We start from the raw sequence: 57,671 nt of genomic DNA, 5'->3' as shown, positions 1-57,671 counted from the left end.
CAGGCAGGCCATCCAATACAAAATCCATTACGGCTTTTATATTATGATCTAACAGGGCAGATATGGCATAAATGGCTTTTGGGTTTAATTTTTCCTGCCAGTATTCCACTTTTTCCTTTACCTCGTCTTCAGTAGAAAGATCTATCTTATTGATCAGTACAACCAACGGGGCGGTAGAGCCTTCCAGTTTTTTGATCACATCCTGCTCGTTAAATTCTTCGTGAATATCGGTAACCAGCAAAATCAGGTCGGCATCTACAATAGAGCCATCCACCTGGTGCATCATACTTTCGTGCAATGCGTAATGCGGTTTAATGATACCGGGGGTATCCGAAAACACGATCTGATAATCGTCTGTATTAACAATCCCCAGGATACGGTGGCGGGTGGTTTGCGCCTTTGGGGTGATGATTGACATTTTTTCGCCCACCAATGCGTTCATAAGGGTTGACTTACCCGCGTTGGGCTTACCAATTATACTTACAAAACCTGCCTTATGCGCCATAAAAAAATAATTAAAATATTATTTGGACTGCAAAGAAACGAATTATATCTTTGCAGTCCAATTAAAAGGAAGAGCAAATTGCTTTTTTGACAATTAGGACAAACATTACGGAGTTATGCCCGTTATGTATAGTACCAACAAAGATAGTGCGGGATGGAGCAGTTGGTAGCTCGTCGGGCTCATAACCCGAAGGTCGTAGGTTCGAGTCCTGCTCCCGCTACCTCAGAATTAGGCAGTTACGTTAAATCGTGACTGCTTTTCTTTTTTCTGTTAACGTATTGTTAACGGTTTTTATCTTTGCCTTTGGCTTACCTAAATATACAACTATTCAGTTGGATTTAAATGTCTTTTTTCTGGCCATCAAATCATTTGACAAGGGCGCTTTCTTTCTTTCTTCTTTTTAATCGATCATGCCGCCCCAGGTGCGAATAGTTTTGTAAGAAAGGAAACCGTGATCAGTAATTAGTTTGAAAATAGCATGTTTAGCTAGCCAAGAATGTGTAGAATCCGGAATATACAATTCTGAAAGACGGTAGAAGGTGGAATACAGAGGAAAAACCGTTCGCCCGCTAATAAATCGCATTAATAAGTAATAGCAAAGCCGCTCAAATATTTTAGGAGTCAATTGGCGATTTGCAAGTTCAGCAATTATAGCAAATACGATCTGAATGGAAGTCTCATTGGATATACCGCTGATATTGACCACCTGATTCCGGCGGAATGTGACCAGTGATTCCGCGTCAAATTGACCACCCCTTTCCGGGGCAAACTGACCAGGCATTCCGGGGCAAATTGACCACCCCGAACGAGCAGCTAATGCTGTAGAAGCAACCATCTTTACGAGGTTTAACATAACCTCCAAAAGCATGGCCAACACTACGATTAGCATGAGTAAGATCAGAAAGATAATAAGGATGTACACTAGTGGGCGCAGTATCATGTCGATAGCTGCCCAGGCTGATACGTCCCGGAATACCGTTAAGAAGTACCTGGCCTCGTTTAAGGATAGTGGCTTTACGTTTGAGTAGGTTGACGCGCTGAACGATAAGGAACTGGAGGACTTCTTTGGAAAAAGCAGGGAGATGCCTCCTACAGGCCGTATGCAATCTATGCTGCGGTGCTTTCCACACGTAGATAAAGAACTTAAGCGTACCGGTGTAAACCGCCATATATTATGGGGAGAGTATTATAAAGAGTTCCCTGATGGCTATCAGTACAGCCAGTTCTGCTTCTATTACACCCAATGGAAGGCTCGGGTCAACCCGACCATGCATATGGATCACAAAGCAGGTGATAAGCTGTATGTGGACTTTGCAGGGCAAAAGCTTAGCATTACCGATAAAGACACCGGCGAGATCATTACCGTTGAGGTATTTGTAGCTATACTCGGAGCCAGCCGGCTCACTTATGTAGAAGCTGTGAGTAGTCAGCAAAAGGAGGACTTTATTACGGCCTGTGAGAATACCCTGCACTATATCGGTGGCGTTCCTGATGCCATTGTACCGGATAACCTTAAAGCTGCCGTGACCAAAAGCAGCCGTTTTGAGCCCACGTTAAACGAAACGTTCTCTGACTTTGCAGACCATTACGGTACCACCATACTACCTGCCCGGGCGTTCCGCCCTCGTGATAAAGCATTGGTAGAAGGTGCGGTTAAGATCATGTATACCCGGATCTATGCCCCCTTAAGAAAAGTAGTTTACCATTCGTTAAAGGATCTGAATGAAGCCATAAGGGTTGTGCTCGAAGAGCACAACAACCGGTTCCTGCAAGGCAGGAACTATAGCCGAAGGCAGCAGTTCGATGAGATAGAGCGGGAGGTGCTCAACCCTTTACCTGTTCTGCGTTACGAGCTTAAAAAGCAGTTCCATGCTACCGTGATGAAGAACGGCTATGTATGCCTTGGACCGGATAAACATTATTACAGCGTCCCTTATCGGTTTATCGGCAGAAAGATCAAGCTGCTATATTCCAGTTCTTCGGTAGAAGCCTTTTACCATTATGAGCGTATTGCTATGCATAAACGCACAAGGGGGCTATATCTTTATACAACCGAGAAAGATCATCTGGCTTCCACTCATCAGTTCGTAGCCGACTGGTCAAAGGATAAGTTCCTGGGCTGGGCCTCATCCATACACGAGGATGTCAGGCTTTATATCCATAATATATTCGACCGTAAACAACACCCCGAGCAGGCTTATAAGTCCTGCCTGGGTATCCTTGGCTTCTCCCGTAAGGTAGGTAATGAACGCCTGATCATGGCCTGCAGAAGAGGGCTTCACTATGGCGTTTATAACTATAAGACCATTCATATGATTCTGGAAAAGAAGATGGATCAATACGAGGAAAGCTTGTTCGCAGATGAACTGCCTATGCCCAGCCATGATAATATCAGAGGCGAAGACTATTACAAATAACCTTTTAAACAACCAATGGAATGAACACAAACACGTTAGACAAAATGCTGAAGCTCAAGTTCTTCGGCATGTACCATGCTTTTCAAAGCACCCTGGAAACAGGTAAAACAGAGGATTATACAGTAGATGAGCTACTGGCGCACCTGGTGGATGCAGAGTGGGATGACCGCCATAACAGGCGTATCGAGCGGCAGATCTATTACGCCAAGTTCCGCTACAAAGCCTCTGTAGAGGACGTTCACTATCATGCCGACCGAAGTATTGATCGCAACCAGATCATGCGCCTGGCGGACTGTACGTTTATTGAGCGTAATGAGAACCTGCTCATCACCGGAAGCACAGGTATTGGTAAAAGCTACATTGCTTCCGCTATCGGATATCAGGCCTGTACACTTGGCTACAGGGTCTTTTATGCAAGCACACCTAAGCTATTCTCCAAGCTTAAAATGGCTAAGGCTGATGGTTCATATCTCAAAGAAATTGCGAAGATAGAGCGGCAAGAATTACTGATATTAGATGACTTCGGTATCCAGCCTTTTGATGCGCAAAGCAGGGCTGCGCTAATGGAGATCATTGAAGACCGGCATGGAAAGACCTCGCTGATCATTACATCTCAGCTACCTGTAAGTAAATGGTATGATGTGATCGGTGAAAAGACAATTGCTGATGCTATACTGGACCGGATCGTACATAGTGCACACCGTATCGAACTGAAAGGAGAATCCATGAGAAAGAAGCGAAGAACTGATGATAAAGAGGTCAGTTACCAATAACCACTTTTAATAACTAACTTTGAAAACGCTTTTACAGCTCTCGCTGCTATCGTTCGCCAGCTAATCGCCTGGTCACTTTGCTACGGAATCAGGTAGTCAACATCCCCGGAATATCAAACTAACCATCGCACTCAAAGGAAAAGCCAAAGAGTTGGGAAACTTTGTTCTGCAAGTCGATAATCTGTGTAGACAAACCAGTAAATTATAATTTCACAAAAGATTATTACAAGAGTTATATTTTATTAATGCTTTTTGAGCGGCATTCCTTATTGACGATTTTGGATGATTGACTAATAAAATAATTTTATTTTTTGCCTTTTTTGATTTTAGTTTTACTAAAGCATTTAAAGCATCGAGAATTACCTCATCGTCATCAAGTAATTTAATAAGAGTAGATTCTGCTTGCTCTGATCCAATTTTACCTAAAGCTCTAATAAACATTTGTCTTGATACTCCATTTTCATTGTCTTGAATTATAGGCAAAATACTTTCTATGTCATTTTTCGTTATCGTTGCATATATGGCATTTCCTATTGCCCAACGCAATGCTAATTTATTTTTAGGCGTTTTATTATATTCAACAATTAAAAGAGGGCTTGCGATTCCAACTGCTTCTTTTACTGTTAATGCTCTAACTATTCCCTCTTTGTTTTTATCATGATAATCTTTAGGTAAATATTTTAATAATATTCTTATTGCCTTTGGATATGGTTTCTTTGTGTTTACCATTTGCCAAACATCATTGAAATCGTATCCCACTTCCTTTAATTCTGATATAAGGTCAGATGTTTCTTCTCTATATTGTAATTCTAATTTTCTTCCAATGACTTCTATCTCCTGCAGTTCAATACTTGTTTTTACAGGTTTTTTTAGCAATTCAATAAATTTTATTTCTAATGTCGACTTCATAGATATTGATTTATAAGCCTGGTATGATTTTATGAATAATAGAACCATTATCTATTAATCCTTGTAATGGCTTCGATAAAATAGTATTTGATCTTGTATGTAAGATCATTTGTAGGTTGTTTTGTTGAGAATAAATATTAAAATCTCTCAATTGACTAGTTAACGATTGATATTTTACATTTTTAACTTCTTCAAGGAAATTAGCTGTTAAACGGTCAGGGATTCTTGTTCTTCCTCCTACATTGATTGCTGTTTTTGAACCGGAAATCCCTACAGCATCTTCGCCTAAAATGCCTGCAGCCTTTGACGCTGCGATACCTTCCGTAGTGGCAAACCTGCCAATCAACCTCCCCCCCCAAGCATATATGGCTGGCCCCACAAGTTCACCAACACCATCCGTTAATACAAAAATTCCGATATTCAATGCCATCGCATTGTCCCGTTCTGCTACCCCTTTATGCTGCCGGGCATATCCTTCGTTATAATTAGCATACTGCCTTTGGATATAATCCGGTTGATTGGCCCAATTAATATTGGCCCCGCCATATAATTCCCGTGTATGTAATTCACCAAATGAAAGCCGTGAGCTTACTACGTTCGCCTGCGATAATTCGCCCCCATTAAGGTCTCCATTTGGTAGATTCTGCATTAAAACAGTATCCCCCCTCATATCAAACCTTATTACAGGATTGTTTCCCATTGCTTCATAGGGCGAAGCAAATTGCCCGGCAGGGTCAATGCTTAACCAGCGGCCAATGCGCCCGTCATACATCCGCAACTCAAAATTGTTATAACCAGTCACAGGGTCTTTCTCTGCAAAGGCACCCTGGTATTCATAACGGTAGCCTACACCACCGTTGCGGGCTATACTGCCGTAAGGGTAGTAATCGCTATACTGCAAAACATCAGCCTGTCCTGCCACCTTGGTACGGTTCACTACTACTTTAACGCTGCCTACATTATCCCTCAATTCGTAATAATAATTGTTACCGCTGGCAAAATAAGTACCCAGTCTGTTGGCCCCGTAAACAGGCAGTTCGGTTATGGTAGTACCGGTATAAATAGCCATTACGTTGCCCGTAGCATCATAAACATAATAAGTGGTACTGTTCGTGTTGACGGTTTTAATGCGGTTGCCGCTTTCATCATACGTATATGTAACTTTCGGTATGGTGAGGGCTGCATCGCTGTATATACCGGTTATTTTGCCGGTTACATCATATTTTAAATAGGTGCTTATATTACCGGCCACCAAATTCTGGCTTTTTAGCTGGCCCAGTTCATCATACGTGTAAGTGGCGTAATTATTTGTTCCGGCAGTATTACCAACAGTGGTAAGCTTATTGGTGTTTGCTTCATAGGTATATTTGCTAAAATCATCACTTAACGCCCCTGCATTATTGGTGCGCTGTAGTCCGTTTATATTACCATTGGCATCATAGGTAATGCCGTTTTCTTTAAACATGGCACCGGCAGTAAATGCGGGAGTGTTAAAGTTTGGCGTCCCCCAGATGGCTGCGTTAAGCTGGTATTTATTATCGTAGCCATAAGTATACATGGTAGGATTTTGTATGCCGCTATTGCCAGGCAACCCTAAAATTGAAGACGGCTTTTTGCTTTGCCAGCTTATCCCGTTTACGTTACCATTGTAATAATTGGGCTGACCAGTGGGAATGCTGCTAATATTACTTCCTGTCCGGCTGTAATCATTAGGAAAATACTCTATCTGCATGCCAAAGGCATCGGGGGAAAAATTGTTAGTACCATCCTTGCCTGGGTCTTTTACATTATCGCCCGACGGGTGGTTAATGCTTTTTAATAATCCTTGTGTTGTGTATACATAATCTATTCCCTGTAGTTTATCAGCCAGTTCAACGCGTTTTAGGGGTCCGTGCAGGTAATACTGATAAGCGGCCTGCTGTAATTTTGTTGTTCCTCCATCAGCGCTGGTTTTCACATTAACCAGCCGGCCGTCGGCATCGTAAGTATAATAATGTACAAAGTGTTCGGACGCGATTTCCTTCTGATAATCTACAATACTCGTATTTCCCTGTTCGTTATAGGTATAGTTAACGGTTTTATAGCCTGGTAACCCCAATATCTGTTTTACCGTCCATGTTATGCGGCCATAATCGTCGTAGTTGTACCAGGTGGTGCTGCTCGCATTGGTCGTATAGCTGACAGCGCCTTTTAAAAAGCCCGGATCCTGTGTATACCCCGAAGGTGCTAAATTTGCTGCAGGCAGATCATAATAGGTATTTACCCGGCTTTGTTTTGTGCCGCCCGTAAGGCCGTCATCTTCTCCGGTCTTCTCCTGCAATGTTGTATTGGTTTTGGTGCTTGCAAATGTTAACGCCGCACCCGTGGGCACCAGATATTCCCCCGACTCGATAGGGCGGCCAAAAGTGTCGTAATTGGTATAAGAGAATTTTTCAATATTGCCCGTACCGGCATTTGCCGCAACCTTCTGAACAGCATTTTGTGAAAACCGAATCTTGCCATCCCGCCGGTAAACATATTCCGACCGGCCGCCATCTGTGATAGTTGCCGCAGTTAAGCGACCCTGCAAATCATATTCATATAAACTCACAAAAGGCAATTCGGCCGCGGTGGTATAGCTGGTATAACCGCTTTGAATGAGTTTCTGTACCCCGTTGGGTGCAATACTACCTATCAGCTGGCCTAACTGGTTATAATAATTGTAAGTGATATCTGAATATTTGTTGGTATAGGTTACCGTAACATTATTGGTCGTGTTATCGGTTGGTGTCGTTGCCACTACTTTATAATAACCGGCTGGTAAAATGTTCCCGCTGGTAAAAGATGTGACCGGTCCCTCTTCTTTCATATCATAAACAACCGCATTACCTGTATATGTAACGGGAGATGAGGCGGTCTGTTGAAAATACGCGATCGATGTATGATCAGGCTCGCTAAATGTAGCCGGATACTGATCAAGCAGAACGCCGTAGGGACCCGACGCTGATATAGAAAAGGCATAGTCGGATGTAATAGTAAAGCTATAAGAACCGCCTGTCAGGGGGGGGCTTGGCGAACGATAATCATTCCCTGTACCCGTCCAGGTAGCAACACCACCTGATATGCAGGTAACCGTTATGGGATAAGCTGAATTTACGCTGAAACTTGTCTTCAGGGCATGCAGCATCGCGATAATTGCCGGATCGTGCGGATTTCCCTGGATGGATGAAGGGCCGGCAATTGTTATACTGTATGAATATTGTTGTCGTATATTACTTATAACAACAGTGTTCTGTACCAAAAGCCATGGATCAACTGCTGAATCCGTTCCCGTTTCTGCCCTTGCTGTCATTAAACTTTGATTGCCGGAAAGATCGGTTACCGACAGTGTACTTAAACCGTTTTCGTCTGTTGAAACCGATTGCAGCGCCTGCCCGGCCAAACTGGATGGAACCGCTCCTGAAACGGCAGCAGGAAAAAACTTATTGCGTATAGCCAGGTAATTGTTCAACTCATTCTGTACCGGGAAACTGTTGCTGCCCGTTTCGTGCCCGGCTCCCAGCTTCAGCTGCTCACTTACACCTGCCGACCGCTTAACAGACCCTGTTCCGTCATGGTAATACTCTGTTCGCGCATAAGGATATCCCGTAGCCGCCACGTACGGTTCAAGCGTGTTATTATTGCTGTAATACCAGCCTAGTGTGCCCTGCTGGCTGTTATCAACGGGGTCGGGACTGTTAACCCTTGCATAAGGATTCGTCGTACTGGCCGGATCACCATCAAAATTCAGATAGCTGTAGGCGACATTGTTTCTGCTGATAAACTGATCTTTATAAGCGAACGCCGAATTATTTGTAGGCGCCGCCAGCGTGTTTCCAACCGCCCTGCCCTGCAAATCATACAAAGGCTGACTGGCCAAAACGTGCCCGGTGCTTTCATTTTTTACCTGGGTCTGGATATTTTTACCGTTTTTATCAAAAAATGCTTTGGCAATAGTTATTTCCTTCCCGTTCTCATCATAAGTACGCGTCAGCACCCAGTTTTTATCATTATCATTCGCCGGGTTTGACGGCGGAGGAGGAATCAGGGACGGGTCAACTGTAATAATGACAGCAGAACCGCTGCTTAAGGTCGTGCCCGGCCCTAAAATCACAGACTGCCTGCTGGAGATATTTGTTACTGACCCCACTGCCGTCGTATACGTCGTTTGCGGGCTAACAGGCAATACTACCGGTACCGAACTATAAATATCCTGCCCGTAAACGTTCGTTACGAGTAATACAAGCAATGTTATCGAAACAGTTAATAATATCCTTCTCATTTTAATTTCTTTAAATATTACAGGGTCGATTTTCCATAATGATAGACGGTTGAACTAATTATCGGAATTTTAGTTTTGCCTAAAACCTCCTTGTATGTTCGTACCAATCGTCCGATTTCGTCATACTGGAAGCGGGTGAACAAGTTATTATTACCAATTATGTAAGTTAATTCCCCGGTTTTCTTATCATAAACATACGCGATCGCTGACGAGGCCATTGGCTGAAATTTAAAATCATCAAAGTAAAGGTCGGCAGATGATCCGTTCTTACAACCGACAACCAAATTACCGGTTCCCGTCAGGGCATTTGCGGGAATAGTCATTTCCAGCAGGTACCAACCCGCGGCTGACTTATTAAGGGTAGTGTTTCCCTGTACAGCTGTTCCTGCACCCACCTGATAGAAAAGCTGCGCCTGATCTGCATTGCCAGATGAGGGTTTTACCCATACCGCCACAGCGTAATCTTTTTTACCGATACTTGTAATCGGCACGGTGTACCTAAAACCGGAAGATGCAGCAGGAACCCGTAAGCTGTTCAGCCCCGTATGTGCCCTGGTAGAATCCGTCAGGATTATTCCGTTTCCTTTTTCAATGTAACCGTTATCATAGGTAACTAGACTATTATCTAATAATGCATCCTCGGCACCGGTGTATGCGATTTCGCTATATTTTGCAGGGCCTCCGCTTATCAGTACTTTACTGTTGTTATACCCCATTCGTGTTGCTGCATAAGACTCATTGATGTCGGATGCTTCTAAAGCGGCAGAGTAAACATTATACCGGGTTATCTGGCTTGTTTTTTTCCACGAAGAATTGCCGCTGCCACCGGCATAATAATCCCCAAAGGAGGAATATGGGGTAACATTATTTATGGAATTTCCTGCAGGCATCCAGGAAAGTGATTTCTCCAACCGCCAAATATTGGATTGACCGGTTGTGGTCAGGTTTCCTCCGGGATCCTGGACCGGTACGTTGTTCGACCAGGTTTGCGCAGTCGCCGTTACAACCCCAATGGGATTGTTATTTATGTCGACACTAAACGTATAATTAGAGGCTTGTTGTGTAAGCATTTGCTTATGTTCTACATGAGTGATCAAAAAGGGGTTATCATCATGTGTTTTCAAACCCATTGCAGAATACTGGCTTTGTAACGTATAAGCCGGTGTTGCCTGGCTGACAAACCGGTTTCCGTAAGAATCGATCGTTAAAGTTTTTGTTACCGCGCCGGTGTAAAAATCGTACGCCAAATTGGTTTGTTCTACTTTAGTACCGTTTTTATAATCAATCTGTGTCGTGCCCGTCTGGAAGGTGGGGAAAGTTTCCTTATTACTCATCATTACAAGACTTTTGTATTGATAATAGGGCCCCTGTATGCCGCTGTAATTTAAGCGCGCATTTCCATACCTTTCTTTAATGACCCCCATATTATTGTAGGCTATGCCGTTATAGGATGAAAGTCTGGGCTCGTAATTTGATACCTGTGTCTGAAATGATGTATTCTCAAGATCGTCATGTAAATAATGATTGATCTTCTCGGTTAACTTGTTGCCGGAATTATCATAAGTGACTACTCTTTTTAAGCAACCTATCCTGCTGGTATAATCCTTAATCGACCGGTCTCTCTTAGATTTTGTGATAATTTGAGAGTACGTGCGTTTAACGCCCTGCGCTGTATAGTTGATCGGCATGTTTGAATTGGGGTCCGGGCCGGAGTACGTGTATGCGGATGACACCGGTTGTTCGTCATTATAGTCATATATTCCGATCATTTCAGGCTTAAACACTTCGTATTGGTACATCGTTTTACCATTTATGGGCACTGCTGTACCATTGGCAATTATATTGCTTTCAGTTGTCGTTACGTACTCATACATTACCCCGGGGCCGGGAGCTTCACGTGCTATCGAAAGAATCTGGCTGTTTCCCGCGTATAGATCCCTTCGATATTGTTTTATCATTTCTGTAGGGTCATTCATTGTTCCTAAATGAGTCGTTTCGGCTTGGTAATTCGCGTATTCCCTAAACGTCGGGAATAGGTTTTCGATAGGGAAGATCAGCGGTTCGAAAGAGGTGACGCCCGAGGAATTAGCATCATTTTGAACCGGACCGGGCAGATTATAATTATAAGATGTTTTTTTAATGTTACCGCCCAGATCATCGACGCTTATGTCTTTGACGCGCACTCCTCCTCCGTAAAAAAAGTTGGCATTAACCGTTAAATTTGCGTCTATGGCATAACCTGCGATATCTGCGGCCATCTGAGGGTCAACCTGAATGGTTATTTCATTGATCTCTGCATAAACATTTGGCCTCACTTGCCCGAATTCAGAACGGACACTTTTGATGATCGTGGGCGTCGGATAGGCGTCAGAGTTTTTATAAATAAAAGTAACCGACGAGGGGCCTGGATTCGGACTGGATGGGCCTGTGATCTTATCAATTAAAAACCCCATATGCAAAACATCTCCGGTCTTATACGCCGTGTTCAGATCTATCCCCATAGGATTTACTGGAAACGTAAGCGTATTTTTGGGACCAGAAATCGCATTATCGTGGTCGATTAAAACAGACTTGTTTTTACTAAGCGCCGATCTGTTATACGTATTACTTTCATAATTGATCCTGATTTCAGAACCTATGCCTGAACTTACTTTGCGAAGCGACCAGACATCTGTTGAACTGTTTGAAACTGATGATGTGGGTCTTTGTTTGACAATAAAATCCGTATTAGGTGACGGAGGAGAGGCGGGAACCGGAGTTGAGCCGGGGGATCCGTTTCCGCGATCCGGACGCGCACCCAGCCCCGTTATCGGGTACGAAATTACAGTCTCGCCGAAATCAGATTTATAATACCCCCAATTGTCAAAAGCATCTTTATTATACGGCGGATTTTTCGTACGTGTTGCGGGTATGCCTGTGGCTAAAACATCAGGGGATTTGTCAAGGAAATAGGCCGTAAACGACTGATTCGTATTATCTGTCGGGTGTAATAACGTGCAATAGTATTTTATACCACCAATTGAAAATGATAGGATGTCTCCTTTTTTAAATTTACCCGGGGTCTGCGTTTGAATAATGGCAGGCGACAATCCGTGTATAGTTTGTTCATAGGTCTGCAGCTTTGTAAGCGAGATATTATCCGTGTTAGCCGGATCGCTGGCCTCAAGTTCGTACTGGAACGTCGTTAGAGGCGTCACCTGTGCCCCCCCTTTTCCCTGAAAATCCACAGCTAATAAAGTCAACTTTCCCAATAAGGATGAGGGGGCAGACGTACTGGGACTTTGCACATAGGTATTCAGACCACCGGGGTCATAACTATTCGGACAACCCATAGCCGATGAATAATCATAGGTTAAAGCTATTTTTCTCAGACAGCTGTTTTTCAAGGCAGCGTTAATGTCATTTTTATCAATCACATTTAATCCGTAATGCACTCTTTCGCTTCCGCTGCTGTAATTGAAAACATGGTCATATACTGTGCTGTTTTGCCGAATAGCATTTACTCCCATTGGTAACTGGTCATTTTGAAATAAGTAAACATTGTTTAAACGCAAAGTCGACTGAGGATGCACATAACCACCGGAATTACTCTGCGGATAATAAAAAGCCTGTGGTTGATACGGAATATTTTCGTTCGTCGCGGTGCAGCTTTTCCCGTCAGCCCTGATCTCTTTTTCAAAAATGGCGGTGTGCGTTCTTGTTTCAACCGCATCCAGATAATATAGCTCTTTTAAACCTGATGCATACCGGGTGGTGCCGGGTGATGCAGAATCGTCATTTGCCCCTTCAGACGGATTACGCCATCTGTATTTATCCGCCCATTTCCCGTAATCAAATTTAACCCAATACCCCCAGTCGGCGGCATCCAGCTTTCCGGGCGTTGATCCTCTTGAAACATAGTCCGGGCCGGTGATCGCCGTTAAATACCAAGTGTAAGCGTAAGCCTCGTTTTTGGTCAGATCAGTATATCTGAACATTTTATTTAAAGACCGGTTCGTCAGATTCGCATAGGGTTCATTTTCTGTTCGCTGAGTTTCGGCATAACTATATGCCGGCAACGCATAATGATATGTTACACCACTGGAATTGGTAATCATAAATCCTCCGATTTGCTTTCCTATCGTCGGATTTTGTGTCTGTCCAATAGTTCCGGTATTGGCGCTCGTTCCTCTTACAAAGCCCGCAGCGTCACAATCAATAAATCCCCTTGCGGCGGCCGTATTATCATTGATTTGATCATTAGTAAAATACTCGATATGATTAGTACCTTCCAGCCGGTTAATGGATTCGTCATAGCCGTATTGCCCGTCATTATTGCCATAGTTTATAGTATTGCTAAAATTATAGGTCGGCTCGCTGTTGTTAACGTCGGCTGACCATTCACTGGATTGCTGATATGAATTTGACAGATCATTAATAAATCTGAATTGATATTTTGACCGGATGATTCCGCTACCCTGATCATAGAAGTTGACTCCGTATGAATCTTTGGAATGATCTACATCAACACGGTTAACCCTGTCCTGATTATACAGAATGGAAGAAAATATATACGGTCGTATGTTACCGCCAAGTCCCTGAGCAGTAACACTGTAATTATCAAAATTTGGATAGTTGCCACCCAACTGATCAACCGGGTCGGGATTATCGACTATGTTATTATATACGGGGTCCAATAGTTGATAATTATCATCGTCACCGCTAACTGAAAAAGTGCCGGAAGTGTTTACAATGTTCCGGTTATAAAGAACGCCGCTTGAATTAACCGGTTGTGAATTATCAGACCAGTATCTTGTGTAATTGTATCCTATACTGAGGGTAACCGGTATATAATAAAGCGGAAGCCAGAACGAAAATCCTGATGAAGAAGTGCTTATTTTATTTTCGCTCGGATTATTGACTGATGTTATTGAACCACCGCCAACGGTAAACGACGGCCTCATGCTGGACGTCGAGATCGAGGCGCCCAACAAGGATACCCCCCGCTTGCTGTAACTAACACTTTCGCTTATATCTGCCTTTACCGAATTAAAATTGGTTTGCACGCCGATACTGGTTGTTGATTGTAAACCGTTTATTACGGACGAGCCTGCGGTGTAATTCACATTTGCACCAACATAAGCGCCTCCGTAAGCCGAAACGCCAACATTTCCCCCGATGCTGAACGGTGAGGAAATAAATCCGCCCCCCTGGCCATATGATCCCAGGTTCAGACTAACGCCGGCGTTCCACCCGATCCCATACCCCTGGTAAGTATCCTGCGAAAAACTCAAGTTTACATTCACTGAAGCAGGTCCGTATCCTATACCCAACCCACCCGTGTAAGTTTCGGTACTGCCCCCGGTCCAGACAGATCTGGTTAAACCACTTGATTCCTTCCAGTCGTCCGGATAACCGTTCACATTCCTTGCAATTGCACCCGGATTTAGTGACCAACCCAGACCTACCCATGACGCTTCCTCGTTCGGTTGTATCCCTGCATGGTAGGATAAAGCGAGCGGATACCCCCCTTCGGGACCCGGAACTTCCAACAACGGCACGCTATAGGTGAAGCTTCCTGTCAGAGGATTGACCACATCCGTCGTGTCAATGGGTTCAAAATTCGTTGCCTCGGGCGCAGTAGGGCCCGAAGTTAAAGCATAGGCTACAGTTGGCGTTAGTATCTGGTTAACAATAGTAAGCAACATAAAAACAGCTACTGCTTTTTTTAAGCGGCCTTGTTTTCTTTTTGTGATAAACATAGTTGGTTTTAGATGGTATTAATTTACTACTATATTTTGTATTTTTTTGATATCAGATACGGCTATGTCAAAATAAAGATCCCCTATATTCAGTCCGAACTCTTTTATATGAACTTTTATATGATGAGCTGTAAGGAGCTTTTTTTTATCAAAAACAATTAACAGGTTATTAGCCGTCCCCATGCCATAAGTCGGCTGAAAAGTACAACTTAACGGCGCTACAGGCCGATCATTATTAGGTATAATGTCAATAAAGTTATTCATCCTAAATGCCATAACCTGAACCATTTCGCTATACTGATCAAAAGGTAACTGTCTTATCAGCTCCTTGTTATTAGCCGACAGGCTAAGCACAAAAAAAAGATTATTCCTGAACATCCCGGCCTTTGCTGTCCCTGGTTTGTCTTGATTTATGTTAACTGAAGTAAGTTGCAAGGGCTTATATGTTAAAACTGCTTTTATCTTTCCTGCCTGCCGGCATTTTTGCAATCCGTTTTCAGGATCATTTATATAGGCAATCAATTCCGTTTTATTGGTGATTTTCTCCTTACAGGATAAAAAGAAAACCGCAAATGAAAGGAAAAGACCTATGGACAAGAACCGGGTCAATTTGTTCATTACTTTTTACCTTTGACATATTCATCATTAATCTCCTCTATTACCTTTGCGGTAATATCCAATCCATCGCGTGCATACGCTATCGTGCCCAATTGGTTTGCAATAAGAATGAGTTTATAATTATGCGTTTTACCGTAGTTAGTCAGAAAAGCATTGATCTGGGACACGACGGCCTGTGTTAACTTTCCGTCTTCCTGTTTAGCATTCTCCTGAATACCCCGCTGATAATCAGATAGCTGCTTTTGTTTTGATTGAATAAGCTGCCTGGAAAGGTCTTGTTCTGTTTTTGACATCGTCGCTATACTTCTTTCATATTTTTGTATCGCTGCTTTAACGTCATTTGTCAAAGTGTCCATATTAGATTGCCAGACTTTCGCTTTTACTTCATAGGCCTTTTTTGCTTCCAAAGTGCCTTTGTATTCATTCAGGATCTTGGCCGAATCAACATAGGCGATTTTCTCATTACGGAATAAAAAGTTGAACAGCAAAAAGAGGACAACAGTTAAAAGCAGAATTTGGTAGCCCCACATAAATACCTTGTTCTGTGGTTGATTTGAGGATTTATTCATATATATAATTACTGGTTAGAAACGGCAGAGGGTCCGGCGGGTGTTCTTATTCATTTAGTTAGGCAAATTTTAACAAGGTAAATTTTAACAAGGTAAATTTTCAGACATAGCACTTAGACTATACTTCGCACTTGGAAACGTGAAGAAATGGGAGATTTTTTCGATCTGATAAAAATGATCGCATTAGTATTGCTTTGTGTTCCACAACGTCATTATCCTTTGTGGCCGCCGACCTAATATAAGTGAATATTGTGTCACCGAACGGGTCCAATAGCATTTTCTTCATAAATGATAAGTATTCAGATCAAAAATTTATTGGCAGTCAAACTGATTCCCAATCCTATAAAACTATAAAAAATAGTTGAGTATTAAATGCAAAAAACAGAATGTTTATTCATCGTGCATAAAGGTTAAAAGTTTTGCCATTATCACACTTAGGCCTTATACATTCCGCCTTGGCGGCGTATGCTGACACGTTCAGCTAAACTGATGAAACAAGCCATGAACAAACAGAAATTCAGGCTTTGCTATTTTCGTTTCCTCATTATTTTTCGCTTCCCGTTAGCCCGGCAACGCCATTTTACAAGGCACTTATCTATCTTAATCCTCGCCGACGTATTGTTTAACTTCCGTGGGATAGCAGTTTATAGCTTTTTTTCAATATATAATCGGGCCCATGGATCAATTTTCATCCTTATGGAAGTGGCAATGGGCTTCAGTTTACAGCACTACACCCTTTAGTATCTGTTGTTCCTGCCTGTATATTCCCGGCAGCATTGATAACCATGCACGATGTTAACACTGCATATTTAGTGTTTTTTCCGCTTCCTATTTGGTGCATTTTGTACGGATGTTCTAAATAGTTGCTTTAATTCAGTTATCTCTTTTTGTTGCGCAAGCAAATAAAGCGTAAGTTCTTCAACCTTTTTGGTTAGCAGCCTGTTCATTTCTCCCAGCTTAATCCCGTTATCAACTACCTGTCTTTCGGGTGGCATTTCGGGCAGATGATGGTTGAGATCAATATATTGTTTCACTACAGAAAGTGCGGGCAGCTTATAATCTTTATTAAACACATAATCCGGCCAACCTGTTAGGTCTACCTTAACTTCCTTTGTGTGGATCGTACCGTTTACAGCAAGTCTTTCGGTAGGATTGGAAGTCCCGATACCTACGTTACCTGTCACATTTGTTACTGTGATATAATCGTTTGTGCCCAATGACGCAGCGTTCGACAGTTTGAATTTTTTTGCGTCCGACTGATCGATGCCTAGGTGAAAGAAGCGCCTGAAACATTAAAAGCTAAACCTGCATCACCCGTATCTGTATCCTGGATCAGTGCTGCCGGCACCAGAGAACTGGCTTGGGCAACTACCAGTTTATTCTGCGGGTTTGCTGCACCGAACCCGGTATTCCCATCAAAATAATTTATGTCAGCTGTGCCTGCCTGGTAAACTCCATATCCCTTTGTTACGCCGGCAATCTGTTGCGGGCGGATCATGACGCCATAACTATTTGTGATGGTGCCTGTTGAAGCCAGTATCGGGCTGCTTGCATAAAGATTATTGACGGTTGCGATAATACCGGTACCGCGATGCGCCGCGGTGGAAACCAGCCCGAACATCGAGCCGACATTTGAGGATGAAGCCGTATTGGTTCCCATTTGCACGTATATACCAAACAAACCCGCTGAAGAATTTGCGGATGGGTTTGCAATCAACTGTAAACCAAGTGCTCCTCCCGTACCGCTTGTAATGGTGGAGTTATAACGAAATGCGACTTGCTGATCAGTCAAAATTGAGGCGTTACCGCCCACAGATAAAAGACTAGCCGGAGCGGCGACCCCTATACCGACTTTACCATCGGATGTGATCCGCATTTTTTCAGCAAGGGCAGTGCCGCTGTTGGTGTACAACGCCAGGTCACCCGCCGCATTACCGGTATTCGTATTGACTCCAACCACCGCCGCTTTTGTCCGGATCCCAGGTTGCGTACCAAAAGAAATACCAATAACCTCATTCAGCACATTGGTAGCTGTCTGCAAATTGACTGCGCTTGTTCCTGAGGCATCAATAACCTGCAGCTTGTTTGAAGGCGTTGTGGTTCCGATACCGACATTACCCGTTGGCGTTGGAAAAGTGTTTTGCGACACAGCCCGTGAAAAGATTCCGATCAGGGCGATAAAAAAAAGGTGTTTTTTCATTTTATTAGTTTCGTCTTTAGTGTTCTGACGGATTAGAGGAAACGGTTATTTAATTTCCGCCAGCTTTTTCAATGTGGCACAATGTCCCGCTTCACATGGATCGTATCCATTTTAAGGCTTGATCAAAAACAAAGTCGATTAAATAGCCGTGTCATCCGGGTGCCGTTGTTTCCAGCGAGCCTTATATATGGAGTTCGATTAAAAAATTACGTGATTGAGCTGAATCAATATAGCTATGCCAATAAAGCAGCCATTCTAAAATCGCTTCTACAGTTTTATTAAAAAAGTTATATTTTAGTGCTGAATGAAATTAAAATTTTTCTTTAAGCCGGCAGGGATGATCACAGTATTGATCTTGTTGCTTTTTTCCTGTAAAGAGTTTATCGAGCCATCCATTGATAAAAGATCAGTTACCCTGCAGGCTCCCTCTGATAATTACAGCAGCCCGAAGTACAATGTCAGCTTTTGGTGGGATGAAGTAGAGGATGCGTTGGGTTATCGCCTGCAGATCGTCAGCAATAACTTTTCCTCACCAGGCGGCCTGATCGCCGACACCGTTATTACAAAAAATACTTTCTCCATGAACCTGGATCCCGGCGTATACCAGTGGCGGGTAAGTGCAGAGAACGGTAGCTCAGTAACAGCTTACAGCGCGGCAAGAACACTTACAGTATTGCAATCCTCTATCAAACAACAGGCTGTGGAACTCAGATTACCGGCCAATAATGCGCTGATCAATAAATCGCTGACCGCTTTTCAATGGAGCAGCCTTTACGGCGCTACGCAATACCATATAGAAATCGATACCAACAACTTTGTTAATGAAAACGCGCTGGTTTACGACCAGACCGTACCCGGACAACAGGTCAATTTTTCCTTACCAAAGGATATGATCTACCAATGGCGGGTCAGGGCCGAGAATGATACCGCGCAGGCAAGATGGTCTGCTATTAACCAGATCACGCTGGATAAAACACCATCGGAAAAAGTCACGCTCAACTCCCCCATCAATAACCAGACCGTCAACAACCCAGTAAATCTGCAATGGCAGGCACTGGCAGGGGCGGCTAAATATAAACTGTATATTCTAAAGGCCGACTCGACGTCTAATTTTAGCCAAAACTTCCCCCTGATCGTTATATCAACCAATTATACATTTTCTGGAGCTGAAACCGGCAGCAAGGTTTACTGGAAGGTCAGTGCTATTGATGCAGCAGGGAATGAAGGTGACGCAGGCACAGCCAGAAATTTCACCGTACAATAACGATGAAAAGGAAGACGATCAACTATTTACTTGGTTTCGCTGTATTCCTTATTTGGGGTTTGATCTTCTGTAAAGTAATCGCCGCGGCCTGGGGAGATGATGACACGGCACCTGCGCCGGCAGCACGTCGCCCCGAAAAAGTATACGATGATTTCGCAGTCAAAAAAGATACAACAAAACTCGCCCTGAACTACAGAGACCCCTTTCAATTAAGTGCATCCCATGCTATAGATACGACCAGGCGGCTTCCTGTTATAAAAGTAAAGGTTACGTCCCGCCCCGTTCCGGCCAGGACAGATTGGAGTTTTATCAAATACTCGGGATATATTGCCAACCCCGCCACCAGGAAAATTATTTCTATTTTAGTTATCAACGGACGAAGCGCTATGCTTCGCGAGGGAGAAACAGCCGAAAATGTAAAGTTGCTGAAAAACATGCGCGACTCCGTCAAAATATCTTTTAAAAATAAAATTCAATATATATCCAGGAATACAGCTACGTTATGAGAAAAATTTTATGTTTCCTGCTTTGTTTTTGCAGCAGTTATTTGATGGCCCAGAAAATGCCCGATTACGGTTTTGACCGGATAAGGATAACGCAGGATGACAAGGTACTGCAATTTGAGACCCTGCCCGTAAAGGGCCATCCTGTAACGAAACCGGAACGGTGGTATTTTTGGTATAGCGCAAACCAAATACAAAACACACAGGGCGGATATAGCGGAAAGTTGCTGAATGGCGACTACCGCTCCTACTACCTAAACAAGAACCTGATGGAACAGGGTACGTTCAGCGCCGGGCTTAAAGACGGCACCTGGAAAAGCTGGACGGCAAACGGTGTCCTCCGGGAGATCCTCAGCTGGAAAGATGGTTTGATGACAGGAGAATTCAGTAAATATGACGATAAGGGCAAACTACTGGTTTCCGGGCGATATAAGAATGGTGTGATGGATGGGCCGGTACGGAGCTTGGGGAATAAGGATTCGGTAATAACAACCTGGTATAATGCAGGTGCCATAGTAGAACATAAGCCTCTTTTAAAACGGATCCATCTTTTTCCACACAAAAACAAACCGCAGCAAACCGTGACACCATAACCTGGCCATATGCTCAAGGCTTCATCACTTTACATCGTTATTATCATTTCTTTTATCATAGCGTTGATCTGCTCTTCGCTGATCGCCGCTGCTTATTTTTACAGGTTAAACTATCAAAAAAAGTTCCGGTCCGATAAGTTGCAGAATAATCTCGAGTCGGGTATCAACCTGCTGCTTTCAGAAAGTGAAACGCCCTACCGGGAAACGGAAAAGGTCAACCTGTTTAATAATGATGCCGATTCGGTTATTACCGGCAAACTTCCCTGGGGTGTTTTTGATATTGGCACTGTTCGGGCATTCATTCAGCAGGACACTTTGCAAAAAAGCTTCATGATCGCTAAAAACATTGATTCGGCAAACTGGATGGCCCTTTACCTGATCGATGAAGACCGGCCGCTCTCCGTTAGCGGGCAAACCCTTATCCGTGGTAATGTCCGCATCCCGAAAGCCGGGATAAGGGCCGCATATGTTGATGGCAAGGCCTATAAAGGCGACCCCAAATTTGTAGATGGTCATATCTATAACAGCGAACGTGAAATACCGGCGTTTGGCAAGCAAAGGCTTGAGCAGCTAAATAATGCGTTCTCTGACACAAGCCGGTCCTCACCCTTTCCGATTGGCGACAGCCTGGTGAAAAATTCTTTTTTCAAACCGACCCTTTTGCTGAAAACAGATGGCAAATCTGTCATCAAAAACATGGAGATAAAAGATAATATTGTTTTGTATGCTGACACTACGCTCTATATCGACAGTACCGCCCGTTTAGATCATATTATGATTTTTGCAAGATCCGTAGTATTCGGGCAAGGGTTTAAAGGCAATTGCCAGGTATTTGCAAGAGATTCGGTCGTTGTCGGCAAAGGATCAGTATTTACTTACCCCTCTTGTATCGGGCTGTTACCTGAACCCGGTCGAAAAACCGGTATATCCCCTAAATTGAGTATTGGCGAGGCCACACGCTTCGAGGGCATCGTGTTTTATTATGAAAAAGAAAAACCAACTATCCCTACTATCATATCTTTTGGCAAAAAAGACAAAATAACGGGCCAGATATATGTGCAGGGGACTGTATCGCTAAAAGACAGCGTTGAGATTTCCGGCAGTATCACCTGCCAGAAATTTCTTTATCAAAGCAATTCCTCTTCATATGAGAATTTCCTGATCAACACGCGCATAAGCGCAAAAGCATTATCCCCGTATTACCTCACATCCGATCTGCTGCCTGTAACTGGCAGAAAGAAAAAAATTTTGCTATGGCTGGAAAGAAATTAAAACTGAACGGTAAGCTAAAATCTTCCAGTATCATGGAAGTGGTCATAGCTATGGTGCTCATCATTATTGTTTTCGGCATTGCCATGTCCATATTCGCCAATGTGTTCCGTACATCCTTGTCTGCCAAACAGCTCAAGGCACAAGCTACGTTCCAGGACATTTTTTTAACAAGCGGCCCAGGCGAAGTCTTCGAAAACCGCACCTTTCAGTCAGGTGATTTCACCATCAGTCAGACCGTTTCACCTTATGGTAATACAACGGACCTGATCAGTGTGCAACTGGAAGCCTTTGACCAGAACAATGAAAGCATGGCGGTAAGCCGTAGAATAATATTTGCAGAACATGAGTAAGCTTAAAGTTAAAGCCTTTACCATCCTGGAGCTCGTTATCACAATGATGATTTCGGCCATACTGATCGGCCTGACGTTTACCATATACGGTATCGTTACCCGTTCTTATCATTCATTCAGCAAAAAGAATGACGAAGTTATGGTTATGCTTACGCTCGACAGGTTATTAAGAAGGGATTTTTCAAAAGCAGAGGCTGTCAGGCGACAAGGATTGAAGGTCCTGATCATCGGCCAAAATGATACCACCTCTTACACTTTTGATAGCGGTTTTCTCGTCCGTACGCGGGGTATTACAGATACCTTTAGAGTTGATTATCAACAGCTCGACTCAAAGTTTGAGGGCCGCCCCCCCGAAACGAATCCCGATTCTGCCGTATTGCAGGATGAATTATCCTTTAGTATTACTTACCACGATCAGGTAATCCCTTATCATTACTTTAAACAATACAGTTCGGAAACCCTTTTTCAAAACGATCATTATGCCATCCATTGACTTAAGTAAATATGACTCCGGAAAAAAGAACAGGGCCGGCGGTAAACCGTTGCAGGAATCAAAATCGCAGCAGGAAAGTATCTGGAACCGGGATATCAGTTTTGGCAGCGGGGAACTTTCTGATAAAAAAAAAGAATTCCTTTACCTGGAACTAAGTTCACTGCTTCAGGCAGGTATCGATTTTAAAAGCGCGTTTGAACTGGCTACCGCTGAACAGGAACAGCAAAAAGATAAGACTTTGTTTACCTCCGTTAAAGAGGCCGTATTAAAAGGACAGCCGTTTTCAAAAGCACTTGAACAAAGCGGCAGGTTTTCATTGTACGAGGTATACAGCCTGCAGATAGGAGAAGAAACGGGTAAACTCATTGAAGTGTTGCAAGACCTGGCTAAGTTTTATAAAAGCAAGATCAAACAACGCAGGACAATCGTTTCGGCCCTCACCTACCCTGTGATCGTACTGTCCGCCTCGGCGGGAGCTATATTTTTCATGCTAAAGTTCGTTGTGCCCATGTTTGGGGAGGTCTTTAAACGTTTCGGCGGCGAACTGCCCTGGGTCACACGGCAGGTAATAGACTTGTCAACCGCTGTAGGTAAATACTTTATGCCGTTTGCTGTCATCATCATTACGGTGACTGTATTTATTTATCGTTTTCGTAAAGATGACCGTTGGCGCCGGGTTTCATCCGCCCTCATACTTCGCCTGCCGATGGTTGGCAACCTGGTACAGAAAGCCTACCTCGCCCGCTTCAGCAATTCCATGCGTTTGCTTATACACGCGGAACTCCCATTACTCAGGGCCATCGCGCTCAGCAGGCAAATGATCGGTTACTACCCCGTGGAACGCGCGTTACGGGCAATAGAAGATGACATACTAAAAGGCCGGTCCCTTCATGAAAGCCTGAAAAAATTCAGGATCTTTCCGCCCAAAATGATCCAGCTGATTAAAGTTGGTGAAGAGAGCAAGAAACTTGATTATTTTTTTGCCTGGGTGGCCGAGCAGTACCTGACTGAAGTAGAATATAAAACATCCACCCTCAGCAGTGTTATGCAACCCCTGATCATTATTTTTCTTGGGCTTATCGTAGGCGTAATTGTGGTTTCGATCTATTTACCGTTATTCCAGATGAGCAACAGCTTTCAGTAATTCAGCAAAACTTTATCGGGCAGACAAGAACAACACTTCCAGCACAGGCATTTTGAGGTCACCGGTACGCCCCTTTTCCGGGAGTTTTATAGCGGCCGACCGGATCACACCTATCTGACTGCTTTGCTGCAATTTCTGCAGGGTCTTGAGCAGCGCGAAGTAATCGCCCTGGAAAACCAGTTTTTGAATGCTAAACTTGTCCGTTTTGTAAAATGGGTCTTCAGCCGGGACTTCCAGCAACCTCACATTTTCTTTTGACGCGGTTATTGACACCGTACTGATAATACTGTTCCGGAATGTCGCAGAATCTGCCTTATACAACTGCGATATGCTTTCAAGGTTATGGCCCTTTCGTTTCAAGTAACCCGGCTGTACAGACACATCACCAGCAAGGCTTAAATTTTTTTGCAGTTCTTTGTGTACCGTCCATAAAGCGATCGTTTTTTTGAAAGCCAGCTGATAACTGATCAGCAGCAATACAAATACGCCTGCTGTTAAAAGATATTCTTTCTTTACCGTTAATTTATCCCACATATCAATACTCCAGCAATATTTTGAACTGGCCTGTATTCAGTTCGTTATTATACGTATAACTTTCCAGCCTTGCATTCTTAACCCAGGCCATCGTTTTGACCCTGGCGATCCATTCATTAACATCCAATACCGCCGCCGCGTTACCGCTGATGCTAAGTCTGCGGTCAGCAAAGCGTACTACTTTATCCTGCCTGCTTCTCTGCGGATCGACCGGGTTGATGTTCACCTCTTTCCAGGTAATGCCTTCGGGTAATAAAGCGGCCACTTTATCAATCAGCATACTTTTATTTATTCCCCCGTCCCATCCGAGTTCCTTCAGGAGGATTTCATCCCGGCTTACGCGTTCTTCAATTTCCCGGATACCCTCCGTATCCCGCGAGGACCGGCTTAATTGTGCTGACAGCCGGTCATTATCGGTAAAAAGCCATGAAAACAGGACGGTATTCACAGCGAGTAAAACAAAAAATATGGCCAGGATCATAGCCCCGGTTATTTTTAGTTTTATAGCATCCAACAATCCGGTTAAATTGGACCGCAACAGGGGTACTTCCGCACACACCGGTTCAACTTTCTTGGTCAATATGACCTGAAACGCCGCGGCGTATGGTAAGATCATCCTCTCCAATAGTGTTTCCATATCTGCTTTAATAGGGAATTGCGCTGTCATATCCGGTTTATACCCATAAGACAACCATTCCTGGTGCTCGTTATAGCTGATCCGATGCCCATTAAAAACAAGGTCTTCCCCGTAATTATTTAACTGGTTTAAGATCACATCTGCGGGAAATGGCCCCAGGGAAAGCATTACCGGTTTGAAACCCGCCGACGCGCATGCATCAAGCAGCTTATCTGCTTCGGATCTCCTGATCACAGATGAGAATATATTATTGCCGGAAACGAAACGCTGCATAAAAAAATCATCCGGGTTTGCGCCGGGCATTATCCTATCAAATTCAACAGTGTCAGCAGATCCGGCCGTTTCCTCCTGTTTGTTCACAACGCCTCTCCCGGTTATGTTCAGGGCTATAATTGATTTTGCAGGGAGTAATTTAAAAAGCTCGTTAAGAGATGTGCATGCAGGTATTTGCTGGTTGATATCCAGCTTGCCTTCCCGCCGAATTACCTGACATGCGTCAGCCGAGAGCCCACCATTGGCTGATAAACGGATGCTAATGCCAATGCACTGACCGATATGAATGAACTTTGCAAGTGCCATCTTAACGCTTCACGATAGGTTTTATAAAAAGCACGGTTACCACTTTGGCATTTGTGCGGCTCCGGCTGCTAAATATCCATTTCAAAACCGGTATCCTGGATAGAAACGGGATACCTGAACCACTTTCGCTGTTCTCGGTTCTTTCAATGCCGCCGAGCATGATCATATCTTCGTTATGTACCCGTAAACTGGTTTCAAACTCACTAATGGCCTGAGGAGGCGGGGAACCGTCACTGGGGATCGAGGTGAAGTCCGCCATGCTCACTTTTATTTTAAGGGTCACCTCGTCATCTCCTGAAACCACCGCGTCGACCTTAATGGAGAGATCAGCTTTAACTTCCTGGTAATTATCTGTAAAAATAGAACTGGGATTACCGAGTGATGGAATTACATTTTGGGTCCTGTTCCTGTAATAGGCCTTCTTACCAATACTGAAGGTAGCCGGGTGTCCATTCATAGCCGATAGTTTAGGAACAGAGCGAATATTTACATTTTCATTTGCTTCCAGCGCCTGCAAGCTGAGGTAGAAGTTTGGTGTGACATGTCCCAGATTAACCGAGGTGGACCTGCTGATACTATTCAGAAAGCTATTGATCGACTTTGCGCCAAAAGTATAATTGATTCCGGGAAGCACCGTTCCGCCTGTCCTGACACTATCCGAGATCCCGGCGCTGATCCCGGTCGAGACGGTTCTGGAATTGTGGATATCGATCATCATCACTTCTATGGTCACCACAGGCACCAGTACATCAAGACGTTTGATAAAATCCTCCACCTCTTTAATCTGCGCGCCGGAACCTGATAATAATAGCGTGTTTTGTTCCCTGAATTCTTTGATCTCAATACCGCGTTTCCATTCGGCAGGAATCATGTTGATGATCGTATCAATCGACCTGTTCTGAACATGTATCGGCTTGAACGCCCTCAACCCCTCCAGTTTCCGGTCGCCGATAATATAAATCCCTTCCTCCGCATGAAAAGTATAATCTGTACTTTTGAATAACAGTGTCAGGAAGGTTTCATATGTGATATCGTTGACATGTAACGTGATGGTACCCTTCAGGTCAGAGTAAATAGAATAACTCTTATTGGTTTCCTGGGAAGCGTATTTAACCAGGTCAGCTATCGGCGCGTTAACAGCATCTGCCGAGAGCAGTTTCTGGCCGCCCACCATCCTGCTGAAAATACCCGACGCACCCCCGCTGTTCCCCGGGGCCTGGGGTCTGAAATTCTTCCGTACCGAAGTCCTTTTATCCCCGTTCACATAAACTTCTTCGTTCTCTTCCAGCGTTTGGAACAGGTAAAAACCATCATCTGTTTTAGTTACTTTGATGCCGTTGGTAAAAGCAAGGCTGCCCAGGGCCTTATCAAACTGGGCAGCCGCAATAAACCCGCTGACCATTTTACCCTGCATCTGTACAGGCACCACGACATTGATGCCTGACAATTGTGTTATCTTACGGGAGACCGCCACGAGGCTATCGTTAGCCAGATCAAGGGATAAGGTATTGTCCAGTCGCGAATATTGTATTTTAAGTTCTTTTACAGCAGGTTTCAGTAACTGGTTGGGGTCCTGATAAGGCGTTACATAAATGATGTTACCGACAATAGTGAGGTCAAGATTGTATTTTTTGGCCAGCAATAACAGGATGTTAGATGCCGAAACATCGTTAAACGTATCAAATACCGGAAAATTCAAGCCCGGATCACTGCTGATACTTAAGTTGCTGGATTGGGAAAGCGCATTCAGATAATCTTTAATGGAAACGCCGGTCACCATTAGCCGTACTTTTTGATTGAGTCCCGGAACTTTAGCGGAAAGGTTCTGCAGGTTTTGCTGGATAACCCCGATCCTGTCCACCTGCTGTGCCTTCGAACAAAAAGGCACAAGGTACAGGAAAGCGATCAGCACTGACCGGGTAAAAGTTTTATACATACAATATCAATAGTTAAATAACAAAGGGTAAATCTCTTCAATAGAGGTCAGGCCTTCTTTAAACAGATCAAATGCATTTTCCGAAAGCGTTTCCACGCCCTTCTCTTTTAACAGGTCCTGAATATACATATTCCCGTTTTTAATTTCAAGTGCCAGTTCCCGATCGATGGGAATAACTTCATAAACCGCCTTTCTACCCTTATATCCCGTATAGTGGCAATGCTCGCAACCTTTTGAAACATAATGATGAGTTAACTGCACGGGCGGCGTAAATTGTTTGGGAAACGCGTCGTCAACCATCAAAGCTTTTTCTTTACAGTTCGGACACAATAACCTGATCAGGCGCTGTGCCACAGTAGTATTCAGCGTACTGGCTACCTGAAAAGACGGGATGCCCATATCAATCAGGCGGGATACCGTCCCCCAGGCGGAATTGGTGTGAATGGTAGACAGCACCAGGTGACCGGTAAGCGCAGCCCTGATGGCCATCTGAGCCGTTTCGGGATCCCTGATCTCCCCCACCATAATCACATCCGGGTCCTGCCGTAAAAATGTGCGTAATGCCGCGGGAAAGGTAAGTCCGATAGATTCTTTGAGCGCGACCTGGTTGATGCCTTCCAGGGTATATTCCACCGGGTCTTCGATGGTCAGGATATTCCGGGTCTCTTTATTAAGTTCTTTAAGAGAGGCATACAAAGTGGTGGTTTTACCGGAACCTGTCGGCCCGCTGATCAGCAACAATCCGTTAGGACGTTTGATCCCCTGTAAATAGTTATTCAGGTCAAACTCAGAAAAACCCAGGGTACGCAGGTCAATATCTGTGGCGTCATTATTTAAAAGCCTCAATACCACTTTTTCCCCGTAAAGCGTCGGCAGGATTGATACCCGGATATCAAATTTTGCATCTTTTTCATCGAAGTTAACACGGCCATCCTGCGGTAAACGTTTTTCAGAAATATCCAGATTGGCAATGATTTTGATCTTATTGATCAGTTCCGGATATTCATCTTTTTTTAATAAATAACGTTCAACCATCATCCCGTCTACACGGATCCTAACGCGGCATTTATTTTCATAACTTTCAATGTGAATATCGCTGCTTTTCAGGTTTTTCGCTTCACGGATCAGGTCTTTTAAGAAATCGTCTGCGTTATGGTGCCCGGGAGCGACAGCCTTCTCGCGCCCCGCTGGTTGTTTTAAATAATACTTGGATAAAAGTACTGTTATACGAGAAGCATGAATCGGTTTTAAGAGCACCTCATACCCAAGCAACGTCTCCAGTTCTGCAGACAGGCTTTCCTGGTCTGCGCCCTCCTCACAATAAAGCGTCAGCTGATGATCAGATCGGCTGCAGGGCAACACTCGATAGTGCCATGCAGCCTCCTTTTTCAACCAGTGCAGGTTTTCGGTTAGTAAAATGATATCTTCTTCCGCCGCCATTACCCGCCAATTAAAAAAAGCAACCAGTTATCACTGGTCAGATCGATTGATCTGTTCGACCAATCGATGATTAAAAAAACGGACAGGATCAATGCCTGTAAGCCGGCAAGTGGTACGTGCCTGTAGGCTGTTCCCGGCCTCAAGCTGACCCATATCAGCCAAAGCACAATGATGATAAACAAACTGGTGATATAGAATAAAATGAAATTCAAAAGCGTAAAAAAAAAACAGATACACAAAAGAAAGAGGATATCACCCCAACCGATCAGTTTATCCGGAAGATAAATAAGCCTGCGCTGCCTGAGTGATATATATAGCCAAACTACGGTAAATACTACCAGTAAAAAGGCAATGTTAAGCGCAGTATTAAACAAAACTTCTTTTAAATAAATCCCGCTAACTATTCCGTGGGCAATGTATAATAGGGCAAGTACCGGAAAAAAAAGCCAGCTTACCGCCCTGAAACGGATGTCCTGCATAAACACGGTCCAGAGACAGGCGACGATTAAAAAATTCAGCAGCGGCAACAACACTTTAATCCGGGGTAACTTCTTTAATCGTTTTATCCTGGTTGATCTCCCAGACATTGAACACGCCGTCACCATCAAAATCGGTAACGGAAGTAGCTCTTGCGGTAAAAGTGGTAGTGGTTACATTTGTAATTTCGACACGGTAATTTGCGCGGCCATCTTTATCGTCTGTTACCAGTTTTTCCTGAATAAAGCCCAGTTCTACCAGGTCCTTACTGTATTTAGAATGTTCATAAAAGTAGCTTTGTTCCAGAAGCTGCACATGGGCGAGATTGGTTTTCGCCTCCACACTTTTTGCTTTAGTGATCAAGGGTAGAAGGTTTGGAAGGATCAGGAAAACTAAAATACCAACGATACAAAGCACTACCAGTATCTCTGTAAGGGTAAAAGCTTTAGCTTTACGGAATAGTATAAGATAAGGTGTATTCATTTCATTAAATGGCGTACTAAGCTAATCATTTGTTTTGAAAATATAGGCAATATTTTATGATTTCCTACATTCAAAGTATCCTTAGTACCAGTAATTAAAGGCACTATTGCAATTGTGTCAGGGTTTAAATAATTAGAATAAAAGCTTTCTGCATCAAATACCAAACCCCCTGTTTGATATCCATATTTAAAAGCGCCATCTCCATTAAATCCGTGAGCCCCAACAGTCTCAAGGAATGCTCCTAATTGATCGAACGATAAGTTATTGGCAGAAGCTGCTTTATCAGGATTGTATATAGACGTGGCACCTGCAATTGCTGCTGCACGTTCAAAAAAATCTTGCGCATAACCCCATTCCTGTTCGCTTGCATAGGTTTTCATCCAAAAGGCGCTTGATAAGCCACCCACATACTTCAACGGGCCAAATGATTCTATCTCTTTTTTTGATAAATTCCCCAAGGGATCATTAAACGCCACCGGGTTATTATTCCCGTACTGGTAAACGCTCATGTCCTCGGTAGCCTCAGCCGTGGGGTCAACGGCCAGGAAACGGCCCAATGCCTGGTCATAGTTACGGTAGAACGTTTGCTGCCAGTCGGGCTAGTCGGCAAAGTCGTTCTGCCATTCAGAACCGCCGTTATACAGGTTCTTGTTCGGCGCGGTTGGCAAGGCCATCGTGCTGGTCATGCTCATGCCGTAGGCGTAATAGCTGTTCTCCTGCACTACTTTGGCTGTGCCCGTGCCGCTGTCCTCAAAGCTAATGCGGGCGTTACCCTGGTGGTCGGTAATGATAAACTCCTGTTTTAGGGTAACCGTTGCCCCGCCCGTGTTCCTTAACCCTGCCCTCCGACATGCCAAAGTAATCCAGCTGGGCTGCGCCCACGCCTGCCGTGGTATAAATGAACCCATCTATATAGTCAGTTACTTTGAGTAAGGTGTAAGCTGAAAGCTTACATTATTTTAGGTCGCAGTTACAAACTGCGACCAGTGTGTGGGAAGGTCGGCCAAATGCTTACCTATTATCTTTCCTAATGACCGTCCTACACTAGCGACTTCAAGCGAATGAGTTAGCCTATTATGAACAAAAACCTCTTCGGGCAAAGGGAAAACTTGTGTTTTGTTTTGCAGTCTCCTAAAAGGGCTAGAAAAAATTATCCTATCCCAGTCCCGCTCATATTCAGTTCTTATTCCCTTTTCATCATTGCCCATTCCATATCTTCTTGCTGAAAAACAATTGTTCCATGTCATTTCTGCTTTATTCATAACTATCTATTAAACGAGTAATTAAAATTTTCTAAAGATATTTTAAAATTATCCGTTTAACTAAAAGTTTTCTTTGCTTATACTATTGGAGTTTTTTAACCTCGAACCGTGAAAGAGCTTCCCCCAAATCTCATAATAGTAGCTATATCTTTAAGTTCTGAAATAAATGGTTGAAGTTTAATCCTATTGGTAGATTTTGGGATTTAGTGGATGCCGCGATAATACTGACCTCGAGCCTTAAATCGGTATTAATATATTTTCTGATTAATGCCAATGTCTCTTGTGGCTTTTCTATATATTAGAGCAATATTATTAATTATCACCCTTGTCACAAAAAGCATTACTAGATAGCATTCCTATTCCACCGATTCCCGAATGTGGAACAAAGCTTAGCATATACGAGCGTCTAAAGTGTTTCTTTCATACATTATCGATTAATCCTATACCTCAAAAAGCTAATGATACACTGCTTTTAATTAACGAGACTATTAAAGCGGTTGAAGATTGCCATTCAGGAGTAATACAGGAGTTAAATCCAGGGTTGCAAACTAAAGGACGTATGTATGCGATTCAGGAAGACAATATACAAAAGAGAAAAAAATGGTGCTATTGTTGCCCGTTCAAAAGCTCATAAAATTATTATTGAGCCAACTGGTGCGTTTTCTATATTAACATGGGGTGATGACGAACTTTTAATTAAAAGAAATCATGAAACCGTCTGAAAAAGCAGCTAAAATAGCGGCAAACATCCTTTCCTTAGGTGGCAAGTATGTTGACTATATCTCTAGATTAAAAATGGAGGTATTTAAAGATTCCTATCAATTTTATTTTGTGTTGCCGCAATCCATTCTTACTGTAGTGGTCAAAGAAAGTATTGTAGCTGAGTTAAATAATAAGATGCATCAGCATACGCTTGATTTTTACAACAATGAAGTGGCATTCGAAAACATTGACGAGTTTGAAAAATATTTTAATAATATCATCCGCCCTATCAGAGAATGGGCGGAAGGAATTATAGCAATCTATAACGGAGATAAGTATTTATGTGAAGTCGAAGTTTCTTCTATAGACACTGACAGGCAAATGGGCGTTGAGGTCTTATACGATATAAAATTTTATGATCCAGAATCAGAAGAAGATATCGTAGCAGCGGAGGTTTCCGAATATCCAAACGGTATATTTAGCATTTATGACAAACATGGAGAAGTAGAAACTGAGGATGAAAAAATCCTAGCTTATTTTTATAAGCATCAACAAGACAATGATTCGCCCGACGATGAAGATGCTCACGAAATTGACCCATCTGATATTGACTTAGATTTTTAAAAGACATTAACTCTTTTGAATGGCAACAGTTAGCAGTAATTTTGCTAACATTCACTATGATCGTTGTATCATGCTAAATGTGCAATTAAAAAGGTATGCTACTTTAGTAATGCAATTTCGTTGACAATTGAGGAAATACTCCTCTCCATCTTTAAATAGCCGCTAAGGTGTTTAAACATCCCATTAAATAGTTCGGATTTAGTCCTGCTCCGCTACCTAAAATGAAGCAAAAGCCTTTAGTCGAAAGATTAAAGGCTTTCTTATTTTCATCATATTGATCAAATTTTTGGCAGATCTGCTTTCGCTTAAACCAGGCGCTGCAAAACAAAAATTAAGGCACAAAAAAAGAGAGCTCTTTTGAAGCTCCCTTTTCCCCTAATTAATTTAAACTATTGATTAAACCCAAAAAAAAGAACATATACATCTCAACTTGGGCTACTGAGAATTCAATTTAAGCCTTTAAACAATCTGAAAGTTTTTCATAGGTAGATGATATGTTTTCAAAGATGTTTGCAGGGCTGTTTATGTTTTAACAAAACGTAAGCCATAAATGTAAAATGCAATGCTTTTTTTACACCGGCCCCCTTCTCAACTATCCCAAAAGAATTCGGCAAACACCGGGTTTCTTTAAAAGAAATACTTGGAATGCCACTTTTAAAGTGATAATTAAGCAATTATAAAATATAGTGATAGCAGAATTTCGTTTTTGCGAAATCAATACCACGTAAAAACCCGTGCTTTTGATTTTATATAAAAAATTTTATAATTCTTTGGATTAACCATCGCTAAACCTCATTTTTAAACAAAATTATCAAAAACCAGTGTACAGAAAATGATAACATTCTGTTTTTCCATACACACCCTGTATGATATTTTATACAAACTACAAAAAATGAGCATAAAAAGAAACACTATACGCGCAGTATCGGCATTAACAGTTGGCATTACCCTGTTAAGCGCCTGTAAAGACAAGGATAAAGCCTATGCCCAAAATGATGTGCTGATCAAAAACATTGATAAAAGCGCAAAGCCCGGCGATGACTTTTTTCAATATGCCAATGGTGCCTGGCTTAAAAACAACCCTATCCCGGCGGCTTACTCATCATGGAGCATTTTTAACCTGGTGCAGGAAGACCTGCGCAACAAAATGTTAAAGATAAATGAGGATGCTGTAAAAGCCGGCGCGCCTAAAGGCAGCAACACTCAAAAAATAGGCGACTTTTATTATAGCGGCATGGATACCGTTACCATAGAAAAACTGGGCCTATCACCCTTGAAAGATGAATTAGCCAAAATAGACGCTGTTAAGGATGTAAACGGCCTGGTTGCCGAGTTTACCAACCTGCTTACTATCGGTGTAAAAAACCCGATAGCCATTTATGCCGGGCAGGATGATCGTTACAGCGAAAAAATCATCATGCAGCTTTCGCAATCGGGCATCGGGTTGCCCAACCGCGATTATTATTATAAAACCGATGAACACACAACCAAAGTACGTAATGATTACCGGCAAAAGCATTTACCTGCACTATTCAAATTTTTAGGCAATGACGATGCGGCTGCAAAAACAGCAGCCGAAAAAACCTACGCCTTAGAGAAATTCCTGGCAGACAGCTCACGCACGCTGGAAGACCTGCGCGACCCTTATCATAACTACAATAAAATGGGTATTGCAGGGGTAACCAAACTGGCACCGCTTATTAACTGGAAAACTACATTTGATAACAGCTACTACAAAAATGTTGATACCGTTATTATTGGCCAGCCCGAGTATTTACGCGCCGTAAACACCGCCCTTAACAAATTCAGCATTAACGATTGGAAAAACTACCTGCGCAAAAACCTGTTGAATGAATTTAGCCCATACCTGCATAAGGCTGCGGCTGATGAAAGCTTCAGGTTTTATGGCACCGTTATCTCTGGTAAAACAGAGCAGCTGCCACGCTGGAAACGCATACTGGATATTGAAGAAGATGTAATGGGCGAAGTGCTGGGGCAGATCTTTGTGAAAGAATACTTCCCCGAGCCTACCAAAAAAAGGTATGAGGATATGGTGGAAGCCGTACGCGCATCATTTAAAGACCATATTGAAAAACTGGACTGGATGAGCCCCGAAACCAAAAAACGCGCTTACGAAAAACTGGCAAAGGTGTATCCAAAGGTAGGTTTCCCGGATCATTGGCGGGATTACTCGGGCCTGGATATCGACAAGAACAAGTTTGTACAGAACATTATTAACAGCAGCAGGTTCGACCGTAAGTTTAACGCAGCCAAACTGGGCAAACCGGTAGACCGCACCGAGTGGGGGATGACACCGCAAACCTATAACGCTTACTACAACCCGTCTAACAACGAGATTGTACTGCCTGCCGCAATATTTATGGTGCCCGGTACCTTAGATGAAAAAATTGACGATGCCGTTGTTTACGGCTACGGTGCAGCATCTACCATCGGGCACGAAATTACCCACGGTTTTGACGACCAGGGCCGCCAGTACGATGAGAAAGGCAACCTTAAACCGTGGTGGTCTGCACAGGATTCGGCAAAGTTTGCCCAGCGCGCAGATATGCTGGTAAAACAGTTTAATGGCTACAAAGTGAACGACCTGCATATTAACGGCAAGGCCACCCTTGGCGAAAACATTGCCGACCTGGGCGGCGTAGTGATAGGCCTGGATGCCTTCAAAAAAACAAAACAGTATAAAGAAGGTAAAACCATAAACGGCCTGACGCCTGTGCAGCGCTACTTTTTAGGTTATGCCTTAGGCTGGCTTGGGCACGACAGGAAGGAATCGTTAGCTAACCAGGTGCTTACAGATGTGCATTCGCCAAGGTTTATGCGGGTAAATGGCCCGTTTAGCGATGTACCAGAGTTTTATGAAGCTTTCGGCGTTAAAAAAGGCGATAAGATGTGGTTAGACCCGGATAAGCGCGTAAAGATCTGGTAGCCCTCAATATTGTGCCCTCTTAAAAGGAGAGCACCCTGATAAAACCTCATAGCAATATGGGGTTTTGTAGTTTTTGTACCCGCCATTCCTATTAGTAATGGTATTATATTTACGCCATGCAAATCATCCACACCCTGCAAGAATGGTGGCAGCACCAAACCTGGCAAGAGTTAACCGGCGTTATCACCGGCTTGCTGTGTGTGTACCTGGCGGCTAAAAACAACATCTGGAACTGGCCGTTCGCCATTGTTAGCGTAACCATTTATATCTTCATTTTTTTTGAGGCACACCTGTTTGCCGATATGGGCCTGCAGGTTTACTTTTTAGCCATGAATATTTATGGCTGGTATTACTGGAGCCATAAACCCGCCAACGAAAACAAAACACCCGTAACGCGTATCAGCCCAAAAGCAATTATGTTATCTGCAGCTGCAATAGTTATCGCTACATTTATATTAGGGTCGGTACTTAAATATACCACGGCCTCGTACCCATATATAGATAGCTTTTGCGCCGCCTGCAGCCTGGTGGCCCAGGTTTTTCTGGCCCGCAAGGTGTTAGAGAACTGGTTGATATGGATCTTTGTGGATGTGATATACGTAGGCGTTTATTTATTTAAAGGCCTGCACCTTACCGCCGGCATGTATGCCGTTTATGTGGCCATAGCCCTGATGGGATATATCGACTGGAAAAAAGACCTTTTAAAAGAAGCACAAATTTAGAACCAGGAAACAAGAGTTAATGACTGAATCTGAAACCCGAAACCCGAAACCCGAACTTATAAAGATCGCCGTTGTTGGCCCGGAATCTACCGGCAAATCAACCATGTCGGCTTTTTTGGCCAGGCACTACCAAACTGTTTGGGTGCCGGAGTATGCCCGCGGCTACTGCGAAAAACTAACCGAACCACCCACCTGGCAAGATGAGATCAATATGTTTTACGGGCAACTCGCTTCAGAGGCCGAACTATTGCCGCAAGCCAGCAATCTCCTCATCTGCGATACCACCTTTATCACGGTAAAGATCTGGAGCGAGGAGATCTTTGGCAAAGCCCCGCAGCAGGTGCTGGATGAGTTGCCCAAACACCCCTATGATCTGTACCTGTTATTAGATATCGACCTGCCCTGGCAGGACGACCCGCTGCGCGATTTCCCCCACAAACGCGAGCATTTTATGCATGTATGGCACCAGGAGCTACAAGCCTTAAAAGCTAACTACGTCACCATATCCGGCACCGGCAATGACCGGTATCAAAAGGCCGTGGAGGCCATAGATGCGTTTATTGCCTGAATCAGAATTTTAGAATTAAAGAATTTACAGGATGCCCGGCGTTAAATTATTTTGTAAATCATAAAATTCTGTAAATTCTGATCTTTTTTATTCCCATTGTGCAACGTTGTTAAACGCCCTGCGTCATTTAACCTGAAACCTGTCAGAATTTGGAAGCCGTATTCGTAGATAAACATTATAGCCTGGTGGCTGAGTGTAAGCAGGGCAGCAAAAAAGCCTGCTATGAGTTATATAAGCTATATGCTAAAGCGATGCTGAACGTCGCCTTTAGGATAGTGGGCAATATTGCCGAGGCAGAAGATGTTTTGCAGGAATCTTTCACCGATGCTTTTAACAAGCTGAAAGATTTTAGGCAGGAAACAACCTTTGGCCTGTGGCTTAAACAAATAGTAGTGCACCGCTCCATCAACCTTTTGCGCAAAAGGAAACTGGAGTTTGTAGAACTGGGGGACGGCCAGCTGGATAACGTGCCTGACGAAGAGCCCTGGGATGATGAGGATGTACAATACCAGGTAGCCCAAATTAAAGAGGCAATGAAAGAGCTGCCCGAAGGTTACCGCGTAGTATTATCGTTATACCTGTTGGAGGGTTACGACCACGAAGAGATAGGCCAGGTTTTAAACATCAGCGAAAACACATCAAGAACACAGTTTTTAAGGGCCAAAAGAAAACTGAGCGATATATTAATAAGGAAAGGAATAAAAAAATGAGCAAGCGGTTAGAAGATTTTATGAAAAGCAACAGGGCGGAATTTGACGACCTGGAACCACACGCTGATATCTGGAATAATATTGCACTGGAATTGGATAGCTGGGATAACAAGCAAAAACAACAGCCGCAAAAGCGCGAGGCAAAAACATTTTCATTAGGCTTTGTGCTGAAGGTAGCAGCATCTGTTATTGTAGTGATGGGCCTAGGCTTCGGGTTTTATTTAAACAGCCAAAAAACTGCCACAAACGGCGGCGTAAACCTGGCCGATATTAATCCCGCTTACGCCAAACAACAGGTGCATTATGCATCGGTAATAGAAAACCAGCGCACCAGGCTAAAACTGGTGGCCAAGTTTGATCCGCAGCTTTATAACGAGTTTAATGCAGACCTTGCCAAAATGGATGCCAGCTATAAAAAACTGAATAAAGATTTAGCAACCAGCCCCAACCAGGAGCGTGTTTTACGTGCAATGATCCGGAACTTGCAGATACAAACCGAGGTGCTTAACCAACAATTGAGTGTTATTGAACAATTTAATCAAAGTAAAAAGGATCATCAAAATGAAAAAGATATTTAAACAAGGCCTGCTTACTGTTATTGCAGTAATGGCTATTAGCGCTACCTGTTTTGCACAGGAAACCGCTGTAATGCCGCCTATGCCACCCATGCCGCCTATGGTTACCGTACCTAAAGTAAACACCAGGGAGTTTAATAAGCAAATGGCCGATCTTAAAGTTAAGATGCGTAAGCTGCAAAAGCAGATGAAAAGCAAAAGCTTTAATGCCAACAAGGATATGGCCTTAGCCTTTAAAGATTTCGACAAGACATTTAACGAGAGTTTTAAAGGATTCGACAAAACATTTAACGAGAGTTTTAAAGATTTTGGTAAAAACTTTGCCGGCAGTTTCCAAAACATGGCGCCCGATATGGCCGATGCTTTTAAAGGCGAAAACTATAATAACAACTTTAATACCGACGAGTATAAGAAAAAACTGGCCAGCGGCGAAATAACCGAAAAAGTAAAAAACTACAGTAAAAGCTACAGTGTTGATGCAAATGATGTGTTGCAGATAAGTAACAGCTTTGGCAAAATAGTAGTTAACACCTGGGCAAAAAATGAGTTTAAGGTTGATGTGCAGATGAAGTTTAGCGCCGATGATGAGGATTATGTAAATAATATGATCAATGGCTCAAGTATTATTGATAGTAAAGTAGGTTCGGTAGTGTCGTTTAAAACTAATTTGGCCCATAATAATGGTATCAACGGCAATAACAATATGGAAATTAACTATGCGGTTTACATGCCTGCAGGTAATGCGGTTAATATCAGCAACAAATTTGGGAATGTTTACTTGCCAGACTTTAAAGGTAAAACCACTATAAATTTGAGTTTTGGAAACTTACTAGCACACGCGTTATCTAATGCCGATAATGATATTCAAATTAGGTATACACAAGAAGGCACATCTCAAATCGCTACGCTTAACGGTGGCAGGCTTAAAATAAGCTATGGTAAATTAAATGCAGGCGTTGTATCAGGAGTTAATGCAGCGTTTAGTTTTTCTGATGTAAATATAGCACGCCTCAAAACCTCTGCTGATGTAAGCATTAAATTTGGAAATGGCTTAAATATTAAAGCCATAGACAGCAATACAAAAAACATTAATATAAACGCAGCTAACACCAGTGTAAACCTGGATTTTAAAGAAGCGCCAAATTATAACTTTGATGTAACTACCAAATTTGGAAGTTTTAATTATAATACGGATAAAATTAAGCTGACTTCTAAAACCCCAAGCGATGACGACAGGGGATGGTCATCAACAAAAACATATAAAGGAAATTCCGGAAAAGGTACAAATGATACCACCGTTGTGATAAATGGTAAGTTTACAGAGATTAAATTCTACTAAAAACTATTGCCCCCGGCATAATTGTAAAACCCTTGCTGTAAACGGCAGGGGTTTTGCTATTTTTAGGCCATACATTTACACTTGGTATGGAAATTTTAACCGACCCGGAAGCGTGGGTATCACTGATCACGTTAACCGTTTTAGAGATTGTTTTGGGGATAGATAATGTGATATTCATTTCTATCCTATCAGATAAATTGCCAAAAAACCAGCAGGAACGCGGTCGTAAGGTTGGTTTAGGCATGGCCATGATCACCCGCATCCTGCTGTTGCTTACCATTACCTGGGTAATGAAGCTAACCGCACCCCTGTTTAATATTGCCGGCCTGGTTGGCGCTACCGACCCGGAATGGGTAAAGAAATTGGCCATATCAGGCCGCGACCTGATCCTCATCATCGGAGGGTTGTTCCTCATCTATAAAAGCACGGCCGAGATCCACCATAAAATTGAAGGCGATGAGGATGATGCCGAAAACGTTAAACCGCATTCTTTTTGGGGCACCATCTTCCAGATCATGCTGCTGGATATTGTGTTCTCTTTAGATTCGGTGATCACGGCGGTAGGTATGGCCCAGCACGTAGAGATCATGATAGCGGCAGTTGTAATTGCCGTAGGGATAATGATGTGGGCATCAGGCAGTGTGGCAAAATTTGTAAACACCCACCCAACGGTTAAAATGCTGGCCCTATCGTTCCTGCTGTTGATCGGCGTATCGTTATTGGCCGAGGCCTTTGAGCAGCATATCCCTAAAGGGTATATCTATTTTGCTATGGCGTTCTCTATCCTGGTAGAGATGCTTAACCTTAAAATGAAGGCCAAGCGCGAAAAGCGCACCAAGGCGGCCATTGCCAAAAAAGCAAAGTAACTGGTTACACTATATATTTTTGCCGTCTACGATCTTAAAGAAATCCTCCCGGTAGGTATCCCCTACCGGTATCACTTTGTCGCCTATAAAAATACGACTGCGATCTATACTGTCTATTTTATTGATAGATACGATGTAAGATTTATGCACCCTGATAAAATGCCTGGGCGGTAGTGCATCCTCCATCTTTTTCATGCCCTGCAGGGTAATAATGCGCTCGGCAGGGGTAAAAATGGATATGTAATCTTTCAGGCCCTCTATAAACAAGATGTCGTGCAGGTAAACCTTTTGTATTTTATGCTCGGTTTTCACAAAAATAAAATCGCTCATAAAATCATCCTGCTGTACAGGCTCGGGGGCGGGCGAAGCGGGTTTTGATGCAGGCTGTATAATGCCCTGCGCCTTTTGTACCGATTTAAAGAACCTGTCGAAAGCGATAGGTTTTAACAGGTAATCAACCACATCCAGCTCGTACCCTTCCAGTGCGTATTGCGGGTAGGCGGTGGTTAATATCACTTTAGCTTTACCGTTGGCTATTTTCAGGAACTGGATGCCGGTAAGCTCGGGCATCTGCACATCCAAAAAAACCAGTTCTATGCCGCCGGCCTGCACCAGGGTAAGGGCTTCAATAGGGTTGGTTGTGGCTTTTACCAATTGCAAAAAAGGTATTTTGGAGATATAATCTTCCAGTATGTTAAGCGCCAAAGGCTCATCGTCAACAACAAGGCATCTGATCATGGCTATAAAACTAAGGATAATTGACAAGTGTACGTATCCGCTTCGTCGCGAATATCTAAATTATATTTACCGGGGTATAACAGGTTTAGCCGCCGGCGTACGTTGGCCAGGCCTATCCCGCCGGATGCATCGCGGTTATGTGTATGCTTTTTATTCCGGATAAAAAAGGAAAGATGCCCGTCATCCACGTTAATGCGCATGGTAATGGGTGCTGCCGCATCATTGGCAATGCCGTGTTTAAAGGCATTTTCTATAAAAGATATCAGCAGCAGGGGCACTATCTGCTGGTTGGTAACCGCGCCGTTCACCTCAAAATTAATAAAGGCGTGGTTGCCAAAACGGATCTTTTGCAGGTCGATATAGTTTTGCAGGTACTGCAGCTCCTTATCCAGGTCCACCTTATTATCGTTACACTCGTAAAGCATGTAGCGCATAATTTCGGATAGCTTCAGGATCGCCTCGGGCGTGGTATCCGATTTTTGGTAGGCCAGCGAATAAATACTGTTTAAGGAATTGAATAAAAAGTGCGGGTTTATCTGCGATTTAAGGAAGGATAACTCGGCCGATAAGCGCTGGTTCTCCAGGTCGCGCTGCACCCGCTCGTTCAAAAACCAGTCTACCGTAAACTTTAAAACGGCACTTAAAAATAAAAATATGGTAGAGATGATAACCGTATTGGTAAAATACTTTAAAAAAGCGGTTTCCTGCGTGCCTTTGGTATGCATAAGTATCTCGCGCTTAAAAATAAGCCCGCACCCATATTTCAGCAGCCCAAAGCCCACAAGCGCCGCCAGTATGCTTAGTGCGTATAACTTATATTTTTTTTTATCTAAAAAACGCGGGATGAGCACCAGGTAGTTAAGGTAAAATAGGCTGATGTTGATAAAACCGTACAATACAAAAACCACCAGCACTGCCTGTACAGACATTTTGCCGCTAAAGCGCGCAAGCGAGGCAAAAAAAACGATGAAGCCCAGCCAGATGAGGATATGACAGGATATTTGCCAGCCTTTTTTCATTTAAACCTTTCCTAATTATCAGCATCTAAAGTAGTATTTAGATATGTATTTACTTGTGTAATTATACTTAGTACAGCTATATTTCGATGAACGGGCTTTAAACCCCGACGAACGGGTTAAGCCTGCTTTATGCCTGTTCATCTACAAATGCTGGCTGTTGGTCTAAATAGTTTTAGCGGCTTGGTTGTTTGGTGTTTCTTTGTTTCATCAAACAATCACAAAAATGAAAAAGTTAGTTTCAAACTCCAATCCATTTATCTTATTACTGGCCCCTGTAGTATTTGCCATCATCATGGGCGTAAGCTACCAGTTTGAACAAAAGAAACAATATACTGCCCAAAATTCGGCAGTGCAGGCTACATCATTATTTATTAAGGGTATAACCGTTATTAAAACAGTGGCCACCATTGCTACAGACAAGATATGGTAATCCAAACCAACGGCTTATCATTCAGCTTCGGCGATCAGCAGGTGGTAAAATCACTGTCGCTGGAAGTGCCCGCCGGCAGCATCTATGGTTTTTTGGGGCCTAATGGCGCCGGCAAAACCACCACCATCAAAATGCTGCTTAACCTGTTAAAAACAGGCGAAGGCAGCATTCATATTTTTGATAAAGAGCTGAACAGCAACCGTATCGGCATTTTAAAACAGATAGGCTCGCTGATAGAGCAGCCTGCCATATACCACCACCTTACCGGTAAAGAGAACCTGATGAACCGCGCCATGCTTTTGCAGGTGAAAGAACAGCGTGTGGATGATATGCTTAAACTGGTGCAGCTAACCGCTGCGGCCGGCAAAAAGGCAGGCCAGTATTCGCTGGGGATGAAGCAACGCCTGGGGATTGCCCTTGCCCTGCTTAACGACCCCAAGCTGTTGATACTGGATGAGCCTACCAACGGGCTCGACCCAAACGGCATCATCGAGATACGCGAGCTGATGCTGCGCATTGTTAAAGAAGGGAAAACGGTATTTGTATCCAGCCACCTGCTATCCGAGGTAGAGAAGATGGCTACCCACGTGGGGATCATCAACCATGGTAAAATGATGTTCCAGGGAACCATTGGCGATCTGCAGAACATTAACCAGCCGCAGGTTTACATAGAAACCGACAATACGGTTGATGCTGCCAACCTGTTAAAACGCCATAACTTAGAGGTAAGCGAGATAGCGAACGACCACCTGCTTATCCCCTTTACATCTAAACAGCAAATAAGCGAAATGAACGCCCTGCTGGTGCAAAACGGCATCACGGTGTTCGGCATCAACAAACAGCATAAGGACCTGGAACGCCTATTTTTAGATATCACCACCAACCGCAACTAAACCATCATCATGAAGGGATTTATACTATCATTCCGGTCTGAGTTTTACAAAACCCGCAAAACGCTTGGCTTTTGGGGTGCTATTATTCTGCCGGTACTCATCAGCCTGCTGGCCTTTGTTGCTGTTTATACTAAAAGCGATAAGTTTGTAAATACCCCGCCTATGATGCTGTGGGTGCAGTTGAGTATGATAAGCCTGGGCAGCATGGGGTCGTTACTGTTGCCTATTTATACCATATTTGTGGCCTACTCGGTAAACAATGTAGAGCATAAGGCCGATACCTGGAAAACCCTGTTCAGCCTGCCCCTGTCGCGCTGGGCAGTTTATGGCGCCAAGTATTTTTATGCCCTGTTTTTACTGTTTTTATGCCTGGCCCTTTTTGTAATATTTAATATAGCCTTTGGCAACTTACTGGGTGCCTTAAAGCCCGAACTTAAATTTGGCGAATACCACATGGAGCTGGAGCTGGTGCAGGTTTATTACAAGCTGTTTTTATCGGCCCTGGGAATCCTGTCCATCCAATTTTTATTAAGCCTTTTATGGGCAGATTTTTTGAAGCCGATGGGCCTGGGCTTTGTGGCTACCATTACCGGCGTTATACTGGCCAGCAATAACTGGGAGTACAGCTACCTTTTCCCTTATGCACACCCGATGGGCGCTGTAAGGAGCATGATCAAAAACAATAAAGGCCCTGCCAACCACCTGGAAATTAATATTTATACCCACGAGGTTTATGTAAGCCTGATAGTAGCGGTGGTAGTTTTTGTGGCGGGTTATTATATCGTACAGCGCAGAAGCATTAAATAATTAATCAAAAAAACACTATATTTAAGCAAAGTATAAACCTATCCTTAATATGAGCGGACTTGGTGCACCAAAAATCATTTTGTTAGTGATCCCCGCTGATCTATTTTGCGTTGGTAGCCTATTGCCTGGTTAACGTGCTGCGGTCGGAATTTAAAGACAGTATCAGCAAACTGATATGGGTGCTGGTTATTTTATTCGCACCATTCATCGGGTCGGTAATTTACCTTTCTATCGGCCAAAATTCAAAAATTTCATAAGCTTTACAGCACATCATCTGCTTTGCCTGTATATGGAATGCTTTTTGTTTAGATGAACCGGATCTATCTTAAACAAATACCACCTGCGATGCAAAACCTTTTAATCCTCAGTGCAAACAATACCGGCACCTTCGTAATCATTTTCCTGGTGATACTTTACTTTGCCCTCATCATATTTAGTTTGCTGGATGCCGTAAGGGCAACCTTCAACAATTCTGCAACAAAGGTGATCTGGGTACTGGTTATCCTGTTCGCGCCATTCCTGGGGTCGGTATTGTACCTTACTATCGGTAAAAGTTCGAGGATGTAAAAATAGTTTTTTTGTTTACTGTTGTTTATTTGTTTCGTGCAGGTTAACTTAGCGATGTAATTTTTTACTGAAAACCTATCACATGAAACATCTTTTTAAGCCTGTTATTACCATCAGGTTGTTTTACTTCGCTGCAATTTTTTGTTTTGTTATTATTTTTAACGGCTGCCGAAAGGACCATGTTAACCAAACAGCCAACCCGCAGGCCTTAACTACTATCGATGCCCATATCCCGCAGCTGAAAGAGCTATATGCCAACGGGGTAAAAGCCCATAGTAAAGCCACCCAAAGTACCGGTAAATGGTATAATGACCTGATCAATTCAATTGAGGTTGACTGGAACAGCTACACGCTGCAAAAAAGAAACGACAGCAGTATTGTGGCCGAATTTGAGATGAAGAATGATAGCGGGCTTTACACTTTAAAACAGCTCGACGGAAAATACCGTAACAAAACAACGGTAGTATTTATAGAAAAAAAAGATGGCAGCCGTTTAAGCTTTTTTGCCAAGGTGATAGAAGACCTGAGCATCCCCGGCAGTGAGACGGTGATAGATGAGCTGCATTACAGGAACATACCGGGCTTATTTAACGGGATGATATTTTATTACACGCTGGACAGGCAGTTTGTGAACGGAGAGCGCTATGTGAACGGTGTGCGAACGGGCAGCGTATCATTTAACGAAACAACAGGCGGCGTGCGGATAAACAGCAAAGGCGTTAACAATGTAGTTGCGCCATGTACCATTACCGATTTTTACAGTTACAATTGCCAGAAACTGCCGAGCGGCGAACTGATAGACTGCGTTTATCATTATTTGGGCAGTGTTGAATCTGGCAACTGCCATGGCGACGGAGACGGCGGCAGTGGGGGCAGCGGCGGCTATGGTGGTGATGGCAGCGGCGGAGGTGTGCCGCCGGTACCACCCTGTATCCCGGCAAAGCCAAATACGGTTGACATGACGGAGGTGGTAAAGAACGGTAAACTGGTGATACAAAGCATGCCGGCACCCGGCACCGGAGGCGGCACCACGCCCACACCTACGCCTGTGCCTTGCCCCACGACACCACCACCGGTGTCGCCTCCAAAAACACCCATTTTTGGCCTTAATGGCTCTAACGCGGTGGTACCCGACGGTAGCTTGATGATCTTTTAAATTATCTTGATACCCAGGGTATAAAGTACACCGATCCTTATAACGGTGTAACTATAGTAAACGGCGTTGAATATTTAGGGCAGTTAACAGATATAACAAATCCAGATGGTAAAATTGTACATTATTTTAGCCCTGATTTTAGCATCGGTCCTTTTCAGGTTGGCTTTGAGTACGTTGTAGGTACAAGTGCACCCAATTCCAACACGCTTAATACTGTAAGTAATATCTATTTTGCAGGGATGGGGTTTGGAACCCCTTCTGCTTATCTTGGTAGTGGGGCTGCTAGTTATAGGCCAAGTAGCATTATTAACGGGTACCCATCCGAATGGTTCACTTATGAAGACGTATTAGGCTCGATTGGCACTGAATTGCAGCAGCAAGGTCTTAAAAACACCGACCCTATCCCCGAAGCATATTATAAAAACGGGACACCTATTGATATGACACCAGCTCCCGCCGAATCCCGAACTGTAAAGTTGGCACCTAGAAATGCCAAATATTTTTGGGAACAGTTATTAAAAAAGCGACCAGAAATGTTTAGTGAAAAAAATCGGACCTATATTGCTAATAAAAATTTTAAAGATATTAATGCGGACGACCAGTGGTTAAAATACAACCCTACACACAAGGCCTATAAATTTGGCCAATTGGTTCACCATCATGATGAACAAGGATACATCGCTTATGCTATACCTGCAAAAGTGCATCAAAAATGGACAAGCATTTTACATGAATTTAGGGTTAAAGGTAAAATATTGCGTATTAAAGGTACCCTTAACTCTTTTGTTAATGTTATGCAGGTATTCTCTTTTTTAACAGATATACAAACAGGTAATCCAGACGCTTGGGTAAACTGGTTCGGGGCTAATAACGAGATTGGTAAAATATATAAACAGCCTTTTACCGGCGATTATTACATGATAACTCAAACAACGCCTTATAAAAACAGTGCGGGTAAAGTGATAAGAGCTGTAGTTACTTATGATGTGTATGCTGATTACATCTGGGATGATGATGAAGGAAAATATATGGGCGTACTTAAACTTGGCACCTTTACTGAAGATATAGATGTGATTAATAAAAAATCAACGGCAAGAAGTTTTAACAATTATTAACTAAGCGTATGGATAATATAATAAAAAAGTTTTTTGACACCTATTTTAAACGTAATGCCCCCTTATTTGCTGGATATACTCAACATACACCCAAAGAAATGATGGTTTCATCAGTTGATAATGAAGGCTATTATAGATGGAAGCCTATTGACGGTACTTTAAATCATGACGATTATCGAAAGATTGAAAAGAAATTCAAAATTAAATTTCCCGAAAGTTTTATAAAATGGCATAAGAGCTATTTCTTTCTTAGTGGAAGCAGTCCAGTTGTATATCTGCCTAATTCTTCTCCAACACAGCCGTTACAGGATATTATTGACAACCTCGATAATGATCTTTCTGAGGAGTTGATTGCTCAAAAATTGTATCCGTTTGCAACGGATGATAATGATATAGGTTTTTTTGTTTTTGATGCACGGGAAGATAAAGCAGATAACGAATATCCCATTCGTTTATATGACCATGAATATGGTGGCGACCTGGAAGGCCTTAGTGAAATTTTATTTTCATCGTTCTCCAAATTATTAGAATGCCTTACTTATGCTATGGAAAACCATAATGAACAGATACATGAAATTCTACCGGAATTTATACGGATAGATCCGGAAGGTGCAGGCAAGGACGGTATAGATTTTTGGCTGGATCGCATAGTTTTTGAAAAGAAAAACTTTGAAAACGGGAATCAATAAAAAATCCACAACAAGAAATTTTCAAGGTATTTAACGGAATAAATATTATGAACGCAAATGAGTTTGTCAAAAAAGTATCTATGTTAAAGCCCAATACGGAGGATTTTCAAAACGTAGAAATATCGGAAGAATCTAAGGAACAATATATTGCGGAATTCAATGTGAAAAAGATTTCCGACAAAATGTATGAAAATGAAATTGTAAATCTGATTTCTAATTATGATGTTACGTCATTTCGCGTTCATGATATCACATTTGACGCAGATTATCAACAAGACAACGAATATTTATATTTTGGCTTTGACATTTACGATCGCCTGATAATTAATAAAGATAACGGTAAAATTTTTTCATATGATGCTTATGGTGATAGAATAGTACTCGCATGTGCTGAAAATGCAGAGAAATTTCTTGATGCTTTATATGAAATCATGAAATTTTCAAAAACAAAAATGTTAACTAAATACTCAGAAAAGATATTTATTGAAAACTCAAAAAAGGTTGCATATCTGGCAGCATTACATGCTGGTGGGGAAGAGTATGAAGATTATTATAAAGTAATGCTTGGAATTGAATAGATAATAATTTCATAACATCCGTTTATATGACCATGAATATAGCGGCAACCTGGAAGGCCTAAGTGAAATTTTATTTTCATCGTTCTCCAAATTATTAGAATGCCTTATTTATGCTATGGAAAATAAAAATGAGCCTATGTATGAAAAACTGGCCCAATTATAAGGATAGACCCACAAGGCGCAGGCAAAGACGGAATTGATTTTTGGCTGGACCGCATAACTTTTGAAAGGAAAACTTTGAAAATGGGAATTAATTAAAAATCAACATCAAGAAGTTTTCAAAATAATTAATTTAAGATATGGAATATCTAATAAAAAAAAAATTCGATGCTTTTTTTAAAACTAATGAACCCTTATTTGCCGGCTATACCAAAGACTCACCTATGGAAATGATAGATTCTGATGTTGATAGTGAGGGTTATTATAGGTGGAAGCCGATAAAAGGTACTCTATCCTGTAAAGATTATGATAATGTTGAACACAAATTTCAAATCAAATTTCCCAAAAGTTTTATAGAGTGGCACAAAATGTATTTTTTTCTAAATTGCCACAGTCCAGTTGCATATATGCCTCATTCTTCTCCAACACAACCATTACAGGATATTATTGACAACCTCGATAATGATCTTTCTAAGGACTTAATTGCTAAAAAATTATATCCATTTGCAACGGATGATAATGATATAGGTTTTTTTGTTTTTGATGCACGGGAAGATAAAGCAGATAACGAATATCCCATTCGTTTATATGACCATGAATATGGTGGCGACCCGGCAGGCCTTAGTGAAATTTTATTTTCATCGTTCTCCAAATTATTAGAATGCCTTACTTATGCTATGGAAAACCATAATGAACAGATACATGAAATTCTACCGGAATTTATACGGATAGATCCGGAAGGTGCAGGCAAGGACGGTATAGATTTTTGGGTGGATCGCATAGCTTTTGAAAAGAAAAACTTTGAAAACGGGAATTAATTAAACACCAAAATGAAACCCCTGCTTATATTTTTATTATTTAGTAACCTTACAATTAAAGCTTCCGCACAGGACACCGTAGGTTTTAAAAATCTTTCTGCTTACGTAGGTAGAAAGGTTACAGTTATTATGCCGGTGCTTAATTTTGATATAAGGAAAGAATATATTTACCTGTATATGGGAGGCTGGTATCCTAATCAAACATTTACGGCCATCATTAAAAGAAACAACGGTAAAAAACGTATTAAACTCAAAACAGATGTTATAATTGGCCGTGTAAAAGTATCTTTAACCGGTTACATTGCAAAGTACGACGGCGAACCCGATACGACAAAAAATTATGATGACGTAATAATAAAAAAAGAATTTGAAAAGCCGCAACCAATGGTAGTTGTAGCATTTAACCTGCATGGGATGATGTCTAAAAAATATGAACCCAGAACAGAGCCTATTGATTTAAATGGTAAATTGGTAATGCTGATAACCGATCAAAAACAAATAGGCAATATTTATGAACTGGACCTGCCAGATCCAAACTACTTACCTGCTACATGGCCGAATTTTTCGTCGGAATCTGTTTTTGAGCAATAACATATAATATGGTTATTGCCTTACGGCGGTAACCGAGTTATTTATTATAAGGAAATTAACTTTAAAATAACGATTTAGCAACCGAAGCCAAAAGCCCTTTCCCGAGAATATTGTTTCGGTTAAATACTTAGCCAGTATTTTTTACACAACCGACCAAGGTTTATAAATCAACCTTAAACAGGCAAACATTCTGCTTGCGTAAGCCGAAAGCCTACATATTGGGGATCAAAGATATGCTCATTAAACCTTGACCATTATGGAACGGTACTGGTTATCCTGTTCGCGTCATTCCTGGGGTCGGTATTGTACCTTACTATCGGTAAAAGTTCGAGGATGTAAAGCCGTGAAAGCAGGTTTTTACACCGCCTCTGAGGCAGATGCGCTATTTGCTGCTGCCAATTTTTTATTATGGGCATCCTGGCGGTATTTGGCCATGTTTATCAGCAGTACGCTTAACAGGATAATTACCAGGCCCGCTATTTGCAGCCACGAGATGTGCTCATGTGCGAACACTACGCCCAGTAATACAGCTATTACTGGGTTTATATAGGAGTGTGTGCTTACCTGCGTGGCCGGCCTTATTTGTAATAACCATACATAGGCTGTAAAGGCCGCTATAGAGCCAAAAAAGATAAGGTACAATACCGCCAGCCACGATTGGGTGGGCACCCGGGTAATATCAAACCCTTTAAACTCGTGATGCAATGCTGCGGCGGGTAAAAATGCAATCCCTGCAATAAGCATCTGCCAGCCCGTAGTTACACCTGCCGGGCTGCTGCTGCCCTTGTATTTGGCGTACAACGATCCCGCCGACCAGGCTATAGGGCCAAGTACTAATAAACCCACACCCCATATCTTGGCTTCGTCTACCGTGTTACCCAGCGCTATTACCACCTGTTCGCCAAAAAGCAGTATTACGCCTGCAAAACCTATTATTAAACCCGCAATGGTAGCGGTGCTGGCTAAGTTTGCCTTCCGGTTACGCTTATCCAATACAACAAACCATATGGGGTTAGCAGATACCATAATGGCAACCATAGCGCTGGGCAATACCTGCTCTACCCATATTACAACGCCGTTACCCACAGCAAGTAAAATCAGGCCAACTATAGCGGCATTGATCACATCGCGTTTCACCCAGATCTTATCGCCTTTTAAAGCACACCAGGCCAGCACGATCAGCCCTGCGGCAATATAGCGCATGGCGCCCATTAGCATAGCCGGGATGCCCTGTATAGCCAGTTGAATGAAAAAGTAGGTGGAGCCCCAAACAATATATACCGTAGCAAACGCTACAATAACCATTAATGCTGATGGTGCTTTTTGCGGAGTGGCGGCCATGGGCGGTTATTCTAAAAATTATTCTTTTTTACCGTTCTCTACCCGTTTAACTTCTTCGCGGCGATCCTTCTTAAAATCAAAATTATTGAATTCTTCTGTCTGGGGGATATCAACCAAAAAGCTATCCATCTCATCTATCCCGATGGTGATATTATCTGTTAAAAGTTCAATGATGTGGCCGCCGGCTTTTTTATCGTCGCTTAAAAAATGGAAGTGGTAACCGGTAATGTTCGGCCCGTCCATAAACGCCGGGATGCGGTAGCCAACCAGCGTACCCCGGATATTGTTAAAAGTAAAAAAATGCTGTAATGGCAGCATATCAGCAAGTGGCACATAAGGCCTGGCAACCGGCGGGAACGCCCGGGTTTTGATCAAACCGAAGCTGCCGGTGATCTTGATGGCATAAATTCCGTTTTTGTTGGTCAGGATGCTATCGAGGTACTTAAACAGGTGGTTTTTTGGTAATTTAAGGGTGGTTTTTGCCGTTTTTTGGGCCTTAAAAAAGTTGACCACCGTAAAGGGGGTAAGTTCGGTTCTTTTAACTTCAAAAGTTTTGCCGGTGGCCTGGGTCTGGTATATCTTACTGTCAAGGATGAGGATCTCACCATCGAGTTTATCGGGTGCGCCAAGGCCAAAGTTGCCATGCTTTAATACATTGGTGTAAGGGTAAACGGCATCATACAAGCCACCTATAAAGGCGCTGGCATGGCCGGCGGTGTACAAAGTGTTGCTTTGGGTTTGTGCCGATGCATTTATTACAAACAGCCATAAAGGCACCAGCAAAGCATAAGGTTTTAAACAGATCATTACAAGTAAAGGTATATCCGGCTAATATACTCAATACCTTTAGCATAACGCTTTAGCGGGTATGTTAATTAACAGCGAATGGCTGGGTGCAGATAAAATCGCTGATCAGCAATCCTTTAGAGCCGGTTATGGTTTCTATTGTGTGGATGTACTTGTAAGTGTTGGTCAGCTGGTCAAACCCCTGGCCTATCATTTGGATCTGGAGATCGGGCAGGGCAAAGTTCTCGCTGTTTTGCAGGCACATAAAGGTTTGATCTTTAGCTGGTAAAAAATCGTCGGTATAACCTTGTCCGTGCAGGGCTATTACCCTGGCGGTAATAGCGTGGTTTAGCTTTTTAGTTCGCAGCGCTTTCATTTGGGCAGTGTTTTTATGAAAGATTAAAACGCAATAGTTATGCCGATAATTATCTTGATAATCAATTAATTAAAATTACTTTAAACACTTCTTAATATTTTATGTGAATTGCGTTCGGGCCCCTAATTAATCCTTAAAGGTAATTGTAAATACAGCGCCCTGGTTTGGCTTGCTATCCAGGCTTATTTGCCCGCCCATACTGGTTATGTGGTTATAAACCAGGTAAAGCCCTATACCTTTACTATCGCTGTAATTATGAAACTTTTGGTTAAGGCCAAAAACCTTGTGCTTTACTTTTTCCATATCAAAACCACTGCCTTCATCAATAAAGGTGATCTGTTTGGCAGCATTTACAATAGCTGATTGTATGGTAATTATAGGTGCAACACCAGGCCGGGCATATTTTATAGCGTTGGTAATGAGGTTAAGAAATATACTTTCTAAGTATGTACGGTTAAAGGTTATATTGGGCAAATCATTAAAATCGGCATTGATAGTGGTATGCGAGCTTTGGATCAATGCGCTTAAAGAATGTGCTACACTGTTAAGGCAATCGTTTAAATGTATCTCTTCGGTTTTTACGATCAAGCCGTTTTTTTCACTTAAAACATCTACATAGCTATTCAGTGTATATTTAAGGCTGTCGGCGGCATCTTTTAATATGCCTATAAACTCCAGGGTTTCGGTATCCTGAATTTTAGAGGTATCCAGCAGGGTAAAAACGGTCAGCAAATTATTTACCGGCGACCGCAAGTCATGCGATGTGGTGTAGGTAAGCTGCTTAAGATCATTATTGATACTGGTAAGCTTAGTAATCAGGCTATTACGATCAGCCTCCAGCTTCTTTTTATGGGTGATGTTTTTGGCAATGGCATAAACCGTTTCAGAAGCATCGTTAGGCATCGATGTCCACGAAAGCCAAACCACCTCGCCGTTTTTACAAATGTAGCGGTTCTCGTAGTTTAATAAGGGAATATGCCTTTTTAGATTATTGCGGTGCTTTTCGGTTATTGCCTGGTCTTCCGGGTGTATAAAATCATTGATAGGCCTGGCAAAAAGTTCGTCGTTAGTATAGCCCAAAACCTGTGAAACTGCAGGATTGATTTTTTTGAAATAACCATCATAACCCGCAATGCAAAGCATATCCGGCGATAGCTCAAAAAAAAGTTCAAGGTTAATCGTATCGGCAGGTGTAGAAAGTGTCGGCTCGGTCATGATAATATCTGCGGCAGGGGAATTGGTTTAACGGAACAATTATCGTAAGGTTGCATTTACTTTACAACCTTACAATAATATTAAGCTTTTAAACCGGGCCGCCTAAAATGCATTGGATCTGCTAATGTGATCCGTGAGGATCCTCCCCTGTGCTTGTTAAAGCACTTATAATGTATTTATACCATATCAACGGCTACTCTTATCCCGGGAAACCACTATTGATCTGTTCAAACAGGGTTTCGCGTTTTGCGCGCAACCCGGCCGCCATGCCTATTGCGGCATCGTATTCATCGTTTTTAATAGCCGCCATAGCACCTGCAATAAACTCATTAACCGGTATGCCCCCGTGCGACTGTGTTTTGTCTTCGCGCCTGTCGTGCCCAAGTTCGGTGTCTACAGCCGGCGGTGCTATCGCAAATACCTTTATATCCGTATCTTTAAGCTGATAACGTAATGATAAAGTTAAAGAATGCATAGCAGCCTTGGTAGCGCAGTAAACGGCCATCATGGCAATTGGCACAAATGCTAAACCGGATGTGATATTGATAATGGCTGCATTGGGCTTACTTTTTAAATGCGGAATAAATAATGAAGCCAGATGAATAGGCGCAATTAGGTTGGTGTCAACTTCGGTTTTTAATTTATCCGTGTCTATCCCCTTTTTCAGATCTGTTATAAACTGAACGCCTGCATTGTTTATCAGGATATTTGTATCTGTATGGTTTTCATTTATCCAGTTAAATAATTCGGCGCGCTGTGCAGCATCTGTAACATCAGATGTTTTGGTAATGATTTGCGGCAGCTTTTCTTTGATCTCCTTTAGTTTATCTTCGCGGCGGCCGGTAATAATTACTTTATTACCTTCCTTTAAAAACGCTTCGGCAAAGGCAAGGCCTATACCCGATGTGCCGCCTGTTATCAATATCGTATTTGCTGTTGTATTCATATAAACAGTTAATATTGTTATTGTAAAATGGTTTTTATGTATCTGGAATATTGCAAAAATCAAGCCTTTAACATTAAGTTTAAATAAGCAGGTGCTGCAAACAAATGTTTAAATGATATTTTTGGCAATCGCATCGCCTATGGAAACATTAAATACCGGCATATTAAAAAGTAAGCAGCATTTCGAAATTCTTGACGGCTTAAGAGGCATTGCTGCAATAGCGGTTGTTGCCTTCCACTTTACCGAAATGGTTTACACCGATTACAGCCAGAACTTTATTGCGCATGGTTTTTTAGCGGTTGATTTTTTCTTTTGCCTGTCGGGTTTTGTAATTGGCTACGCCTATGATGATCGTATCGGCAAAATGGGTGTGTGGGAGTTTTTTAAATCAAGATTGATCAGGCTGCATCCGCTGGTAATTTTAGGGTCGGTATTGGGCTTGCTAACCTATTTGTTTGATCCGTTTGCTATCGTGCCCCAGGCTTACGGCGCAGGTAAAATTGCATTGATATTTTTGTGTTCGGTTTTGATGATACCACTGCCTGTTATGCAGGAGCGGGCTTTTAACCTTTTTAGTTTTAATGCACCTGCGTGGTCGTTATTTTGGGAGTATGCCGCTAATATTGTATATGGTTTTGTATTATACAAAATTGGCCGCCGTCTGCTTGTTTTATTAACCGTACTATCTGCGGGGGCAATTTGCTTTATTGCGTACCGCGCCGGTAATGTAATGGGCGGCTGGGGCGGGCCAAACTTTTGGGATGGCTTTGCCCGTATCAGTTATTCGTTTTTAGCCGGGCTGCTGATATATCGCTGTAACTGGATCATTAAAAACAAACTGGGGTTTACCGGCCTGGCCTTGTTGCTGGCCCTGGCCTTTCTAATGCCGTTCACTAAATGGAACTGGCTTACCGAGCCGCTGGTTGTTTTATTCTATTTTCCGTTGCTTATTGCCTTAGGCGCCGGGGCGGCTTTATCACCGGGGCTAAAAAAGCTTTGCAATTTTTCGGGCAATATCTCCTACCCGCTTTACATGACACATTATGCAGTAATATGGTCATTTGCCAATTATTATGCCGGCCATAAGCCCGGTACAACCCAGCTAACATATATAATTATCACCAGCATGCTGCTATTGTTAGGTATTGCCTGGCTGGTAATGGTAGCGTATGATATACCTATACGTAAATATTTAAGCAGTAAAAGGAGTAAGGTTTAACTAAACCACTTTACAGGTTGCCCTTTTATGCCGATGCTTTACTGCTTACCTCATTTAAAAAGTTTGTCGTATATATTCAGATCAGGAAAATAGTTACATCCACCATCATTATTAAAATTAATTTGCAGCACACATTTTAGCGTATGTATTTTTTACTCTCTAAACTTTTACTGGTTTTTATTATGCCGCTTACCTGGTGTATGGCGCTATTGCTTTACGCTGTTTTTATAAAAAACACGGCAAAAAAACAAAAGCTGATTATTATTGCACTGGCTATGCTTTACTTTTTTTCGAACAAGTTTACGGCCGATGTTTTTGCCCGGATGTGGGATGTGGCGCCCTATTCTCCATTAAACAAAACCTACACCGCAGCCATACTTTTGGGCGGCTTTGTATCTAAGGACGAAGAAGGCGTACCATTTTTTAACTGGACGGTTGAGCGTTATAACCAAACCCTTAAGCTTTACCACAAGGGCATAGTTAAAAAAGTGCTTTTTACAGGCGGCAACGCCGATTTAAAGCCAGATGGCTTTACGGAAGCATCTTATGTAAAAAGCGAATTAATAAAAGCCGGCGTACCGGATAGCCTGATCCTGATTGATGATAAGGCCCGCAACACTGCCGAAAATGCGGCATATTCTAAACAACTGCTGCAAACATCCGGATTAAGGCCGCCTTATTTACTGGTTACTTCGGCTTTTCATATGAGGCGCGCCCGGCTGATCTTTAAAAAGGCCGGGATTGACTTTATCCCGTACCCCTGCCAGTATATGACGGCCAAACACTTTACCCCGGGCGATTTTATCCCCGGTGTTGATGCCATGTCGCAATGGGGGCTTTATATTAAAGAGGTAATTGGGTATCTTGTAGCACTATTCAGATAATTAAAAAAATGAAGAAAGTACTGTTTTTATTATTGTCGCCGGCCTTGTTGTTACAAGCAGCGCATGCACAAAAAGCAAAAAAAACATCTGGTAACCCCATAGCCAAAGGCTGGTATGCCGACCCGGAAGCAACCATATTTGGCAAACAATATTGGGTGTACCCAACCTATTCAGACAAGTATGAGAAACAGGTACATTTTGATGCCTTCTCCTCGCCAGACCTGGTTAATTGGACCAAACACGATAACGTATTAGATTCATCTAACGTAAAATGGGCCAACCGCGCCATGTGGGCGCCTGCAATTGTGCAAAAAGGCGGCAAATATTATTTCTTTTTTGGAGCCAACGATATTCAGCGGGACAGGGAATATGGCGGTATAGGAGTTGCCGTAGCTGATAAGCCCGAAGGCCCCTTTAAAGATTATTTAGGCAAACCGCTGATCAGCAAGATTGTGAACGGTGCGCAGCCGATAGATCAGTTTGTGTTTAAAGACACCGATGGGCAGTATTATATTATTTACGGCGGTTGGGGCCATTGCAACATTGCCAAACTAAAAAACGATTTTACGGATGTTGTGCTCGCAGACAATGGCCAGGCGTTTAAGGAGATCACCCCTAAAGGATATGTAGAGGGGCCTGTTATGTTTATCCGCAAAGGTAAATATTACTTTATGTGGAGCGAAGGCGGCTGGACCGGCCCTGATTATCGCGTAGCTTATGCTGTAGGCAAAAGTATTAACGGCCCGTTTAAAAAAGTTGGCGTGGTATTAAAGCAGGATGCCGCCATTGCTACAGGAGCAGGCCACCATTCGGTTATAAAAGTGCCCGGCAAGGATGAGTGGTATATTGTTTATCACCGCCGCCCGCTTACCGAAACCGACGGTAACCACCGCGTTACCTGTATAGATAAAATGACCTTTGATAAAAACGGGCTGATAAACCCTGTTAAGATCACCAACGAGGGCGTTACCGCTAACAAACTAAAATAGTTTAATGCTGCATAAAAAGAGGCCGTCTCATAAGCAATTATGAGGCGGTTTTTTTTATTAATATGTTTTTATTGGTTTATTAGAGAACGCAGCCCTATTGTACAGAAAAGTAGTTTCTGATCGGTGCTAAGAGCGTTTTTCAGGGGAAAAAGGAGCTAAAAGCTTACGCTTTCCATTTTCTGAGGTTATGGGCGATAGACCATAACCCTATTTCGACCTCTGTTTTGGACATCCCTTTCAGCAGGAAGCGCCTGAAACCATGGTTATGCTTGAGTTGGGCGAACACCGGTTCTACATCGGCAG

57 protein-coding genes, 1 tRNA gene and 2 pseudogenes (1 of these 60 running past the window's edge) are annotated in these 57,671 nt (G+C 42.7%); 34 read left to right on the top strand and 26 right to left on the bottom strand.

All coding sequences use genetic code 11. From position 1 onward, the window contains the following. On the bottom strand, positions 1–505 hold the 5' portion of the coding sequence (gene era / locus E2R65_RS18690) for a GTPase Era (protein ID WP_134338019.1). The gene continues 371 nt to the left of window position 1, outside the view; 505 of the gene's 876 nt are visible here — the first part of the coding sequence; its start codon is at positions 503–505; the stop codon falls past the left edge of the window. 147 nt (positions 506–652) lie between these two features. On the opposite strand from era, the gene E2R65_RS18685 reads away from it, so the two are divergent. Further along, positions 653–725: transfer RNA gene (locus tag E2R65_RS18685), tRNA-Met, on the top strand. 180 nt (positions 726–905) lie between these two features. Here the strand turns inward: E2R65_RS18685 and E2R65_RS18680 are convergent. Continuing rightward, positions 906–1,340 carry a hypothetical protein gene (locus tag E2R65_RS18680; RefSeq protein ID WP_134338018.1) on the bottom strand — a complete coding sequence of 145 codons (435 nt, stop codon included), beginning with the start codon at positions 1,338–1,340 and terminating at the stop codon, positions 906–908. A 52-nt stretch (positions 1,341–1,392) separates the two neighbouring features. Here E2R65_RS18680 and E2R65_RS19870 point away from each other — a divergent pair, with 52 nt between their 5' ends. The 3 genes from E2R65_RS19870 (at position 1,393) to istB (ending at position 3,695) form a co-directional block, all read left to right on the top strand. Next, the gene (locus E2R65_RS19870; protein WP_229704700.1) at positions 1,393–1,533 is read left to right on the top strand and encodes a helix-turn-helix domain-containing protein; all 141 of its coding nucleotides are present in this window, start codon (positions 1,393–1,395) and stop codon (positions 1,531–1,533) included. A gap of 81 nt (positions 1,534–1,614) precedes the next feature. Next, entirely contained in the window at positions 1,615–2,922 is a 1,308-nt protein-coding gene (gene istA / locus E2R65_RS18675) for an IS21 family transposase (RefSeq protein WP_229704699.1), read from the top strand. A gap of 20 nt (positions 2,923–2,942) precedes the next feature. Then, the gene (istB, locus tag E2R65_RS18670; RefSeq protein WP_134338017.1) at positions 2,943–3,695 is read left to right on the top strand and encodes an IS21-like element helper ATPase IstB; all 753 of its coding nucleotides are present in this window, start codon (positions 2,943–2,945) and stop codon (positions 3,693–3,695) included. A gap of 210 nt (positions 3,696–3,905) precedes the next feature. Here the strand turns inward: istB and E2R65_RS18665 are convergent, their stop codons facing one another. The 7 genes from E2R65_RS18665 to E2R65_RS18635 all read right to left on the bottom strand — a co-directional run bounded on the left by E2R65_RS18665 (position 3,906) and on the right by E2R65_RS18635 (position 18,032). Further along, positions 3,906–4,604 carry a HEAT repeat domain-containing protein gene (locus tag E2R65_RS18665; RefSeq protein WP_158285298.1) on the bottom strand — a complete coding sequence of 233 codons (699 nt, stop codon included), beginning with the start codon at positions 4,602–4,604 and terminating at the stop codon, positions 3,906–3,908. Positions 4,605–4,614: 10 nt separating this feature from the next. Then, on the bottom strand, positions 4,615–8,904 hold the full coding sequence (locus E2R65_RS18660; protein ID WP_134338015.1) for a putative toxin: 4,290 nt from the start codon (positions 8,902–8,904) through the stop codon (positions 4,615–4,617). 17 nt (positions 8,905–8,921) lie between these two features. Then, a complete protein-coding gene (locus E2R65_RS18655) occupies positions 8,922–14,645 on the bottom strand; it encodes a LamG domain-containing protein (RefSeq protein WP_134338014.1) in 5,724 nt (1,907 codons plus the stop codon). Positions 14,646–14,663: 18 nt separating this feature from the next. Beyond that, the gene (locus E2R65_RS18650; RefSeq protein WP_134338013.1) at positions 14,664–15,263 is read right to left on the bottom strand and encodes a hypothetical protein; all 600 of its coding nucleotides are present in this window, start codon (positions 15,261–15,263) and stop codon (positions 14,664–14,666) included. Further along, positions 15,263–15,832, bottom strand: coding sequence for an OmpH family outer membrane protein (locus E2R65_RS18645; RefSeq protein ID WP_204986335.1), 570 nt, complete (start codon positions 15,830–15,832; stop codon positions 15,263–15,265). The genes E2R65_RS18650 and E2R65_RS18645 overlap by 1 nt, the downstream gene beginning before the upstream one ends. 809 nt (positions 15,833–16,641) lie before the next feature. Next, positions 16,642–17,016 carry a hypothetical protein gene (locus E2R65_RS18640; protein WP_134338012.1) on the bottom strand — a complete coding sequence of 125 codons (375 nt, stop codon included), beginning with the start codon at positions 17,014–17,016 and terminating at the stop codon, positions 16,642–16,644. A gap of 83 nt (positions 17,017–17,099) precedes the next feature. Continuing rightward, the gene (locus E2R65_RS18635) at positions 17,100–18,032 is read right to left on the bottom strand and encodes a hypothetical protein (RefSeq protein ID WP_134338011.1); all 933 of its coding nucleotides are present in this window, start codon (positions 18,030–18,032) and stop codon (positions 17,100–17,102) included. A gap of 304 nt (positions 18,033–18,336) precedes the next feature. Between E2R65_RS18635 and E2R65_RS18630 the strand changes: the two genes are divergently transcribed. From E2R65_RS18630 to E2R65_RS18600, 7 genes are read left to right on the top strand one after another with little or no spacing between them, the layout of a single operon-like run. Then, positions 18,337–19,296, top strand: a complete 960-nt coding sequence (locus E2R65_RS18630; protein WP_134338010.1) for a fibronectin type III domain-containing protein — start codon at positions 18,337–18,339, stop codon at positions 19,294–19,296. A 2-nt stretch (positions 19,297–19,298) separates the two neighbouring features. After that, on the top strand, positions 19,299–19,802 hold the full coding sequence (locus E2R65_RS18625; protein ID WP_134338009.1) for a hypothetical protein: 504 nt from the start codon (positions 19,299–19,301) through the stop codon (positions 19,800–19,802). Next, complete coding sequence (locus tag E2R65_RS18620) at positions 19,799–20,392, top strand: toxin-antitoxin system YwqK family antitoxin (RefSeq protein ID WP_134338008.1); 594 nt, start codon at positions 19,799–19,801, stop codon at positions 20,390–20,392. Before E2R65_RS18625 ends, E2R65_RS18620 begins: the two co-directional genes overlap by 4 nt. A gap of 9 nt (positions 20,393–20,401) precedes the next feature. Further along, the gene (locus tag E2R65_RS18615; protein WP_134338007.1) at positions 20,402–21,664 is read left to right on the top strand and encodes a hypothetical protein; all 1,263 of its coding nucleotides are present in this window, start codon (positions 20,402–20,404) and stop codon (positions 21,662–21,664) included. Next, positions 21,646–22,014, top strand: a complete 369-nt coding sequence (locus E2R65_RS18610) for a hypothetical protein (RefSeq protein WP_134338006.1) — start codon at positions 21,646–21,648, stop codon at positions 22,012–22,014. The genes E2R65_RS18615 and E2R65_RS18610 overlap by 19 nt, the downstream gene beginning before the upstream one ends. Then, positions 22,007–22,507, top strand: a complete 501-nt coding sequence (locus E2R65_RS18605) for a PulJ/GspJ family protein (RefSeq protein ID WP_134338005.1) — start codon at positions 22,007–22,009, stop codon at positions 22,505–22,507. Before E2R65_RS18610 ends, E2R65_RS18605 begins: the two co-directional genes overlap by 8 nt. Further along, positions 22,494–23,651, top strand: a complete 1,158-nt coding sequence (locus E2R65_RS18600) for a type II secretion system F family protein (RefSeq protein ID WP_134338004.1) — start codon at positions 22,494–22,496, stop codon at positions 23,649–23,651. The genes E2R65_RS18605 and E2R65_RS18600 overlap by 14 nt, the downstream gene beginning before the upstream one ends. Before the next feature lie 12 nt (positions 23,652–23,663). Here the strand turns inward: E2R65_RS18600 and E2R65_RS18595 are convergent, their stop codons facing one another. From E2R65_RS18595 to E2R65_RS18555, 9 genes and pseudogenes are all read right to left on the bottom strand, one after another. Then, positions 23,664–24,185 (bottom strand): hypothetical protein, encoded by a 522-nt coding sequence (locus E2R65_RS18595; protein WP_134338003.1) that lies wholly within the window; start codon positions 24,183–24,185, stop codon positions 23,664–23,666. A gap of 1 nt (position 24,186) precedes the next feature. After that, positions 24,187–25,401: a hypothetical protein gene (locus E2R65_RS18590; RefSeq protein WP_134338002.1), complete on the bottom strand. Its 1,215-nt coding sequence runs from the start codon at positions 25,399–25,401 to the stop codon at positions 24,187–24,189. Between the two features lies 1 nt (position 25,402). Then, positions 25,403–27,337: a type II secretion system protein GspD gene (locus E2R65_RS18585; RefSeq protein ID WP_221229894.1), complete on the bottom strand. Its 1,935-nt coding sequence runs from the start codon at positions 27,335–27,337 to the stop codon at positions 25,403–25,405. 6 nt (positions 27,338–27,343) lie between these two features. Next, positions 27,344–28,777 carry a GspE/PulE family protein gene (locus E2R65_RS18580; protein ID WP_134338001.1) on the bottom strand — a complete coding sequence of 478 codons (1,434 nt, stop codon included), beginning with the start codon at positions 28,775–28,777 and terminating at the stop codon, positions 27,344–27,346. Beyond that, a complete protein-coding gene (locus E2R65_RS18575) occupies positions 28,777–29,256 on the bottom strand; it encodes a hypothetical protein (RefSeq protein WP_134338000.1) in 480 nt (159 codons plus the stop codon). The genes E2R65_RS18580 and E2R65_RS18575 overlap by 1 nt, the downstream gene beginning before the upstream one ends. A gap of 55 nt (positions 29,257–29,311) precedes the next feature. Further along, positions 29,312–29,737 (bottom strand): type IV pilin protein, encoded by a 426-nt coding sequence (locus tag E2R65_RS18570; protein ID WP_134337999.1) that lies wholly within the window; start codon positions 29,735–29,737, stop codon positions 29,312–29,314. Beyond that, positions 29,734–30,309: pseudogene (locus E2R65_RS18565) on the bottom strand (RHS repeat-associated core domain-containing protein); the annotation flags it as partial. The pseudogene E2R65_RS18565 and the gene E2R65_RS18570, both read right to left, overlap by 4 nt. A gap of 27 nt (positions 30,310–30,336) precedes the next feature. Continuing rightward, complete coding sequence (locus E2R65_RS18560) at positions 30,337–30,645, bottom strand: hypothetical protein (protein ID WP_134337997.1); 309 nt, start codon at positions 30,643–30,645, stop codon at positions 30,337–30,339. A gap of 111 nt (positions 30,646–30,756) precedes the next feature. Then, a pseudogene (locus E2R65_RS18555) lies at positions 30,757–30,984 on the bottom strand (deoxyguanosinetriphosphate triphosphohydrolase); the annotation flags it as partial. A gap of 340 nt (positions 30,985–31,324) precedes the next feature. Here E2R65_RS18555 and E2R65_RS18550 point away from each other — a divergent pair. From E2R65_RS18550 to E2R65_RS18510, 9 genes are all read left to right on the top strand, one after another. Beyond that, positions 31,325–31,633, top strand: a complete 309-nt coding sequence (locus tag E2R65_RS18550; protein ID WP_134337996.1) for a hypothetical protein — start codon at positions 31,325–31,327, stop codon at positions 31,631–31,633. Between the two features lie 74 nt (positions 31,634–31,707). After that, positions 31,708–32,325, top strand: a complete 618-nt coding sequence (locus E2R65_RS18545) for a hypothetical protein (protein ID WP_134337995.1) — start codon at positions 31,708–31,710, stop codon at positions 32,323–32,325. An 892-nt stretch (positions 32,326–33,217) separates the two neighbouring features. Then, positions 33,218–35,272: a M13 family metallopeptidase gene (locus tag E2R65_RS18540; protein ID WP_134337994.1), complete on the top strand. Its 2,055-nt coding sequence runs from the start codon at positions 33,218–33,220 to the stop codon at positions 35,270–35,272. 116 nt (positions 35,273–35,388) lie between these two features. After that, entirely contained in the window at positions 35,389–35,994 is a 606-nt protein-coding gene (gene pnuC, locus E2R65_RS18535) for a nicotinamide riboside transporter PnuC (RefSeq protein ID WP_134337993.1), read from the top strand. Between the two features lie 19 nt (positions 35,995–36,013). Then, a complete protein-coding gene (locus tag E2R65_RS18530; protein ID WP_134337992.1) occupies positions 36,014–36,562 on the top strand; it encodes an AAA family ATPase in 549 nt (182 codons plus the stop codon). Between the two features lie 149 nt (positions 36,563–36,711). Beyond that, entirely contained in the window at positions 36,712–37,272 is a 561-nt protein-coding gene (locus tag E2R65_RS18525; protein ID WP_134337991.1) for an RNA polymerase sigma factor, read from the top strand. Further along, complete coding sequence (locus E2R65_RS18520) at positions 37,269–37,850, top strand: hypothetical protein (protein ID WP_134337990.1); 582 nt, start codon at positions 37,269–37,271, stop codon at positions 37,848–37,850. Before E2R65_RS18525 ends, E2R65_RS18520 begins: the two co-directional genes overlap by 4 nt. Continuing rightward, positions 37,834–39,186, top strand: a complete 1,353-nt coding sequence (locus tag E2R65_RS18515; protein ID WP_134337989.1) for a hypothetical protein — start codon at positions 37,834–37,836, stop codon at positions 39,184–39,186. Before E2R65_RS18520 ends, E2R65_RS18515 begins: the two co-directional genes overlap by 17 nt. Positions 39,187–39,272: 86 nt before the next feature. After that, positions 39,273–40,052 carry a TerC family protein gene (locus E2R65_RS18510; RefSeq protein ID WP_134337988.1) on the top strand — a complete coding sequence of 260 codons (780 nt, stop codon included), beginning with the start codon at positions 39,273–39,275 and terminating at the stop codon, positions 40,050–40,052. Between the two features lie 9 nt (positions 40,053–40,061). On the opposite strand, the gene E2R65_RS18505 is transcribed toward E2R65_RS18510, so the two are convergent. Both E2R65_RS18505 and E2R65_RS18500 read right to left on the bottom strand, forming a co-directional pair. Beyond that, entirely contained in the window at positions 40,062–40,790 is a 729-nt protein-coding gene (locus tag E2R65_RS18505; RefSeq protein WP_134337987.1) for a LytR/AlgR family response regulator transcription factor, read from the bottom strand. Between the two features lie 2 nt (positions 40,791–40,792). Then, entirely contained in the window at positions 40,793–41,809 is a 1,017-nt protein-coding gene (locus E2R65_RS18500) for a sensor histidine kinase (protein ID WP_134337986.1), read from the bottom strand. Positions 41,810–42,032: 223 nt separating this feature from the next. Between E2R65_RS18500 and E2R65_RS18495 the strand changes: the two genes are divergently transcribed. The 11 genes from E2R65_RS18495 to E2R65_RS18445 all read left to right on the top strand — a co-directional run bounded on the left by E2R65_RS18495 (position 42,033) and on the right by E2R65_RS18445 (position 49,612). Beyond that, a complete protein-coding gene (locus tag E2R65_RS18495) occupies positions 42,033–42,239 on the top strand; it encodes a hypothetical protein (protein ID WP_134337985.1) in 207 nt (68 codons plus the stop codon). Beyond that, the gene (locus E2R65_RS18490) at positions 42,233–43,132 is read left to right on the top strand and encodes an ABC transporter ATP-binding protein (protein WP_134337984.1); all 900 of its coding nucleotides are present in this window, start codon (positions 42,233–42,235) and stop codon (positions 43,130–43,132) included. The genes E2R65_RS18495 and E2R65_RS18490 overlap by 7 nt, the downstream gene beginning before the upstream one ends. A 9-nt stretch (positions 43,133–43,141) precedes the next feature. Further along, a complete protein-coding gene (locus tag E2R65_RS18485; protein ID WP_221229893.1) occupies positions 43,142–43,939 on the top strand; it encodes an ABC transporter permease in 798 nt (265 codons plus the stop codon). A 110-nt stretch (positions 43,940–44,049) separates the two neighbouring features. Then, positions 44,050–44,196, top strand: coding sequence for a PLDc N-terminal domain-containing protein (locus tag E2R65_RS18480; protein WP_158285297.1), 147 nt, complete (start codon positions 44,050–44,052; stop codon positions 44,194–44,196). An 88-nt stretch (positions 44,197–44,284) separates the two neighbouring features. Beyond that, positions 44,285–44,506 carry a PLDc N-terminal domain-containing protein gene (locus E2R65_RS18475; RefSeq protein ID WP_134337981.1) on the top strand — a complete coding sequence of 74 codons (222 nt, stop codon included), beginning with the start codon at positions 44,285–44,287 and terminating at the stop codon, positions 44,504–44,506. Positions 44,507–44,588: 82 nt separating this feature from the next. Beyond that, on the top strand, positions 44,589–45,662 hold the full coding sequence (locus E2R65_RS18470) for a hypothetical protein (protein ID WP_134337980.1): 1,074 nt from the start codon (positions 44,589–44,591) through the stop codon (positions 45,660–45,662). A 239-nt stretch (positions 45,663–45,901) separates the two neighbouring features. After that, positions 45,902–46,777 (top strand): hypothetical protein, encoded by an 876-nt coding sequence (locus E2R65_RS18465; RefSeq protein ID WP_134337979.1) that lies wholly within the window; start codon positions 45,902–45,904, stop codon positions 46,775–46,777. 8 nt (positions 46,778–46,785) lie between these two features. Continuing rightward, positions 46,786–47,466, top strand: a complete 681-nt coding sequence (locus tag E2R65_RS18460; RefSeq protein WP_134337978.1) for an SMI1/KNR4 family protein — start codon at positions 46,786–46,788, stop codon at positions 47,464–47,466. Positions 47,467–47,513: 47 nt separating this feature from the next. Next, entirely contained in the window at positions 47,514–48,044 is a 531-nt protein-coding gene (locus tag E2R65_RS18455; protein WP_134337977.1) for a hypothetical protein, read from the top strand. Between the two features lie 299 nt (positions 48,045–48,343). Continuing rightward, entirely contained in the window at positions 48,344–49,021 is a 678-nt protein-coding gene (locus tag E2R65_RS18450; RefSeq protein WP_134337976.1) for an SMI1/KNR4 family protein, read from the top strand. Between the two features lie 12 nt (positions 49,022–49,033). After that, a complete protein-coding gene (locus tag E2R65_RS18445) occupies positions 49,034–49,612 on the top strand; it encodes a hypothetical protein (protein WP_134337975.1) in 579 nt (192 codons plus the stop codon). 357 nt (positions 49,613–49,969) lie between these two features. Here E2R65_RS18445 and E2R65_RS18440 read toward each other — a convergent pair whose 3' ends face one another. From E2R65_RS18440 to E2R65_RS18420, 5 genes are all read right to left on the bottom strand, one after another. Then, positions 49,970–50,953, bottom strand: coding sequence for an EamA family transporter (locus E2R65_RS18440; protein WP_204986334.1), 984 nt, complete (start codon positions 50,951–50,953; stop codon positions 49,970–49,972). Between the two features lie 18 nt (positions 50,954–50,971). Next, on the bottom strand, positions 50,972–51,760 hold the full coding sequence (budA, locus tag E2R65_RS18435) for an acetolactate decarboxylase (RefSeq protein ID WP_134337974.1): 789 nt from the start codon (positions 51,758–51,760) through the stop codon (positions 50,972–50,974). A 64-nt stretch (positions 51,761–51,824) separates the two neighbouring features. After that, complete coding sequence (locus tag E2R65_RS18430; RefSeq protein ID WP_134337973.1) at positions 51,825–52,115, bottom strand: hypothetical protein; 291 nt, start codon at positions 52,113–52,115, stop codon at positions 51,825–51,827. A 126-nt stretch (positions 52,116–52,241) separates the two neighbouring features. Then, a complete protein-coding gene (locus E2R65_RS18425; protein WP_134337972.1) occupies positions 52,242–53,330 on the bottom strand; it encodes a PAS domain-containing sensor histidine kinase in 1,089 nt (362 codons plus the stop codon). 199 nt (positions 53,331–53,529) lie between these two features. Beyond that, entirely contained in the window at positions 53,530–54,276 is a 747-nt protein-coding gene (locus tag E2R65_RS18420; protein ID WP_134337971.1) for an SDR family oxidoreductase, read from the bottom strand. A 112-nt stretch (positions 54,277–54,388) separates the two neighbouring features. Between E2R65_RS18420 and E2R65_RS18415 the strand changes: the two genes are divergently transcribed. The 3 genes from E2R65_RS18415 (at position 54,389) to E2R65_RS18405 (ending at position 57,368) form a co-directional block, all read left to right on the top strand. Next, on the top strand, positions 54,389–55,495 hold the full coding sequence (locus E2R65_RS18415; RefSeq protein WP_229704697.1) for an acyltransferase family protein: 1,107 nt from the start codon (positions 54,389–54,391) through the stop codon (positions 55,493–55,495). A gap of 143 nt (positions 55,496–55,638) precedes the next feature. Next, complete coding sequence (locus E2R65_RS18410; RefSeq protein ID WP_134337970.1) at positions 55,639–56,379, top strand: YdcF family protein; 741 nt, start codon at positions 55,639–55,641, stop codon at positions 56,377–56,379. A gap of 8 nt (positions 56,380–56,387) precedes the next feature. Further along, on the top strand, positions 56,388–57,368 hold the full coding sequence (locus tag E2R65_RS18405) for a glycoside hydrolase family 43 protein (RefSeq protein ID WP_134337969.1): 981 nt from the start codon (positions 56,388–56,390) through the stop codon (positions 57,366–57,368). A gap of 163 nt (positions 57,369–57,531) precedes the next feature. On the opposite strand, the gene E2R65_RS19740 is transcribed toward E2R65_RS18405, so the two are convergent. Further along, positions 57,532–57,671: transposase (locus tag E2R65_RS19740; RefSeq protein WP_192901928.1), on the bottom strand; the 140-nt coding region annotated here is incomplete at its 5' end.

The organism is Mucilaginibacter phyllosphaerae (assembly GCF_004378255.1).
Taxonomy (GTDB): Bacteria; Bacteroidota; Bacteroidia; order Sphingobacteriales; family Sphingobacteriaceae; genus Mucilaginibacter; species Mucilaginibacter phyllosphaerae.
This window is presented reverse-complemented; position numbering and strand designations above follow the sequence as displayed.

Bases quoted from the DNA above. Each gene is read 5' to 3' on its own strand.
- E2R65_RS18680 (WP_134338018.1), bottom strand. From the start codon at position 1,340: ATGGTTGCTTCTACAGCATTAGCTGCTCGTTCGGGGTGGTCAATTTGC.
- E2R65_RS19870 (WP_229704700.1), top strand. From the start codon at position 1,393: ATGAGTAAGATCAGAAAGATAATAAGGATGTACACTAGTGGGCGCAGT.
- istA (WP_229704699.1), top strand. From the start codon at position 1,615: ATGCTGCGGTGCTTTCCACACGTAGATAAAGAACTTAAGCGTACCGGT.
- istB (WP_134338017.1), top strand. From the start codon at position 2,943: ATGAACACAAACACGTTAGACAAAATGCTGAAGCTCAAGTTCTTCGGC.
- E2R65_RS18665 (WP_158285298.1), bottom strand. From the start codon at position 4,604: ATGAAGTCGACATTAGAAATAAAATTTATTGAATTGCTAAAAAAACCT.
- E2R65_RS18660 (WP_134338015.1), bottom strand. From the start codon at position 8,904: ATGAGAAGGATATTATTAACTGTTTCGATAACATTGCTTGTATTACTC.
- E2R65_RS18655 (WP_134338014.1), bottom strand. From the start codon at position 14,645: ATGTTTATCACAAAAAGAAAACAAGGCCGCTTAAAAAAAGCAGTAGCT.
- E2R65_RS18650 (WP_134338013.1), bottom strand. From the start codon at position 15,263: ATGAACAAATTGACCCGGTTCTTGTCCATAGGTCTTTTCCTTTCATTT.
- E2R65_RS18645 (WP_204986335.1), bottom strand. From the start codon at position 15,832: ATGAATAAATCCTCAAATCAACCACAGAACAAGGTATTTATGTGGGGC.
- E2R65_RS18635 (WP_134338011.1), bottom strand. From the start codon at position 18,032: ATGAAAAAACACCTTTTTTTTATCGCCCTGATCGGAATCTTTTCACGG.
- E2R65_RS18630 (WP_134338010.1), top strand. From the start codon at position 18,337: ATGAAATTAAAATTTTTCTTTAAGCCGGCAGGGATGATCACAGTATTG.
- E2R65_RS18625 (WP_134338009.1), top strand. From the start codon at position 19,299: ATGAAAAGGAAGACGATCAACTATTTACTTGGTTTCGCTGTATTCCTT.
- E2R65_RS18620 (WP_134338008.1), top strand. From the start codon at position 19,799: ATGAGAAAAATTTTATGTTTCCTGCTTTGTTTTTGCAGCAGTTATTTG.
- E2R65_RS18615 (WP_134338007.1), top strand. From the start codon at position 20,402: ATGCTCAAGGCTTCATCACTTTACATCGTTATTATCATTTCTTTTATC.
- E2R65_RS18610 (WP_134338006.1), top strand. From the start codon at position 21,646: ATGGCTGGAAAGAAATTAAAACTGAACGGTAAGCTAAAATCTTCCAGT.
- E2R65_RS18605 (WP_134338005.1), top strand. From the start codon at position 22,007: ATGAGTAAGCTTAAAGTTAAAGCCTTTACCATCCTGGAGCTCGTTATC.
- E2R65_RS18600 (WP_134338004.1), top strand. From the start codon at position 22,494: ATGCCATCCATTGACTTAAGTAAATATGACTCCGGAAAAAAGAACAGG.
- E2R65_RS18595 (WP_134338003.1), bottom strand. From the start codon at position 24,185: ATGTGGGATAAATTAACGGTAAAGAAAGAATATCTTTTAACAGCAGGC.
- E2R65_RS18590 (WP_134338002.1), bottom strand. From the start codon at position 25,401: ATGGCACTTGCAAAGTTCATTCATATCGGTCAGTGCATTGGCATTAGC.
- E2R65_RS18585 (WP_221229894.1), bottom strand. From the start codon at position 27,337: ATGTATAAAACTTTTACCCGGTCAGTGCTGATCGCTTTCCTGTACCTT.
- E2R65_RS18580 (WP_134338001.1), bottom strand. From the start codon at position 28,777: ATGGCGGCGGAAGAAGATATCATTTTACTAACCGAAAACCTGCACTGG.
- E2R65_RS18575 (WP_134338000.1), bottom strand. From the start codon at position 29,256: ATGCAGGACATCCGTTTCAGGGCGGTAAGCTGGCTTTTTTTTCCGGTA.
- E2R65_RS18570 (WP_134337999.1), bottom strand. From the start codon at position 29,737: ATGAATACACCTTATCTTATACTATTCCGTAAAGCTAAAGCTTTTACC.
- E2R65_RS18560 (WP_134337997.1), bottom strand. From the start codon at position 30,645: ATGGGTTCATTTATACCACGGCAGGCGTGGGCGCAGCCCAGCTGGATT.
- E2R65_RS18545 (WP_134337995.1), top strand. From the start codon at position 31,708: ATGAAACCGTCTGAAAAAGCAGCTAAAATAGCGGCAAACATCCTTTCC.
- E2R65_RS18540 (WP_134337994.1), top strand. From the start codon at position 33,218: ATGAGCATAAAAAGAAACACTATACGCGCAGTATCGGCATTAACAGTT.
- pnuC (WP_134337993.1), top strand. From the start codon at position 35,389: ATGCAAATCATCCACACCCTGCAAGAATGGTGGCAGCACCAAACCTGG.
- E2R65_RS18530 (WP_134337992.1), top strand. From the start codon at position 36,014: ATGACTGAATCTGAAACCCGAAACCCGAAACCCGAACTTATAAAGATC.
- E2R65_RS18520 (WP_134337990.1), top strand. From the start codon at position 37,269: ATGAGCAAGCGGTTAGAAGATTTTATGAAAAGCAACAGGGCGGAATTT.
- E2R65_RS18515 (WP_134337989.1), top strand. From the start codon at position 37,834: ATGAAAAAGATATTTAAACAAGGCCTGCTTACTGTTATTGCAGTAATG.
- E2R65_RS18510 (WP_134337988.1), top strand. From the start codon at position 39,273: ATGGAAATTTTAACCGACCCGGAAGCGTGGGTATCACTGATCACGTTA.
- E2R65_RS18505 (WP_134337987.1), bottom strand. From the start codon at position 40,790: ATGATCAGATGCCTTGTTGTTGACGATGAGCCTTTGGCGCTTAACATA.
- E2R65_RS18500 (WP_134337986.1), bottom strand. From the start codon at position 41,809: ATGAAAAAAGGCTGGCAAATATCCTGTCATATCCTCATCTGGCTGGGC.
- E2R65_RS18495 (WP_134337985.1), top strand. From the start codon at position 42,033: ATGAAAAAGTTAGTTTCAAACTCCAATCCATTTATCTTATTACTGGCC.
- E2R65_RS18490 (WP_134337984.1), top strand. From the start codon at position 42,233: ATGGTAATCCAAACCAACGGCTTATCATTCAGCTTCGGCGATCAGCAG.
- E2R65_RS18485 (WP_221229893.1), top strand. From the start codon at position 43,142: ATGAAGGGATTTATACTATCATTCCGGTCTGAGTTTTACAAAACCCGC.
- E2R65_RS18475 (WP_134337981.1), top strand. From the start codon at position 44,285: ATGCAAAACCTTTTAATCCTCAGTGCAAACAATACCGGCACCTTCGTA.
- E2R65_RS18470 (WP_134337980.1), top strand. From the start codon at position 44,589: ATGAAACATCTTTTTAAGCCTGTTATTACCATCAGGTTGTTTTACTTC.
- E2R65_RS18465 (WP_134337979.1), top strand. From the start codon at position 45,902: ATGGGGTTTGGAACCCCTTCTGCTTATCTTGGTAGTGGGGCTGCTAGT.
- E2R65_RS18460 (WP_134337978.1), top strand. From the start codon at position 46,786: ATGGATAATATAATAAAAAAGTTTTTTGACACCTATTTTAAACGTAAT.
- E2R65_RS18455 (WP_134337977.1), top strand. From the start codon at position 47,514: ATGAACGCAAATGAGTTTGTCAAAAAAGTATCTATGTTAAAGCCCAAT.
- E2R65_RS18450 (WP_134337976.1), top strand. From the start codon at position 48,344: ATGGAATATCTAATAAAAAAAAAATTCGATGCTTTTTTTAAAACTAAT.
- E2R65_RS18445 (WP_134337975.1), top strand. From the start codon at position 49,034: ATGAAACCCCTGCTTATATTTTTATTATTTAGTAACCTTACAATTAAA.
- E2R65_RS18440 (WP_204986334.1), bottom strand. From the start codon at position 50,953: ATGGCCGCCACTCCGCAAAAAGCACCATCAGCATTAATGGTTATTGTA.
- budA (WP_134337974.1), bottom strand. From the start codon at position 51,760: ATGATCTGTTTAAAACCTTATGCTTTGCTGGTGCCTTTATGGCTGTTT.
- E2R65_RS18430 (WP_134337973.1), bottom strand. From the start codon at position 52,115: ATGAAAGCGCTGCGAACTAAAAAGCTAAACCACGCTATTACCGCCAGG.
- E2R65_RS18425 (WP_134337972.1), bottom strand. From the start codon at position 53,330: ATGACCGAGCCGACACTTTCTACACCTGCCGATACGATTAACCTTGAA.
- E2R65_RS18420 (WP_134337971.1), bottom strand. From the start codon at position 54,276: ATGAATACAACAGCAAATACGATATTGATAACAGGCGGCACATCGGGT.
- E2R65_RS18415 (WP_229704697.1), top strand. From the start codon at position 54,389: ATGATATTTTTGGCAATCGCATCGCCTATGGAAACATTAAATACCGGC.
- E2R65_RS18410 (WP_134337970.1), top strand. From the start codon at position 55,639: ATGTATTTTTTACTCTCTAAACTTTTACTGGTTTTTATTATGCCGCTT.
- E2R65_RS18405 (WP_134337969.1), top strand. From the start codon at position 56,388: ATGAAGAAAGTACTGTTTTTATTATTGTCGCCGGCCTTGTTGTTACAA.